The sequence below is a fragment of the Stenotrophomonas sp. Sm6012 genome, from assembly GCF_030985895.1.
In the GTDB taxonomy this organism is placed as follows: Bacteria; Pseudomonadota; Gammaproteobacteria; order Xanthomonadales; family Xanthomonadaceae; genus Stenotrophomonas; species Stenotrophomonas forensis.
Genome location: NZ_JAPTFX010000020.1, coordinates 1 through 43,886, shown reverse-complemented (window position 1 = coordinate 43,886; position 43,886 = coordinate 1). Strand labels below are relative to the sequence as shown.

The following is a 43,886-nucleotide window of genomic DNA, read 5'->3' as shown; positions in this document are numbered from 1 at the left end:
CTGACCCACCGGAGCGGTATGCTCCCCAACCTGGACTCTACTAAGTAGCTAGTGGCCCTGAGAAAGGGGGCAGGTCACGCGGGGTGAACTGCACCACCTGGTTCTTACCGTCCGGACCTTCCACGTTCTCGTAGAACGTCTCCACGACCATCAGCCCGTGGGTGTGGCCGAATGCCGGCGCCCAGAATTTCTTCAGGCTATCCCGGCGTGCGTTGTAGGTGCCCGGGAAGCGCTGGCCGTAGTTGGCCGACTTCCCGGCCAGGCGGCACTGATAACGCATGGGCTTGATGACCAGCTTGCCGTCCTCGGAAATGATCACCGGGGCGTAGACCCCAGGGAAGATCCGGCTGTCGCGGTCCTTCAGTTCAGATCGCTTGAGGTCGGCCAGCTTGGCCAGGGCGCGTTCGATCTTGTTGCCAGCGATCCGCACCTCCTCCCGGGCCTTCCTGGTCTCCTTCACCTGCGGCGCGCGCTCCGCATCCGCCAGGCGCTTCCGGTTCGCGAACAGCTCCTGCTCCAGAATGGCCGCCTCGGCACGGTTCCACTGTTCGATCTCAGCTCATACCGCCAGCTCGGCCGGGCTTGCGACAGCACGGAACGCTTAATCCATCGCCTTCGGCGTCTTTGGCCACTTCTTTCCCTGGTCATGGACGTACAAAGCAGCGAAATCCTGCAGGGAGATCGTGGCGCCGGTCATGCGGACCAGCTTCTGATAGGCGGCAGTGATCATGGCCGAGTAGCACATGGCCGGATTACAGCACATCGCATTCGCGGCGCAGTGAGGACATTCACGCGGCAGCGACATCCGGGAATCAAATCCATCCGACCGCATTATCTACCCTAAGGACAAACAACCCTCTATCCGCCGCAATCAATCACCGCAACTGAGTTTCACCAGAAAGCAGCGAATCCGCGATGGCAGCCGCCTTCTCCTTTCTATTGCCGAAATACGCGTCGAGCACGTACTCAATTAGCTGAAAACAATCCAGCAGATCATTTCGCCCAACTTCGTCACCATGAGAACCTAGATTCCCTATCTTCCGCAGCGCATTAAATATCTTCTTATGGGCTGGATCGATCCCCACCAGCAGTTCAATTCTGGCATTTAAACTAAGATATCCTCGATTTGCTTTGCTCGCCTTTCGCGCAACGTTCAAATGATCCAGAAGACACTCTAGGGCGGCTCGAAGATGATTCGCTGAAGATCGTCGATCGGCCCAAAAATTCCAACTGGCTCGCCGGATGCTACTAAACACAGAACCTGGAGTGTCCTCTGGAACTCTAACAATAGACAGCGGGGGATTGAAGCACTTTGGAACCAGAAACCATTCCCATTCACCATCACCAATGGGCGTGCCATCATCTGCAACTTCGGCAGGATTTTTCGACCAAGTTACGTCCCCGAGCACAGCAACCACCTCGCCACAATCTTGACGATCGCAGATCATCATTAAGTTGAACTTAGAGACCTCATCAGAGGCGTCCCACCAATCCTCAACGGACTCAATTATCGAGTATCCTGACTGAAACTTCTGAAGTGTATCCTGCCTTGCCTTGATAACTCCGGCCCTACATCTCGGGCAAGGAAAATCTGGAAAGTTCCCTTCGAAGTACGCCCCCTGAAACATGTAACGGTAAGACTCCATTCTAAAATCAATCCAAAAACAATTCGACCAGTGGAGTCTGATGATGAAATGAAAAAATATCAATCAACATCTGCTCGCCGCGGATTTCCTTTGATTCGATAGGCAAATTTCGCTTGATCTAGGTCAAACTGAGTAGAAGGACCGCCGAAGCGGCCCTTGTCGATCACAGGTCCGGCAGGCCCAGTCTCCTCCGCAGCGCTGCCACGAGCACGATCGAGGTCCGCACCAGCGCGTGCTGGTCGCGGGTCAGCTGGTCATACATGTCCAGTAACTCCGGGGGGATCTGCCCCACGCGGCCTGCCTTGAAGGCCTCCATCGAGACCACCTGAGCCTTATGGCGCTCATCTTCCATGCCCTTCTCCAGCGTCTGGCGGCGAGAGTGCCGCCTCCCCCCCTCGATGCCTTGGGCCCCACCTCCAAGCCTGTTGCAGGGGAAAGAAAACCGGCACCGCTGTCTATGGGCTGGCCGTTCCCCTGCTTTCCTTCTCCAATGGCCACCAGCTGATAGTCCTTCTTGTCCATCGGTTACTGACCCCTGTATCGGTAACGCCGGCACCAGCGCCGGCGTCTTCACATTGCTTTCATCCGGTCAGTCCGATGGGGTTACAACGTTCCCGCAATTACTCCGTCACGGCTTTGTTCAGCCGCGCGACCAGTCTGGGGTCCAGCACGATGCCGGCCTCAGCCCGGTCGCTGTAGCGGGCCCGGTTCTTGATGGACTGCCGCAGACCGCTCGAGGTGATGGCCAGCTCCGGGTTGGCCTTGTTGAAGGCCCCGATCTTGCTGAGCACCGAAGCCCGGTCGCTGGCATCGCCGTTGCGCAGGGCCATGGCGAAAGCGTTAACCAGCGACTTGCGGTGGTCGAGGATGTGCTGCTCGTAGTTCTTCAGCGCGCGGGTGGCCATTTCCCACTGCCGACGATCGATGATGCCGCCACACTTCGAGCTCCACTGCAGCAGTGCGCAGTCGCGCTTGGCACCGGCGATCGTGACGTAGCGCCACTTCCACATCTCGGTGCATGCGGCCTGGCGCTCGCCGGCGTTGAGCCGCTTCGCCGCGGTGCTGGCGCAGAATGCCGGGGTACCGATGTTGTAGGCGAAGTGGCCCCGGGCCTTGATTTCGTGGAGTTCGAACTCACCGCGGACGCACTGCCCCATGTGGCCGAGCATGGTGCGCACGTAGACCGTCTCCAGCCTGGTGCACTCGTCGTCGGTGTAGCGCTTGCCCTTAACCACTGCCGGGCCCGTGATGCCGGCACAGACGGTCAGGATGCCGGCCGAGTCGTAGTAAGGCGTGTAGCGCCGCCCTTCATGAGCCGAGTCGTTCGTGCCCAGGGCGGCGACCAAAGCGCCGATCAGCGCCAGCGGCGCGGCGGCAAAGCCGACGCGTCGCTTTGTGCTGAGCTTGGGGTCAGCCACGGCGGCGGATCCATGCCCATAGGCGCCTGGCGTTGCCCATGCGCGCGGTCCACCAGGCCGACCAGTCACCCCAGTTCTTCACCATGACGGTGAAGGTCTGGACGATGGTGAAGATGATCGTGCCGATCAGCGCCCAGTCGCTCAGGGTGTAGCCCGGCGAGCACGTCGCAGCGGTGACGCTCACGGCCGCCCCGATCTTCGAACCTGCGACCGCCAGGTCCGTTGTGATCTGCTCTTTGATGCTAACCGCGGTTCCCCCAATTAAAGAAGGCCGGCATGGCCCACCACTACCGCGGTTGCAAGGTCGCGCGGACACCAGCGGCGCGTCTCACGACTGCCTATGTGCTGGCTTGAGTGGTGGCCATGACTACCGGCCGTTTGGTAGCGGGAGGTGGATTCGAACCACCGACCTCGTGGTTATGAGCCACGCGAGCTGCCGGACTGCTCTACCCCGCAAACAAGAAGGCCGCTGATCGACCAGCGGACTCCCACGTCCTGGTCAATCAACGGCCCTTGAATTGAGGCGCTCATAAGAACGCCCACTGTAGGAATTCAAACCTACTTTCGGTTCGCGAGGCAACTGCGGTTCCTCATGAGGAAGAAATCTTTCTCATGAGGAACAAGTGAGGTCAGCTAGATGAACGTTTCGGCTCCATCATGGCGAAGTCTCTCAGCGCCGCCTCCGCCCTGTTGACAGCATTCTTCAACTCAGCTGCCGCTGGGTCATCGCCCTCGTCGCCAGCCTGAATCCAGGATTCGGACTCTTTCAATTTTCGGAGCGCGTTGTCGTAGCTAGCCTCGTTCTGATCGGATGGGAATCTACCTAGCAAGGCTGCCTGTTTGAGAACCCATGCTTGGCGGTGGACCGCATTCGCCGCCTCATTACGAACGCGACGGAGGACGGTTAGGACGTCTTCCACGCCCGCTGCAGCTTCCTGCCCGAGCACGGCTCTCACGCGGTAACGGATAGCTTCCAGCTGAGCAGCAGACTCGGCGTGTACCTGGTACCGAACCTCGATAACACCAAAATGCCTCCTCCGCTCAAAATCTTCCTCCGACTCGCTCTCTCCACGCTCGACTTTCCTCATTTCAGCGGTAAACGCCCATGGATGGCGCATGTGATCGATGGCGTCTCGCAACCGGTAAACCAAGCTCAATGCGTCCTCAGCCAGGACCTGATGCCTGGTTGCCTTCAGCTGCCTCCGCCAAGCGTTGAGCCCAACTAAGGCCGCGCCGGCCGCCACGATTGCGGAGACGCCTTGGAACATTGACCCGACTGCGGCCCAGTCGACCTCGAGCGCCCAGCAACTCATAGCACACCCCAAGGAAGCAAAACGCGCTTTGAAGGTCGTAATTTGGCAATCTTCTGCCTCGCTTGCACGATTTGGGCCTCAAACGTCTCGACGTTCAATTGGCCATGAGACGCCTTGAACACTGCGTCGCTAATACTATCGGCCTGTGATCGCACTTCTAACGATGCTGCTACTTGTCGGTCGGTCGCCAGATCATCTGCGATCGCGCTCAGTACTAGCGGCTCCCACTTTGTGACAGAGACCCTCCTCTCCTCCTGCATATAGTCGACCTTTTTGAGCGCCCTCTGGGCATCCCTCATCAACGCGTAGAACCGCGTCGTCCTACTGATCACTACGCCTGCGTAGTAGCCAGACAGCAAGCCTGTGACCAATCCCGTTACCAACCCTGTGCCCAGGCCGATTAGAACATTCTCGCTTAAAGCATCCATTTAGCCCCCTGTTGGGCCCATCCAGCCCTAACAAACATTAACAAATGCGATAATCCCGGCCAATACAGGGAGGGTGTCGCAATGGTTGAGACCGTACTGGGCCTGACAGATCTGCAGGTCAGATTCTTCACGGCATTCGGCCAAACTGTCGTCGCCGTCGCGGTCGGAATGATCGCGTACCGCCAGTGGCGAACAGCTCGAAACAAGTTGAAGTTCGATCTGTTTACGCGGCGGTTGGAGGCGTACAACCGGGTACGAGAAGCGACCATCCGGGCGATCGCGGCCGATTGGCGAGAGGAAGCGGACCACGATGTCTTCTTGAGTCTAAGGGACGTTCGATGGCTATTTGGGCAGTCTGTCTACGATTTCGTCTGGAAGGAGCTCTATGAGCCTGTGGTAGATCTGTGGGACGTGAAAACCACGATTGCGGAGCCTGGAGTTCTTAGCGATCCAGAGGTCAGGAAAGCGCGAGACGCCGCAATTCAGAGGCGCCGCGAATTGCGACACGCATTGAACAGAAGCATAGCGCGGCTAGACGAGGTCATGGGTGAGTACCTGACGCTGAGCCACTAGCCACCTGCCCTCGTGCCGGGAATCGCCCAAAGGGACAAACGGAAGTCCCGTCTCCCACGGTGAAGTGCTTCCTGCAGAACAGCGCTGGCACACTTGTGGGCCTTGATGTAGTTGACCTTGCGCATCTTCGCGGACCTGGCCAGGCCGGCGAACGGCTGCCGCCGTTCTGGCCACACCAGCTCATGGGCTGCGTCATAGATCACCAGGCGTAGGCGCCAGCGATCGGCGGGCTTGCCGAGGTCCAGCGGCCGCGGCAGCATTGCTCGCACGTCCTTGGCCACCTGACGGTAGGCAGCAAGGGACAGCCTGGCGATTGCCGCTGGGCCCATGCGCGTAGCCACCGCGAGCGCGGTGTGTTTCTCCAGTGGATTGCACATGAACCCCACCGCGCCTGCGATGTCGCTGCTGCCCAGCAGCGCCAAGGTGCTGCACCCCTCAACTGGCATGCGGTAGCTCCCGCCGACCAGCAGCCGCGACAGCAGCTCCAGGACGTCGCGCTTGCCCTCGTCGTCGAATCCATCCGGAGCTGCGCCCCGGCGCCGCTGGCCTGCACTGTCGACGACCGCCGCAGGAAGCACCGGTGCACAGCGGCACCAGGCATCCAGCGCCGCGGCCACCCATGAGCTGCGGATTGTGGTCGACGGCGGTGTGCACCGCCAGCTGCAGTTCCGGCGCCCTGGCACCTACTGCTACGGATTCGACATCGTGACCTGGCCCGGACACCTGGCGATCTCCGGCGACATGGGCACCGCCGTTTTCAACCGCCTGCACGACACGTTCGAGTTCTTCCGCGCAACGCCTGCAGAGCATGAAAAGGCCGGCGGCCTGTTCGTAAACGACGGCTACTGGGCAGAGAAGTGCGTGGCCAACGACGGCGAGAAGAAGGGATTCAGCGCTGACCTCTTCCGGGCGCTGGTGACCCGCCTGTTCAAGGAATACGTCGAGGAACGCGTGGATACCGACGACATGGCGGATCCGGACACGACCCCGGAATGGGTGGCCAGGCTGTGGCAGGAGCTCGAGCTCGAAGTGCTGAACGACTCGGAGGACCACGACGCCCTGAGCAACGCGATCAAGGCGATGTCGGACTTCGCTCCGAACGACCCCGAATATCGCGACTTCCGGATCACCGACGCCTGGGAGTACGCATCGTCCCTCCAGCAGTACACGTTCCATTTCCTCTGGCGCCTGTATGGGATCGCCCGCGCGACCCGAACCTAGGACGACGCCGCCGGCGCTGCCGAACCGACAGGCCTACCCAGCGACATTGCCGCACCGGCGCCGCTGGCGGAGGCCGCCCATGCGTGAGCGGCCCATTCGTTTCAACGGCGCCGTGGTGCACGCCATCCACTGCCAACCTCCACATCCCCTAGCAAAAGCCACTCAAAACTCATTCTTCGCAATGCTTGGAAACGGTCCAATTGGCGATCTAGCCCTCAGCCGGATTCCTTGCGTTCCAGTCCTCTCGCTCATCCAGAGCAATCAGGCGCAACTTCGCCGCGAACCCGGCAGCCTCTTCATCAACGCTATCGGCCTTTACCTCAAGCCACTGGCAGAGCTCTGTGCGCAGACTCAAAACATCCGCTATTACATCGACGTACCAATTGATATCCCCCTCCATCGTGAATCGATCACCGGGAGTCGGCTCATGAAGAAACACAAGCCGTCGCTTCGCGATATCAAGCATCGCAATGCACTGAGCCAATGCATCGTCAGTTTTCGAAGGAAGGAACTCGCTGTACTCGATAAGGGGCGTTAAAGAGCCGGAATCAATTACCGAAACCGCCTTGGCAACCTGCTTGTACTGCCAAGCATCAGCGATCTTTTGCGGGCCCTCGGGAATCCTTATCGCTGCACCAAGCTGCAGGGCTTGAAGCGTCAGAACATCGATAGCGACCTTCCCATACATTGCCGCCTGCTTCTTGCGCTTTCTCCTCGACAACCAAATTGGGAGTACACCGACGAGAAGTGCGACGAATGCAGCCAAGAAAGTTGCCACTGCAGAAACCGCTGTCCAGTCCACACCGGTAGAAGCCGCACTCCCTGCCTGTACTACCAGATTGCTAGCAGACTTCCCAACCTGCACCACAACACCCATGGCCTTCATCCTCGCGAACGATTCCATATATTGCCACGGCCTTCTTGCCGACGACGCGCAGGAGAGGTTACTAGTGGCTGACATTTGCCCTCCCGGCGGCACTGCCACCCGGATCCTGCAGCTGCTGCAGGAGGGGCCGGGCCTGGCCGCCGAGCTGCGGCTGCCTTCGAACCGGGTTAGCAGCTACCTACACCAGCTGGACAAGTCCGGGCGGGTGCAGCGTACTCCCTTCCACGGTCCGGGCGAACGCCCGTCGGTCCTCTGGGGCCTGCAGGCGGTGCCCCATGAGTAGCTACGGCCCCACTTCACGAGGATTGCTGAGGACTGGATCTCCCGCGACCCTGCGACCGGTTCGATTCGTGCAGTTCGAAGCGCTGACCGGCTACACGGTCGACGCCACCAACTCGAAGATCAAGCGTGGCGATTGGTTGGAACGCGCGGTGTTCATCAAGGCGCCAGATGGAAGAAACCTGATCGATTTGGAGGGTTACGAAGAATGGGTAGTCCAAGGCAAAGCGGCATCCGGCCAGTGTCACAAGGCAGCATCGAGATAACGTTCCACTACCGGGGCAAGCGCTGCCGCGAACGACTGAAGCTGCCCCCGCCCGCGCGCAACCTACGGTACTGCGAAAACCTGCTGGGCCAGATCAAGATCGAAATCGAAAAAGGCACGTTCGACTACGCCATCCACTTCCCCAACAGCAAGCGCGCCCGTCAGGTCGCCACCCGCCCAGCAGCCCTGAACAACCTGCAGCAGGTGCTGACCCGGTGGCTGGCGCAGAAGGAGCCCGAGCTCGAGCACAGCAGCCTGATCGGCTACCGGCGCATCTTCGAGAACATCCCGGTGCCACGCTGCGTATCGATCGCTCTGCGTGATTTCGACCGTATTGCCCTGAAGGAGCTGGTGGCCACGTTCGACGAGTCGACGTCGGCCAAGCGCATCAACAACGTCCTGGGCCCGCTCCGCGGCACCTTGGATGAGGCTGTGGCCGAAGACTTGATCCAGAGCAATCCCCTCGACGGCTTCAGGGTGAAGCGGCGTGCCAAGGCCAACGCGCGCGAAGAGGTCGACCCCTTCACGCCGGAGGAAGTCCAGGCAATCCTGGCCGCCTGCCGCGAGGACCAGGTCCGCAACTACTGCCAATTCAACTTCGCCACGGGCCTGCACACCTCGGAAATGATCGGCCTGTGCTGGTCGGACATCGACTGGCGCAAGGGGACGGTCAAGATCCGGCGCGCCTGGGTCATGGGCAAGATGAAGGCCCCCAAGACCGAGTCAGGCGTACGAGAAGTGCAGCTGCTGCAGCCGGCGATCGATGCCCTGAAGGCCCAGCGTGTGCATACCGCCACCGCCGGCGAGTTCGTCTTCCATGACCCCAGGACGAACGCGCGGTGGGGGTCGGATCAGGGCATCCGCGCCGGCGAATGGCAGCGCGCGCTGCGCAAGGCGGGCGTCCGGTACAGGTACACGTATCAGATGCGCCACACCTTCGCCTCTCAGGCACTGAGCGCCGGCGAGAACGTCATGTGGGTGGCGAGGCAGATGGGGCACCGCGACTGGACGATCACCGCCAAGAAGTACGGCCGGTGGATCCCTTCGATGGTCCCCGATGCCGGCGCCAAGGCCGCGGCGGTCTGGAACCCGCTGACTGCCCCCCTCCCCCGCAGCCTGCTGCTGGACGGCAGCGGCGACTGAACGGATCCGGCGCCAGCCCTGGCCGCGCGTGACTGTTCAGGAAGATTGCCGTAACATTCGCATCGTTAGGCGGGTTCTTGGTCAACATTTGGTCAACCAAGGGCCTGAAAGCCTTGCAATACTTGAAGAAACCGGGGGTGCATTGGTTTCGACGGGGGTTGTGAAGTCGCCTGGCGCATGCCGAGGGGGTAGCTTTCCTCGTAAATCCAGCTGCAAAACTCTAGTTGCCAACGACGACAACTACGCTCCGGTCGCTCTCGCAGCCTAAAAACTGCGGTGCGTGACCTTCTGCCGACTTAGGCGGAGCCTCGAAACTGCTTGTGTCCATGCTCGCAGCGTAGAGTCATTATCATGGAATCGCGCTGGGCGGCTGCCTGTCAGTCCGGCACTAGAACACAACAGGCTGGTTCCCGGATGCGCTTTGCACGCCGTGCTGTTCGGGGACGAGATTTAACGGCGAGCTAAGCATGTAGTGCTGGGGATGGAGTGCCTTCGGACGGCGGTTCAATTCCGCCCACCTCCACCATCTGTATGGCCTGTCGAGGCCGCAAGAAGCCGGATCTTCCATCAACGGGGTTCCGGCTTTTTTGTGCCTGTTTTTCATGCAGGCAGTGTGGCTGCATGATCCGGATGACGCACCCTCTCCTTTACCACGGCATAGCCGATGCCAACGCATCGCCGTCCTTGCATGCCTCCATTCACCCCAGTGTCACACGCGAATGCCTGGATCGCTTGCATGGCGGTGGTTCCAAGACGCAAACCGACCGCCCGGTATCTTCCGCTTTGACAGGCCGGACGCTAGAGTGGCGCCACCGCGCAGGAGGATCGTATGGCTACCACGGGCTTGGGCTTCATCGGCCGCACGACCCTCATCATCACCGTGCTGCTCACCCTGGTCGGCTGCGCGACGCTGCGCCAGTTCGGGCCGTCGGTGCAGGTCGCCTCGGTCACGCCCGGCCAGTACATCGCGCTCAAGCGCGGCGACATCCTCACCTCCGGCAAGCTCAGCGCGGCGACCACCGAGACCCTGCGCGTGGCCGGCCTCGATGAGGGCGTCTGTGCCAAGCCCGGCCTGCCCTGCATCGAGGCGATGGAAGGCAGCATCGTGGTGCGCGAGGAAGACAAGCGTTCGAGCCTGGCCGAACTGTGGCTGCAGTACGCGATGACCCTGCCCGCCCCCAAGCGCGAGTACTCCGCGTCGGGCCGCGCCAAGACCGCGATCACCGAACTGGACGCCGACTTCCAACCGCGCCTGGACGCGTGGATGCAGGTCGCACGCCAGGCCTATGCCTATCTGTTCTTCACCGAACGCACCGCCAACCAGCGGGGCTTCGAAGATCGCCAGACGCAGGTGCGCGACTATTACAACCTGGCCGTGCAGGAAGCCTCGGTGCAGTTGTACAACGCCTACGCGACCGGCCGCGTGCACAGTGAGGCCAGCCATTTCCAGCTGGGCCGCTGGACCTTCGTGCTGGCGCCTTCCACTGAGGCGTCGCCGCTGGACGCGCGCACGCCGACCGAGCTGGTGCCGGCCGCTTCGCTGTCATTCACCGGCACGCTGCGCAGCGTGCACCGCCGCGACGGCTTCGGCGCCGAGCTGGTGGCGGTGATGGATGATCCGGCAGGCACCACCGCCACTTCGGCACCGGCCACGCACGCCGCCACTGCGACCACGCAGAGCTGGAGCGAGATGCCTTCGCCGTCGATGACGGTGCTGCTGCGCTTCTCCGGAAAGAATCTATGGGAAGTGCTGCACGACGATGAGCCGGAACTGGAGATCCACGATCCCTACCAGGTCACCGAAGTCACCCTGCACGGGCAGGAGGTACCGCTGGCAGCGAACTTCACCGCCGGCTACGCGCTGTGGCTGGCGAGATCCAACTTCAGCCACCAGTCGCTGCGCTCGCTGTTCGGCGGCAAGGGCGGCATCGACACGCCGCACCTGTACATGATGCAGCCCTACGATCCGAACCGGCGCGTGCTGCTGATGATCCATGGCCTGGCCAGCAGCCCGGAAGCCTGGGTCAACGTTGCCAACGAGCTGATGCGCGACGACGAGATCCGCGAGGATTTCCAGATCTGGCAGTTCTACTACCCGACCAACATGCCCATCGCGATGAGCCACGATGCGATGCGCCACACGCTGGCCGACGTGCTCAGGCACTTCGACCCCAGCGGAAAGGCGCAGGCCTCGCATGACATGGTGCTGGTCGGACACAGCATGGGCGGGGTGATCGCGCGGCTGATGGTCTCTTCGTCCGGTGACCATCTGGTCGATACCCTGCTGGCCACTGCGCAGATGACACCGGCGCAGCGCGAACTGCTGCGCACCCGCGGCGCGCCGGTACTGACCTTCCTGCCGGAACCGGAAGTGTCGCGCGTGGTGTTCATCGCCACGCCGCACCGTGGCACCGACGTCGCCGGCACCCGCCTGGGTCGCTGGATCGGTCGCCTGGTGCGGCTGCCGCTGACCGTGCTGGAGGATGTCGCCACCATCGCCAACGATGGCCAGGTCGACCGCAACGATGGCAAGCACGGCTACCAGATGAACAGCATCCAGAACCTGGACAAGGACGACGCGTTCGTCCGCGCCGTGGCTGACCTGCCGATGGCGCCCAAGGTGCAGTACCACTCGATCATCGCCCGCGCCAAGGCCGACGGGCCGCTGGAAAAGACCGATGACGGGCTGGTGCCGTACTGGAGCTCGCACCTGCCCAACGCCGTGTCGGAGAAGGTGATCGTGTCCGGGCACAGCGTGCAGGAAGCCACGCCCGCGATCATCGAGCTGCGGCGGATCCTGCACGAGGACATGCAGCAGCACGGGGCGGCCGCCAGATAGCCTCGGGCGACTGAGGGAAATCCCTCATCGCGCGTGCGCATCGACGCTTCTATGCTGGCCTTACGTATCCCGCAGGAGGTCCGCATGAACACGCAAGAGCCCAGCCGCCAGCCCAGCCCCGATCCGGCCGAGCGCGATGCCTTCTTTCCGTCGCCGTACTCGCTGTCGCAGTTCACGTCGCCGAAGAGCAACCTGTCCGGTGCCGACTATCCGGATGCACGCCGCGATGGTCGCTGGAAGGTGCTGATGATCGCCGCCGACGAGCGCTACCTGCCCACCGCCAACGGCCATCTGTTCTCCACCGGCAACCATCCGGTGGAAACCCTGCTGCCGATGTATCACCTGCACAAGGCGGGCTTCGACATCGACGTGGCTACGCTGTCGGGCAACGCCGCCAAGTTCGAGTGGTGGGCCTTCCCGCACGACGACAAGGAGATCGGCGGGCTGTACGAACGCTATGAAGAGCGCTTCCGCCAGCCGCTGGCGCTGGACGATGTCGTGGCCGCACTGGATGCGGGTTCCGACTATGCGGCGGTGTTCATTCCCGGCGGCCACGGCGCGCTGATCGGGCTGCCGCAGAGCCGCGCGGTGAAGGCGGTGCTGCATTGGGCGATGGCCGAGCAACGCCACATCATCACCCTCTGCCATGGCCCTGCGGCATTGCTGGCCGCAGGCGTCGACGAAGCCGACGGCGGCTCGCTGTTCCGCGGCTACCGCATCTGCGCCTTCCCTGATGCGATGGACCGGCAGACGCCGGAGATCGGCTACATGCCGGGCCAGCTGCAATGGTTCTTCGGTGAGCGGCTGGCGCAGCAGGGGGTGCAGATCGTCAACGAGGGCATCGATGGCAGCGTGCTGCAGGATCGCCTGCTGCTGACCGGCGACAGCCCGCTGGCGGGCAACGCGCTCGGCAAGCTGGCTGCACGCACCCTGCTCGACGCACTGGCCGGGCACTGATCCGGATGACCGCGCTGGTGCAGGCGCTGCTCGAGCTGGAACGCGCCCGCTCGCTGGGTGCGGTGGGCGCGGTACTGCACGGCATCGCCGCACCCCTTGGCTACGACCGCGTTCTGGTGTTTGCCACCGGCACCGGGCTGGAACGGGGTACACAACGCGTGTACTGGATCGAAGGCGACTGGTTCGGCGATGGCAGCGATACGGACCTCGCCCGCTATCTGCACGCCTGCCCGGTCAATCGCCACGTGCTGGACAGCGACGCGCCGTTCTTCTGGAGCAAACGCCAGGGCGTTCGCGGCGAACGCTACCAGGTGGTGAAGCAGCCTCGCGGCGAAGGCCTGCATGGCCTGCAGGTGCCGGTATTCGGTACCACTGGGCTGGAGGGTGCAATCAGTTTCGCAGGCACCTCCATCAATGCATCCGCCAGCGCACGCCTGCAGCTGGAGGCTGCTGCAACCGCAGCATTCCGCGCCGCACGCCGTCTGGCTGAAGTTCCCGCAGAGCTTTCCGGAAGCCTGCTGAGCACGCGCGAGCGCGAGGTGCTGCGCTGGGTGGCTGCCGGGCGTCGCCAGGCGGAGATCGCCGCCACGCTCGGGCTTTCCGCGCGCACCGTGGAAAACCACCTGCGCCATGCACGCCAGCGCCTGGGTGTGGCGACTACCGCGCAGGCGGTACGCGCTGCAACTCGTCGCGGCGAGATCGAGGACTGATCGCAGCGAGGCACTTCCGGTGGTCGGGTATCGCGTGATACACACCCCGTGCGCATGTGCGCGATTGCAGAAGCAAGGATGATGCTTATGAAACTGCAACTGGCCGCGATGGCCGCGTTGGTGGTGGCCACTGCAACCCTGGCACCGGTGGCGGACGCCAACACAGGGGTCCCGAGAGAGAATGTTTCCTGTGTGCCAGTGAATGTGGACCGCAACCGCGTCCACCACCATTGCACGGAAACCTACACCGATGAATTCGGCAACGTCTACACAGCCGAGTATTGGATCGACGAGTACGGCAACCCCTACCTGCGCGACTGAGCCGGGGAAATGCGCCGGGTCGCCCAGCGGGCCGGCGCGCATGCAGCAACTCCCGCACGTCAGCGTGACGTGCCGCGGGACGTTGCACGACAACGCGCAGATGCGCGATTGCAGACACAAGGATGATGACCATGAAACTGCACCTGGCCTCGATGGCCGCACTGACCGTGGCGTTCGCCGGAATGACGTCGACCGGCAACGCCCTTGCCGGGGTAACCAGCCCGCCGGGCAGCGTGACGCGCTGCGAACCGTTTGAAGTGGAGCGCTATCGCATCCACCAGCATTGCATCGTGACCCTGCCCGATGCGGACGGCGACATCTTCCTCACCGAATACTGGATCGACGAGTACGGCAATCCGTACCTGATGTAATCCATTCTTGATAAGGAGCGTTTGCATGAAGCTGCAGAAGATTCTGTCGGTCGGTTCATGGGTGGCCCTGCTGGCTCTGGCTTCGCTGGCCCCCGTCGCCACCACGACGGCCGCCGAAGTCGTCGAGGTCCAGGAAGAATGCGTGCCCTTCCGCTTCGCAGGCAACGTGTACCACCAGCGCTGCACGTCGTACGTGGTCTACGACAACGGCACCCGCGAGGCAACCGGGCATTACAACCGTGACGAGAACGGGATGATCTACGATCCCTGATCGCCGCTGCACGATCCGCCGGGCGGGGCCTTCAGCGCCCGCCCGGCATTGCCAGCCGCCCATCCCGGCATACCGCTACCCCGCCTTCCGTGGCATGCTCCGTGAAACCGTTTTCATGGAATGGAGGGATTCCACGATGTTGCCGCGTTTCCACCGCCGGGCGCTGTGCGCGCTGCTGGCACTTGCTCTGCCTGCCTTCGCCTGGGCGGCCACGCCCGCGCCGCTGAAAGTGATGTCGTTCAATGTCCGCACCCCGGCCGATACCGAACCCGGCAAGCGCTGGCCGGACCGTCGCGATGCGATGGTCAAGGTCATCCTCGATGCGCATCCGGCAGTGATCGGCACCCAGGAACTGGTGAAGGAACAGGCCGATTACCTGTCTGAGCACCTGCCCGGCTACCGCTGGTTCGGCGAAGGCCGTCGTGGCGGCAGCGGCGACGAGCACATGGGCGTGTTCTACGACAGCAAGGTGCTGGCCATCGAGGCATCCGGCAACTTCTGGTTGTCCGATACACCGGACGTACCCGGCAGCATCACCTGGGGCAACCTGTATCCGCGCATGGTCACCTGGGCGCTGTTCCGGCGCCTGGAGGATGGTCGTCGCTTCTACTTCATGGATACCCACCTGCCCTACCGCGACGAGGACGAGCCACGCCGGGTAAAGGGTGCCGAGCTGATCGGCAAGCGCCTGGCCACCCTGCCGGCCGACCTGCCGGTGGTGCTGACCGGCGACTTCAACAGCGAACCCGGCGGCGATACCTACAAGGCGTTCACCCGCGTGCTGCAGGACACCCGCACCCAGGTGAAGGCACCGCAAGGCCCGCGCCTGACCTTCCATGATTTCACCGGCAAGGCCACCGTGCAGCTGGACTGGGTGCTGGTGCGCGGCTTCCACGCACGCAGCTTCCTCACCGACGACCGCCGCATCGACGGCGTGCTGCCGTCGGATCATTTCCCGCTGGTGGTTGAGCTGGACTGGCCGAAGTCCTGAACCTGCACGGCAGCCGCGCTACGGTGGCGGCTGCCGTGACAACAGGCGGTACAGCGCCTGATGCTGGTCGCGTGCCTGGCAGATGCGAGCGCCGACGGCGAGAAACACGGCCACGCCGATCAGTCCCAGGCCGAGCAGCGGATCCGGCAGCCGTATGAATCCGATCGCTGCCGCCATCGCCGCCAGCACCATCAGCACCACCACTGCCACCGAAAGCCCTGCGCCGGGTGGCCCCGGATCTCCGAACAACATGCGCTGGGTATCCCGTTTGCCATCGGTCATCACCTGTCCTCCCAAGAGCCTGCCCCACTAGTTACACGGCGGACACGGCTTCCGGCAGAGTCAGAAACGTCATGACTGTGACAACGTCCACAGCCTGCATCGCGCTACCCGGCCCCGGTTGCCGAACTGCGGATTCAGCGGCGACGGCCAGCACCTGATTGCCGAAGACATCGGCCCCCTTCCCGGCTGTCGTTCACTGGCCCTGAACCAGGAAGGGGACGGACGCTACCGCCTCCGTCCCCTCGGGGTTACTGCAGCTGCGCCACGCTGGGCGCCTGCGGCGACTGTCCCCAGCCGCCCAATGCCTTGTACACACCCACCACGCTGACATTCACCTCTGCCTCGGCCGCAGCCAATGCATCGTCGGCGGCCAGCTGCGTGCGCTGCGCGTCCAGCAGGGTCAGGAAGTCCTCCGAGCCCTCGCGATAGCGGATCTGCGCCAGCGATTCGGCACGCCGCGCCGCCTGCGCCTGCTCGACCACGATCGCCAGCCGCGCCTGCTGCTTGGAGTAGCGGGTCAGGGCGTTCTCGGTGTCTTCCAATGCCAGCAGCACCGCCTGCTCATACTGCGCGGCCACACCTTCGGCCTCGGCCTTGCTGGCACGCAGGCGTGCACGCACGGTGCCGAAATCGAACGCCGCCCAGCTCAGCGACGGGGTCAGCGACCAGGCCTTGTTGTTGCCGTTGACCAGACCGCTGGCATCGCCACCCAGGAAGCCGACGAAACCGGACAGCGACAGCCGCGGGAACAGATCGGCGGTGGCCACGCCGACGCGTGCGGTGGCAGCGGCCAGGCGACGTTCGGCCACGCGCACGTCGGCGCGCTGGCGCAGCAGTTCGCGGGTATCGCCCAGCGGCAATGCCTTGGCGAACGCCGGCACGTCCTGCGGCGCCAGCATCGCGGTCAGCACTTCCGGACGCTGCCCCAGCAGCACCGCCAGGCGGTTGCGCGACTGTGCCTCGGACACTTCCAGCAGCGGGATGTCGGCCTCGATCGCCTTCAGGCGGGCGCGGCTGCTCTGCACATCCAGTTCGCTGCCGGCGCCCAGTTCCCAGCGCGCCTCGGTCAGCTTCTGCGTATCGCGCAGGTTTTCCAGCGTGTGCTGGGCCACCGCGATGCGCTTCTGCGTGCCACGCAGCTCGAAGTAGTTGCGCGCCACTTCGGCGGCGACCAGCACCTGGGCATCGGCGAGGTTGGCCTGCTCGGCACCGAGATCGGCACGCGCGGCTTCTGCAGCGCGGCGCTTGCGGCCGAACAGATCCAGCTCCCAGCCGGCGTCGAAGCCGAGCTGGTAGCTTTCACTGAACACCCGCTGCCCACCCAGCTGCGGATCGGGTTGCATGCGGCGGTCGTAGCTGCCGCCTGCGGTGACGTGCGGGGCCTGGTCGAAACGGCTTTCGACGAACACCGCGCGCGCCTGGCTGACGCGGGCCACGGCCACGCGCAGGTCGAGGTTGTCCGACAGTGCGCCATGCACCAGTTCTTCCAGCACCGGATCATCGAACTGCGCCCACCAGCTGGCCACCGGCGACGTGCTGGTGAACACCGGCTGCTGTGCGCCCTGCAGGACGACCGGCTCCTGCACCGGCGCCTTGTAGTTCGGGCCGACGCTGACACAGCCCGCCAGCACCAGGCTGGAGACGGCCATCGCCAACGTGCGGATCACCATGGCAGCACCTCGCCCAGGTAGGTGAAGCTGCCGCTGGCGCCGGATTCGCCGATCAGCGCCATTTCCACGCTGGAGCGTGCGCCTTCGCTGATTTCAATTTCGCCGTTGCCGCCGTTCATGTCGGTCTTCACGTAGCCCGGATGCACGGTGTTGACCTTGATCGGGGTGTTGCGCAGTTCGTAGGCCAGGCTCAGGGTCCAGCTGTTCACTGCCGCCTTGGAGGCGTTGTAGGCCGGAATCTTGAAGTCGTAGATGCCCGACGCCGGATCCGCGTGCAGCGTCTGCGAGCCGAGCATGCTGGAGACATTGACGATGCGACCGGACTTGGCCTGCTTGACCAGCGGCAGGAACGCCTGGGTCACGGCCACCAGCGCATACACGTTGGTATCGAAGGTGCGCTTCCAGGTATCGAGCGACTGTTCCGAGGGGGCCTGCGCCGGGTTCTCGATCATGATGCCGGCGTTGTTGACCAGGATATCGAGGCGGCCATGGCGCTGGCGCACCTGCTCGACCGCCTCGGCGATGCTGGCGGCATCGGTCACGTCCAGCTGGATGGCTTCCACCGGCAGCCCTTCGGCCTGCAGCTTCAGTGCCTGCTCCACGGCGGTCTCGCGCTTGCGGCCGGCCAGCAGCGTGTGCACGCCGGCCTGCGCCAGCTGGCGCACAGTCTCGGCACCGATGCCACGGGTAGCGCCGGTGACCAGCGCGATCTTGTTCTGATGGGTGTTCATGGATTCATGCCTTGTGAGGGGAAAGCCGCCGCCGGCCACTGACCGTCGGCGACGGGGTTCCATGTCAGTGATGGATGGTCGGCTCGCCGTGCTGCACCAGCTGGCCACCACCGTTGCGGGTGACGAACTTGCGCAGGGCGACGTAGAACACCGGGGTGAGGAACAGGCCGAACAGGGTCACGCCCAGCATGCCCGCGAACACGGTGATACCGGTCACCGAGCGCACTTCGGCGCCTGCACCGTGCGACAGCACCAGCGGTACGGTGCCGGCGATGAACGCGATGGAGGTCATCACGATCGGGCGCAGACGCAGGCGGCAGGCTTCCAGCGCGGCTTCGACGATGCCCTTGCCGCCCATCTCCAGCTCTCTGGCGAATTCGACGATCAGGATCGCGTTCTTGCACGCCAGGCCCATCAGTACCACCAGGCCGACCTGCACGAACACGTTGTTGTCACCACCGGTCAGCCACACGCCGAACAGCGCCGACAGCAGGGTCATCGGCACGATCAGGATCACTGCCAGCGGCAGCGACCAGCTCTCGTACAGCGCGGCCAGCACCAGGAAGGCCAGCATGATCGCCACCGGGAACACGATGAAGGCCGCCTTGCCCTGGGTCGCCTGCTGGTAGCTGAGGTCGGTCCATTCGGTGGTCATGCCCACCGGCAGCACCTTCCCGGCAATCTCGGTCAGCTTGTTCATCGCCTCGGCCGACGACAGCAGGCGCGGGTCGGCTTCACCGGCCAGGTCCGCTGCCGGATAGCCATTGAAGCGCAGCACCGGGTCCGGGCCGAAGGTCTGCTTGATGGTGACCATCGAACCGATCGGCACCATCTCGCCACGGTCGTTGCGGGTACGCAGCTTGCCGATGTCCTCGACCGTCTCGCGGAACGGACCGTCGGCCTGGGCGATCACCTGCCAGGTCCGGCCGAACTGGTTGAAGTCATTGACATAGGCCGAACCGAGGTAGGTCTGCAGGGTGTCGAACAGCTCGGTGAGCTGCACGCCCTGCGCCTTGGCCTTGACGCGGTCCACTTCCGCATCCAGCTGCGGCACGTTGGCCTGGTAGCTGGAAATCGGGAAGGCCATGCCCGGGGTCTGCGCAACGGTGCCCTGCATCGCCTGCACGGCATTCTGCAGTGCGCCGTAACCCAGGTTGCCGCGGTCCTCGATGAACATCTGGTAGCCGTTGCCGTTGCCCAGGCCGAGGATCGGCGGCGGCATCATCGCGAACGCGAAGCCCTCCTGCAGCCCAGCGATCTTCTGGTTGATCTCGGCATTGATCTGCGCGGCGGTACGGCCATGACGCTCGGCGAACGGCTTGAGCGGAATGAACGCCACACCGGTGTTCGGCGTGTTGGTGAACTGCAGCGCGTTCAGGCCCGGGAACGAAATGGTGTGGGCCACGCCGTCGGTTTCTTGGGCGATCTTGGCGACCTTGCGCAGCATTTCATCGGTGCGCGCGATCGACGAGCCTTCCGGCAGCTTCACACCGGCGATCAGGTACAGCTTGTCCTGGGTCGGGATGAAGCCCGGCGGCACCAGCTTGAAGATCACGCCGGTACCGACCAGCAGGATCGCGTAGACCACGAACACCGCGCCACGACGGCCGAGGATGCGGGCCACGCCACGCTCGTACTTCTCCGAGCTGGACTTGAAGAAGCGGTTGAACGGACGGAACACCCAGCCGAACAGGCGGTCGATCAGACGGCTCGGGCCATCCTTCGGCGCACCGTGGGCCTTCAGCAGGCGCGCAGCCAGCGCCGGCGACAGGGTCAGCGAGTTGATCGCCGAGATCACCGTGGAAATGGCGATGGTGACCGCGAACTGCTTGTAGAACTGGCCGGTGACACCGGACAGGAACGCCATCGGCACGAACACGGCACACAGCACCAGCGCGATCGCCACGATCGGGCCGGACACTTCACGCATGGCCTGGTGGGCCGCTGCGGTGGGTGACAGGCCTTCCTCGATGTTGCGTTCGACGTTCTCCACCACCACGATCGCATCGTCGACCACGATGCCGATCGCCAGCACCAGACCGAACAGGCTCAGCGTATTGATCGAGAAGCCCAGCAGGTACAGCGCGGCGAAGGTACCCACCACCGACACCGGCACCGCGATCAACGGGATGATCGAGGCACGCCAGGTCTGCAGGAACAGGATCACCACCAGCACCACCAGCGCGATCGCTTCCAGCAGCGTGGAGACCACGGCCTTGATCGAGTCGCGCACGAAGATGGTGGTGTCGTACACCGCTTCGTACTTCACGTCGGCCGGCATGGTCTTCTGCATCTCGTCCATCGTCGAGATGACCTGGTCGCGGATCTCCAGTGCATTGGCACCCGGCGACTGGAAGATACCGATACCGACCGCGTTCTTGCCGTCCAGCTGCGAGCGCAGCGTGTAGTCGCCGGCACCAAGTTCCAGCCGGGCCACGTCGGCAAGGCGCACGATCTCGCCATCGGCGCCGCTCTTGAGCACGATGTCGCCGAATTCCTTTTCGGTCTTCAGCCGGCCCTGGGCGTTGATCAGGGTCAGGAACTGGCTGTTCGGCAGCGGTTCGGCGCCGAGCTGGCCGGCCGAGACCTGCACGTTCTGCTCGCGCATGGCGCGCACCACGTCGCTGGCGGTCAGGCCGCGCGACGCCACCTTGTCCGGGTCCAGCCAGGCGCGCATGGCGTAGTCGCCGCCACCGAAGATCTGCGCGTCACCCACGCCTGGAATACGCGCCAGCGCATCCTTGACGTGCAGGCGTGCGTAGTTGCGCAGGTACAGGGTGTCGTACTTGCCTTGCGGCGAGGTCAGGTGCACCACCATCAGGAAGGTCGGCGACTGCTTCTGAGTGGTCACGCCCTGCCGGCGCACGTCCTCGGGCAGGCGCGCCTGCGCCTGCGCCACGCGGTTCTGCACCTTCACCGCCGCCGCGTCCGGGTCGGTGCCCGGGCGGAAGGTGACGGTCATCTGCAGCACGCCATCGGAGCCGGCGACCGACTTCAGGTACATCATGCCTTCGACGCCGTTGATCGCTTCTTCAAGCGGCGTGGCAACAGTCTCGGCAATGACCTTGGGGTTGGCGCCCGGATACACCGTGCGCACCACCACCGACGGCGGCACCACTTCGGGGTACTCGCTGATCGGCAGGATTGGAATCGTGATCAGGCCTGCGGCGAAGATCACGATCGACAGCACCGCCGCGAAGATCGGCCTGTCGATGAAGAAACGGGAAAAGTCCATGGAGGAATTCCTGGGAAATGCCGTCGGCGGGCAACAGCCACCCTGCCCCTCGCCGAAATGACGAAGGCAGGGAAGGCTGCCGCTGGCGCCGGCAGCTAAGCGGAAACGCGGATCAGGAGACGGCGGATCAGTGGTTCAGTGCGGCGGTGGCATCGCGGCCCGGTGCCGGCGCGGCCTGTGGCTGCATCGCCACGGTCTTGGCCTGCACCGGCATGCCCGGCATGAAGACCTTCTGCACGCCGTCGATGATCACCTTGTCACCGGCAGCCAGCCCGTGCTCGACGATGCGCAGGCCTTCGGCGGTACGGCCGAGCTGGATGTCGCGGCGCTGCGCCTTGCCATCCTTGTCGACCACGTAGACGTACTTGCGGTCCTGGTCGGTCAGCACGGCCTTGTCATCGATCAGCATGGCCTGGAACTGGCCGCTGCCGAGCAGCTGCACGCGGGCGAAGAGGCCCGGCGTGAACTGGCGGTCGGCATTGTCCAGCAGCGCGCGGACGCGGATGGTGCCGGTGCTGCGGGCCACCTGGTTGTCGAGGAAGTCGACCTTGCCCGAGTGCGGGTAGCCTTCTTCACCGGACAGGCCGACCTTCACCGGCAGATCGCTGTCACGCTCGCTCGGGCGCTCGCCCTTGCGTGCCATCTGCGCGTAACGCAGGAAGGTGCTTTCGTCGGCATCGAAGTAGACGAACACGGTATCCAGCGAGACCAGCGTGGTCAGCACACTGGCGCTGTCGCCGGCGGTGACCAGGTTGCCGGCGGTGACCATCGCGCGGCCGGCACGGCCGTCGATCGGGGCACGCACCTTGGTGAACTCCAGGTTGAGGCGGGCCGCGTCCAGCGCGGCCTGCGCCGCCTGCACGGCGGCACCGGACTGGTCCGCGGCAGCGCGACGCTGCTCGGCGGTCTCGGTGGAGATCGCCTGCTGCTCGGACAACCGCTTGGCGCGCTCGGACTCACTGCGGGCCAGCGTGGCCTGGGTGCGGGCGCGGGCCAGTTCGGCGGCGGCACGATCGTACTCGGCCTGGTAGCTGCGCGCGTCGATGGTGAAGAGCACTTCGCCCTTCTTCACTTCCTGGCCTTCGACATAGTTGACCTTGTCGATGTAGCCGGACACGCGCGGACGCAGTTCAACGCTCTGCACCGCTTCAACGCGGCCGCTGAACTCGTCCCACTGGCTGACCTGCTTGACCAGCACCGGCGCGGCACTGACCTGCGGCGGCGGCGGTGCACCGGCTTCTTCGGCATGGCCGCCGCTGCAGGCTGCAAGCACGGCCGCGGCGAGGATCGACACGCCGACCATCGCGATGCGATGGCCGAAACGATGTGGGGTGGTATTGGGGGAAGTCATGGCATGCATCCGTACGGAGGGGTGGTACAGCTATATGAAAAGGTGTTGCGAAAATCGGCGGCGCATACTGCGACCTCAACCATGGTCGAGGTCAAGCAACGCCTGCGGTATCGCGCCAGAGCGGGGGAACTTCCAGGTGCAGCAGGCCGCGCGGCAGTTCGGCATCGCTGCTGTCGCAACGGACAATGGCGCGGTTGTCGCGGCAACCATCCAGCAGCGAGACCACGCGACGGCCGACCAGCAGCGAGCTGGGCCACTCGATGCAGGCGTTGGCCGCGTTGGCCGGGGTACAGACCGGGCTGCAGACTTCCAGCATCTGCGCACGCACGCCCAGCGCCTGCGCTTCCTGATGCACCACCTGCGCATACATGCGCAGCGCGGCGGTGGTGATCGAGGTCTCGCCGTAGCCCGCCCACGGCTTGGCATTGGCCGGGCTGCCGATCATCACGTAGCGGCGCGCGTGCACGTTGTCCTGCAGCAGCGGCAGCAGGTGGCGCACCGCATGCACGTGCGGCATCAGGTCGGCCTGCATTGCGCCCATCAGCTCGTCACCGTTGCGATCGGTCACGCGGCCACGGCGGTAGGGGCCGCCCATCGCAGCGATGACCGCTGCCAACGGACGCGGTCGCTGCGCGATGCGCTCGGCCAGCGTGCGTGCCGAACCATCATCACTGAGCGAACCCAGCAGCGTTTCCAGGCCCGGCTCATCGGCGAACTGTTCGTGCAGTGCCGCCAGCCGGCCCGGATCGCGACCGACCACCAGCACCGGGCTGCCGGCTTCCAGCAATGCACCGACCACGCCCTGGCCCACGGCGCCGGTGCCGCCGAGGACCAGGACTTCGGGCGTCAGCATCCCATTCACGGGACATTTCCTCCCAAATCCGGGATAGTCCCAATTCGACGCAGCCGGTCACCCTTATGCGGGGCCAGGCGGATGACGCCGCCACGCTGCTGACGCATGGGCGCGGTAAACTCTCGGAAATCCTTGTGCACCAAGGAACTCGGGCGGGCTTCAACGGTCATCGCCAGGTCCAGGGTGTTCTGGCCGGCGTTCCGGAGACGGGCAAGAATGTTGCGCAGGCTCATGGCGGACGGGCTCCAAATAACGAATGGCGCCACGATAGACCTCAAACCTTTACTTGATTAGTCCTGATTAAGGGGAATAATCATCCCGTTCCCGGTCCAATCGTTCTGTCACGATTGTCCCATCCCCGACGTCCAGGATCCCTGACCATGTCCCACGATCTCAATGAGACGCTGATCTTCGTCAAGGTGGTCGAGCAAGGCAGCTTCATTGCCGCTGCCAAATCGCTCGGCCTGCCCAAGACCACGGTCAGCCGCAAAGTGCAGGAACTGGAGACGCGCCTGGGCGCGCGCCTGCTGCACCGGACCACGCGCCGCCTTGGCCTGACCGAAGCCGGTTCGATCTATCACGAGCATTGCCAACGCATCGCACGCGAGCTTGAAGAGGCCGAGAGCGCGGTGAGCCAGCTGCAGTCCGGCCCGCGCGGCTGGCTGCGCTTCACCGTGCCCTACTCCATCGGCATCACCTGGATCGCACCGCTGCTGGGCCAGTTCCATGCGCAGTATCCGGAGATCCGCCTGGACATGCACATGGGCAACGAGAAGCTGGACCTGATTGCAGGCGAGGCGGATCTTGCGTTGCGCGTGGGTGCCCTGCCCGATTCCAACCTGGTCGCGCGCAAGCTCGGCAGCCTGCGCACGCAGGTGTTCGCCAGCCCGGCCTACATCGAACGATATGGCGAGCCGCTGCATCCGGAAGAGCTGCAGTTCCATCGCATCCTGGCAATGCGCAAGCCGTACCACACCGGCAACTCGCCACGCTTCACCTGGCAGCTGGGCGAGAACGGCGGCGAACTGCGTGACTTCCCGGTCACGCCGTTGATGACAGCCAACGACATGTCTGCATTGAATGGCGCACTGGTGTGCGGCGAAGGCCTGCTGCTGACCGGCGATGTGATGGCCAAGCCGTTCGTCGAGTCCGGCATGGTTCGCCGCGTGCTGGCCGGCTGGACCGGCCCGGAGGTGGACTTCAACGCCGTGTTCGCCGGTGGCCGCCTGGTCTCGCCGAAGGTGCGTGCGTTCGTCGACTTCCTGGTCGAGAAGCTCAACTTCGACGCCAACTACATGCTGGCGCAGTGCCCGGGCGCGAAGCTGGCACAGCAGCAGAAGGCGCAGGAAGACGCCGCGCTGGAGAGCAGCGGCAAGCGGATCCTGGAGAAGGTTGCCGCCTCGGCAGCATGATGCCGTCTGTAGTCGAGCCATGCTCGACTGCGCCTATGTAGAGTCGAGCCAAGCTCGACTTCCGGAAAACAGTCGAGCATGGCTCGACTCTACAGTTCGGACAGCACGTGCTCGACCAGCGCGCGCAGTTTCGGCTCGGCCTGGCGACGGCTGGGGTAGTACAGGAAGAATCCGGCAAACCGCGGGCAATACGCGTCCAGCACGGACACCAGCTCACCGCGTTGCAGCCACGGCCGCCAGGTCTCTTCCATGCCGATGGCCAGGCCTGCGCCGGCCAGCGCCAGCCTGACCATCACGCCCATGTCGTTGCTGGTGATTTCCGGCTGCACATCGACACTGAATTCACGGCCCCGCTCTTCGAACTCCCAGCGATAGGGCGCCCTGCCCGGCGCACTGCGCCAGCCGATGCAGCGATGGCTGGCCAGTTCCCGTGGGTGCGCCGGCAGCGCATGGGCATCACGATAGCCCGGCGAGCACACCACCAATTGGCGCTGCCGCGCCGATACCGGCACCGCGACCATGTCCTGGGCAATGACCTCGCCCAGACGCACGCCTGCATCGAAGCCCGCGCCGACGATATCGAACGCTTCATCGGTCACGGTGATGTCCAGTTGCAGCGCGGGATAGCGCGCAGCGAATGCCGCCAGCATCGGGCCGGCCAGGAACGCCTCGGCAATGGAGGACACGGCAAGCCGCAGTTGCCCGGAGACGACGGCCTGGCGGCGCAGGCTGGCCTCGAGCGCATCGCCCAGTTCCGCCAGCGCAGGGCTGACCGAGACCAGCAGCGCCTGCCCGGCATCGGTGAGGCTGACGCTGCGGGTCGTGCGCAGCACCAGGGCGATGCCCAGCGACTGCTCCAGCTTTGCGATGGTCTGGCTGACCGCCGAACGGGTCACGCCGAGTTGATCGGCCGCGGCGGTGAAGCTGCGGCAGTCTGCCACCCGCTGGAACACGGCGAGAGCGTTGAGATCGACGGCCATTGATTAGCACTTCTGAACAAGGTGATCAGCAGTCGCCATCTTATCGCGACAAGGTGCGCCGTCTACCGTGGCAACACCGGGCACACCCCGGCACTCCCTACCCTTCAGAGACAACGCCATGGCCTTTTCCCGAACCATCCTCATCACCGGCGCCTCCAGCGGCATCGGCGCCGGCATCGCCCGCTCCCTCGCGCAACCGGGGGCACGCCTGGTACTGGGTGCCCGCCGCCTGGACCGTCTGCAGGCGCTGGCCGACGAGCTGCGCCAGCAGGGGGCCGAGGTTCTGGTGCATGCTCTGGACGTGACCCGGCGCGCGCAGGTGGAGGCCTTCGCCGAAGCCGCCCGGCAACGCTTCGGCGCAATCGACGTCATCATCAACAATGCCGGCGTGATGCCACTGTCCCTGATGGGCTCGCTGAAGGTGGAAGAATGGGACCGGATGATCGACGTGAACATCCGTGGCGTGCTGTACGGCATCGCTGCCGTGCTGCCCGGCATGATCGCCCAGCGCAGCGGCCAGATCATCAACATCGCCTCGGTCGGCGCGCTGTCGGTCGTGCCGACCGCAGCGGTCTACTGCGCGACCAAGTATGCGGTGCGCGCGATTTCCGACGGCCTGCGGCAGGAGCACCGCGAGCTGCGGGTGACCTGCATCCATCCTGGCGTGGTGGAAAGCGAGCTGGCCGACAGCATCACCGATCCGGCCGCGGCCGAGATGATGGTCGGCTACCGCGCGATCGCCCTGCAACCGGATGCGATCGGCCGCGCCGTAAGATTTGCGATCGAGCAGCCTGCGGATGTGGACGTGAATGAAATCGTGGTGCGGCCGACGGCGACGGTGTGAGCCGGGCATTCCGCTCTGGTAGAGGTCGAGCGTGCTCGACCGCCTTCTGTAGAGTCGAGCATGGCTTGTATGTTCCTCCCGGCTCCTACGCGGTATGTAGGAGCCAGGGTGGAGGGACCGTCAACATGTTATCTGCGGGTACCAGCCGACAGACGAGTCGAGCGATCCCCATCCCGCACCTTAACGTGGATAAAGGATCTAGCGGCCTTTGAGGACCGCCGATGTAGGCAAGCCAACGTGGTGCGGTACCACCCCAGCCCTTCAACAATAGCTGGGAGTTGCGCAGATGTCAGATCGTTTCGCCGTCGGTATTGATGCCGATTCACGGACCCTGGTGGTGGCCTACCATGGCACCAAGGGCAGCTTCCGGATCGCCAATTCAGCCTCGGCCATCAACAAATGGCTGTCCAGCCTGCCCGTAAAGTGTTGTATCGGCGTGGAGGCGACCAATCGCTACCACGAGCTTGTGGTTCAAGCGGCCCAGAAGGCCGATCATGCTGTCTTCGTACTCAACCCACGTGACATCAAGCACTACGCCAAAGGTGTGGCTTGCCGCGGCAAGACCGACTCCGGCGATGCCCAGGTCATTGCGCGTTACATCGCCAAGGAAGCCGACAATCTGCACGAGCATGTCGCCCGTTCGACGGCGCAAGAGCGGCTGCACGTGCTTCTGCAGCAGCGCGACAGTCTGGTGCGGAACAAGGCAACGCTCCATCTCTCATTGGGTGCGGATGCGGCTGACTCAGCCATCTTCGGGCGTATTTTCAGGGGCCTGAAAGAGGCGATTGCGATGCTGGACCGGGAGATCCAACGGCTCTGCCGCAGCGGCGAACAGAGCGATCTGTATCGACGGATCATGACCCCGGGGATCGGGCCGACGGTGGCTGCCTTTGTCACCCATCACATCACCCGCTGGCCGCTGGCCAGCTCAGACGCGTGGGTGGCCTGCACTGGCCTGGACCCCCGACCCAACGAATGCGGGGCGCGGATCGGCCGACGCCGTTTGTCCAAGCGAGGCAACGCCGGCCTGCGTCAAATCCTCTACATGGCGGCCATGGGCCTGACCCGATCCAAAGGCGGCAAGCCCCTCTACCTGGCCATCCGAGAGCGCGGACACAGCAGCACCGCCAGCTTCAACATTCTGGCCAGAAAGCTGGCCAGGATCGCCTGGGGTGTCTTCAAGAGCGGCCGGGACTTCGATCCGGCGATGCTGAAGGTGGGTCAAGCCTGCTACCAGCAGGCTTGACCACGAACATAGGATCTCGACTCTACAAAAGCGAAAAAGCACGCGGTCATGCGGTGTGCCGAGCAAGCTCGGCACCTACGGAAAACGCCGCCTGCAAGGGCGGCATTTTCGTTCCGGCGGGCAGACTTCCGGTAGATGCTGACCTTGGTCGGCACTGCGCGCAAACGCAGCGACCGGAAACGCTGTCGGTGTGCCGAGCAAGCTCGGCACCTACGGAAAATGCCGCCTGCAAGGGCGGCATTTTCGTTCCGGCTGCGCCGGAACCGTAACGCTGCGCGTTACTGCTTCAGCGGAATCACGCGGATCTCGACGCGGCGGTTCTTGGCACGGCCGGCATCGGTGCTGTTGTCGGCAATCGGGTACGACTTGCCGGCGCCCAGCGTTTCAATGCGCACGCTCTGCACGCCCTGGCCGATCAGGTACTGCGCCACCGAGTCGGCGCGTTCCTTCGACAGGCGGTTGTTGACCGCATCGCTACCGATGCTGTCGGTGTGGCCGACCACTTCGATCATGGTCTGGTTGTAGTCACGCAGGGTGCCGGCAACACCGTTGAGCGAACCATAGAACTGCGGCTTCAGGGTCGCCTTGCCGAAGTCGAAGGTGATGCCGTCCGGCAGGTTCAGCATGATGTTGTCGCCCTGGCGCTGCACATCGATGCCGGTGTTGGCAGTGCGCTCGCGCAGTGCACGTTCCTGGCGATCCTGGTACTGGCCGACAGCGGCACCACTGAGTGCGCCGATACCGGCACCGATCAGCGCGTGCTGGCGGCGCTCGGTGGCGCTGTCGCCGGTCAGCAGGCCGGCGGCCACGCCGATGGCGGTACCGATCAGCGCGTTGCGGCCGGTGCGGTTCTGCTGCTCGGTCGGGTTGCCGTACTGGTCACTCTGCACATAGGAGCCGCCGGTGGCGCAGGCCGACAGGACGGCCGCACTCATCAGGGCCAGTGCGACGTTGCGGGTGGTGTTGCGGATCATGGGGTTCTCCTTGGTTTCCGGTCGGCCGGCGGCTTGCGGGCGCAAAGAGAATAAACAGCCCGATGCGATGCCGGAATGATGATGCAGCGCGCCGACAGGGCCGCGTTCAGCTATCTGACCGGATCGCTCAGCTCGCGCTTTACCCCGCTCCCGACTGGCGGTAAGCAACCAGAGCGGCATCGCGACCCGCCGCCAGGTCCACCAGAGGCGAGCGCGGATAGCCAGGGGCATGCGCCTCCAGCAGCAACGGGTGCTGCCACGGCGCGAAGCGTGCCTTCATCGGCAGCGCAGCCAATTCCGGCACCCAGCGGGTGATATAGCGGGCCTGCGGATCGAACTTCTCGGCCTGGGTAACCGGATTGAACACGCGGAAGTACGGCGCGGCGTCGGCGCCGGTTCCGGCCACCCATTGCCAGCCCATCGTGTTGTTGGCCAGGTCGGCATCGACCAGGGTGTCCCAGAACCAGCGCGCGCCGTGCAGCCAGTGTGCGCGCAGGTGCTTGCACAGGTAGCTGGCCACGATCATCCGCACCCGGTTGTGCATGTAGCCGGTGTGCCACAGCTCGCGCAGGCCGGCATCGACGATCGGCACGCCGGTGTTGCCGCGCTGCCAGTCATGCAGTTGCGCCGCGCTGGGCGTGGCCCACGGGAAGCGATCAAAACGCGGGTTGAGATTGTCGGTGGGGGTCTTCGGGAAGTGGTGCAGCAGGTGGTAGGCGAAGTCGCGCCAGCCCAGCTGGCGCAGGTAGCCGTCGATATCCGCGTCGGTGCCTGCACTGCGCAGGGCCTCCAGCGCATGGGCGATGCGCCACGGCGCGATCTCGCCGAAGTGCAGATGCGGCGACAACCGCGACGTTCCAACGCGATCCGGCAGGTCGCGCTGCTCGCGGTAGCCGCGCAACGCACCGTCCTCGAACACGGACAGCGCCTCCAGCGCGCCGGCCTCGCCCGGCTGCCAGTGCTCCCAGAAACCGGCATCCCAGTCCAGCGCAGGCGAAAGCCGCAGCTCATCCAGCGCAAGGCTGTCGACCGCGTGCGCAGTCAGTGCCTTGGGTGCGGCCGTCAGCGCCGGCAGGCGCCAATGACTGAGCACGTTGCGCCAGTACGGAGTGAACACCTTGTACGGCTGGCCTTGCTTGCTCGCGATGTCCCAGGGTTCGAACAGCAGGCTGCCATTGCAGCTCTGCGCATCGATGCCCTGCTCGCGCAGCGTGCGCTTGATCTCCGCGTCGCGCGGCTGGGTGGCCGGTTCGTACTTGCGGTTCCAGTACACCGCCTCGGCGCCGGTCTGTTCGACCAGCGCCTGCAGCGTCGCCAAACTGTCGCCGCGGCGCAGCACCAGCGACGAGCCGCGCGAACGCAGGTCGGCATCCAGCGCCGCCAGCGAATGCTGGCGCCACGCATCGGAGGCCGCGCCCGGCATCCACTCGCCTTCCTCGTGCGGCGCATGTATGTAGACCGGCACCACCTCGTGGCCTGCGTCCAGCGCGGCCTGCAGGGCCGGATTGTCCTGCAGCCGCAGATCTCGACGGAACCACACCAACGCTACCGACACGTGCATCGCCTTCATTCTGGATGGCGCACATGATAGCCAGCGACGGTGAAGGTGATGCGTGCGCGGGGCATCCACGCATGACGTGGCTCTACCGGTTGAAGCGTTGCATCGCCTCGCTGATCAATGCCCGTGCTTCGGCAGCGTTGCCCCAGCCATTGAGCTGCACCGGGTTGCGGCCGGCCGGCAGGTCCTTGTAGACCCGGAAGAACGCCTCGATGCGCTGCCGTTCGATCTCCGGCAGATCGGCTAGGTCGCGGATGTTGGCGAAGGTCGGGTCGACCTTGTCGGTGGGCACGCCGATGATCTTCTCGTCATGCTCGCCGCCATCGATCATCTTCAGGTAGCCGATCGGCCGGAAGCGCACGATCACCCCCGGATGCAGCGGCTCGCGGGTCAGCACCAGCGCATCCAGAGGGTCGTTGTCACCGGCCAGCGTGCGCGGCATCGAGCCATAGTTGGCCGGATAGGCGACCGGCATCGACTGGAAGCGATCAACATGCACCAGCCCATCTTCCTTGATCTCGTACTTGGTGAAGCTGCCGGCCGGGATCTCCACCGCCAGGTTCACTTCCTGCGGGGCCTGCTTCGGCTGGGCCACCAGGAAAGGATGCAGCACGGCATCGGCGGCGGTCACTGCACTGGCCAGCAACAGCAGTGCGGTACCGATGGCAGCGAGGGAAAGGATACGAGAGCGAGTGGTCATCGGTGTGTGCTCATTCCCAGCAACGGTCGGCGCGACCCTTGGCGGTCTGCGAACGGGGGCAGTCGCGCGGCGTGATGCGGCCGTCGATCAGTTCCGTTCGCGTCTTGCTGCCCTTGGCGTCACGCTGCAGTTCGAAGGCATCGTAGAGACGGCCCGTCACCGTGCGCGCTTCATAGCGCAGGCGCTGCGGGTCAACGTTCAGGACCTGGAACAACTGGGTGTCCTCGGCCACCGGATCCATCGTCCTGCGTGCTTCGTCGGAAAGGCGGTACTGCTTCGGCCCGGCCACGGTCACCACGTACTGTGGCGTCGCGGCCTGCCCTTCACCACGGCGGCCGTAGGTGTGATCGTGGCCCTGCAGCACCAGATCGACGTTGTGGCGGCGTACCACCGGCAGCAGCACGTCACGCAGCGCGGCATTCTCGCGGCCTTCGCGCGGCGAATAGAACGGCTGGTGCAGCAGCACGATGGTCCACGGCTGCGGATTGCCGGTCAGCACCTTGTCCAGCCACTGCGCCTGCGCCTTGGCCGTACCCAGGTCGAGTGCAGAGGTGCCATCCACCACGGCCACGCGCACACCCTGCGCATCGAACCAGTAGCTGGTCTGCTGTGCGGCGGCAGCGCCATTGCCCGGCAACGCGAAGGTCACCGGCCAGTGCTTGCCCAGCACGCGGCGTTCCTGCGGGGTGTCCTCGAACTCCTCGAAGTACTCGTGGTTGCCGATCGCCGGCGCCACCAGCGTCTCCTGCGCCAGCCAGCCGGTGGCGGCGAACCACTCGCCCCACTCGCTGTCGTCCATGTTGTCGCCGCCGCTGACCAGGTCGCCAGCGAACAGGCTCATGCGCGCCTGCGGTGCCGCCTTCTGCGCAGCACGCACGACCCGGCTGACATGGCTGACGTTCTTGTTCTGGGTGTCACCGAAGTACAGCAGGGTCAGCGGCTGATCGGCGGCCGCCAGCGTGCGCAGCTGGCTCCACGCGCTCCAGCTGCCGTTGCCCTGCACGCGGTAGACATACTGGGTATCCGGCTGCAGGCCGCCGATGTCAGCACGATGGTGATGCGACAGCCCGTTCTCGGTCTGCAGCGCACGGGTCGTTGCGCGTACCTGGCGGATGCCCTCGATGGCCGGTGAATCTCCGGCCACGGCGATTTCCAGCAGCGGCGCCTGCACACTGCCGTCGGTCCGCCAGGCCACCGCAAAGCCGTGGCTGGGATCGGCCGCGGGCGAGGCGACGATGCGGTCCGGCACCGTCGTCGCTGCGTAGTGGTGGCTGCCTGCCGGTACCTGGGTGTTCGGCTCCGCGGCGGCAAAGCCCAGCGCGGGGACGACCAGGAGCAGGCCCAATGCCAGGGCGCTCATGCAACGCCCGCTCATGCGCCACACTCCAGCGGCAACGCCAACTGCTTGGCGATGCTCTCCCAGTCGAACGCGACCACGCCCTGATCGTCATGCACCGCGTACAGCGCACCGTGCGGGAACCGTGCACTGGGCTGCTGCATCATCCAGATCCCATCGGTGTTGGCCACGGTATTGCCCTGGAACGCGCCCACCGGCTTCAGCGTGTGACGGTCGAAAAGGTGGAACACGCTACGCTGCTTGCCCTGCTCGGTGGTGATCCACCAGCCGTCCTTGCCACAGGTGCGCAGGGTCACGCCTTCGGCCTGCGCCTTGAACACGTCGCGGCCGAAGGTGGTGCCGGTGAAGCGGCCGGCCAGGGTGTAGACCTTGAACTCGCTGGCGTAGCTTTCGTCCTCTTCGGCAATCAGCAGGCGATCGTTCTCGGGGTCGCCCCAGATCGATTCGACCACGCGCAGCGCACCGGCCTCGGTGGTATCACCGATGCTGGCTACAAGCTTCGCTTCGACCTTCGCACCGTCGCGGGTCACGTGGTACTGGCGCACGCGCTTGTCCAGTTCAGCCAGCGGCGGCAGGATGTCACGCCCCTGCGCATCCTCGCCGTTGTCCCAGGAGTCGGTGACGTAGACGCTGTAGCCATCGGCCCGGCGGTCGACCCACAGGCCGTACGGCTTGCGCAGGTCGTCCGCAGCGAACGTCGCCAGCGGGGTGAAGTCCGGCAGGCCCAGCACCTGCACGCGGTGATTGTCGCGCTCCACGATCCACAGCAGGTCGTCGGTCACCGCGATGCCGTTTGGGCGGTCGAACTGCCCCGGCGCGGTACCGCTGCTGCCAACGTCACGAAGATGCTGGCCGGTGCTGCCGTCGTAGACCACCAGCTTGTCGGTGGCCTTGGCGGTGGCGATCAGCCACAGCGTTCCTTCCGGCGCACGCCAGGCCGCCGGCGAATCGATGTTGTCGGCCGGCGTCATCGGCGAAAGGAACGCCTCGGCGATGGTGGCCACCGCACGCTCACTAGTGGCCTTCGCTGCCGTCGCGGCCGCCGCCGGATCATTGCCCGTGGCCGGCGCGCAGCCAGCCGCCAGGCTGGCCATCAGTGCGGCAGCCAGGACGGTGATGCCACGCCCCATCACAGTGCCACCTTCAGGCCCAGCGCGTAGGTGCGGCCGTACTCTTCCATCTGCAGAGTGCGCGAACGCGTGCCCTGGTACAGCTCCAGTGGCTTGTCCAGCAGGTTCTGCGCTTCGAAGTACATGCTCACGCGCGGGGTGAACTTGTAGTCCAGCGAGAAGTCCAGCTGGGTGTTGGGTGCCACATAGATGTCGAAGGCACGGCCCTTGCCGATGCTGTCCAGGTACTCGCTGCGGTACACCGCTGCCAGCCGCGTGCTCAGGCCGTACTTCTCATAGCCGACGTGCGCGCTGTAGACGTGCTTGGAGGCGCGCGGCAGGGTGAAGTCTTCGCCCGCACGATCCTTGATGCCGGCATCGAACGTGGTGTCGAGCCAGGTGCCGCTGGCACCGACCAGCAGCCCGTCCAGGCCGGCCGGCAGGAACGCCAGCTGCTGCTGCCAGTTGAACTCCGCACCGCGCACGGTGGCCTTGCGGCCGTTGATCGGCTGGATCACGTCGAAGCCGCCGTAGGCCGGGTCATTGGTGCGCACGGTTTCCACGATGTAACCGTCGATCGACTTGTGGAACAGGCCCAGCGACACGATGCCGGTGCTGCCGATGTACTTCTCCACCGACAGATCGATGTTCTTCGATTCGTAAGGATCCAGCTCCGGATTGCCCAACCGCACTTCCTCGTCACCGCGGCTGTAGCCCACGCGCGGCGAAATGTCACCGAACGAAGGGCGCGAGACGGTCTTGTTGGCCGAAGCACGCAGCACCCAGTCGTCTGCGGCGTCGTAGCGCAGGTGCAGGCCCGGCAGCACGTTGGTGTAGCTGCTGTTGGCCACGCGCGGGGTGACGGTGAAGCTGCGGCCATTGGCCGCCACGTCCACCTGGTTGCCGGTGGCCTTGAACTGGGTGTTCTCCACGCGCACGCCGCCGATGATGCGCAGTGCGCCGATGTCCCAGGTACCCATCGCGTAGCTGGCGAAGATGTCCTCGCTGGCCACGTAGTCTTCTTCCAGCGAGGTCATTGCGTTGCCGCCAAGGTCCTGCGGCCGCGCACTGTACTGGCTGCCATTGGCCGCCCAGAACGCGCGCATCGCGGCCGAATCCATACCGTCACCCATGTTGCCGTGGCGATGCTCCGGCGAGGAGGTGGTCCAGCTCGACAGCGCCACCTTCGGGCCGACGCGCAGCTCGTTCTCGTCGACATTGACGTCACGGTCGCGCCAGCGGCCCAGCAGGCCGATCTTGATGCTGCCGCTGTCGCCGTCGAAGCGCACGTTGACCTGCGCGCTGTGTTCCTTGTCATTGACCTGCTTGGGCGAAAGCACGAAGCGGTCGAACGCGTAGTTGCCGTTGTCCAGCCACTGCGGGTTGTCGAAGCTGTAGCTGGGCAGGCGGCTGCGCTGGTCCAGGGTACCGTTGAATGCCTTGCCGTTGAGCTTGAAGCGGGCCTCCATCTCGTCGTTCACACGCTCTTCGGTGCGGGTGTAGCCGACCTTGTAATCGATCACGGCATTGGTCAGCTTGTTCTCGCCGCCCAAGCTTGCCGCAAAGGTGTTTTCCTTCTTGGTGCGGTAGCGCATGCGCTTGTCGATCGAATCCTTCGGCATGCCATCCAGGCGGTACTGATCGGTGCCGGTCTTGACCATCTTCGCATCGTCGAAGTTGAAGATCACCCGCTGGCGCGTTTCGGCGTCATCGAACTGGCTGTACAGCGTGCGCAGGTAGTACTTGCTGTCTTCGTTCGGGCGCCAGTCGAGGTTGAGGTTGGCACCGATGCGCTTGCGCTCGATCTCGTACTTGCGGTGCTGCAGGTTGATCGCGGTGACGTCGCCCGGCGCGGCATCGTCCTCGCCGTCGTATTCCACTTCGGTGTTGTCCGACTCGAACCTGCGCTTCTGGTAGTTCACGCCCAGCGCCACGCCGAAGGTGTCGTTGAACACTTCGCTGTAGTTGAATGCGGCCTTGGGGCTGGTCTCGCCGGACAGCTGCTGATGGCTGCCCTCGATCTTGGCGCGCAGGCTGCGGCCGTCGCGGTCGAAGGCCGAGGCCGACTCCACCAGCACCGCGCCACCAATGGCATCGCCCGGCATGTCCGGGGTCGGCGACTTGACCACGCGCAGGCGCTCGGTGGAATCGGAGGGAATCACGTCCAGCGGCGCAGCGCGGCTGGAATCTTCCGGCGTGCCGATGGCGATGCCATCGACGCTGACACTGTTGAGGTTGGCGTCCAGGCCGCGGATGACCACGAAGCGGCCCTCGCCCTGGTCACGCGTCACGCTGACGCCCGGCAGGCGCTGCAGCGACTCGGCCACGTTCTTGTCCGGGTACTGGCCCAGCGCATCGGAGGACACGGCGTCCTCGATGGCATCGCTGCTGCGCTTGAGGTCGACCGCGCGGATCTGCGATTCGAGCTGCGCTCGCACTTCGATGCGGTCGAGGTCGACCGCGTCGGCGGCCACCGCGCCGGTGGCGGCGACCGCCTGCTGCCCGGCGGCCTGCAGCGGTGCAGCCACCCCCATCGCCAGGGTCAGGGTGATGGCAACGGCCAACGGAGTCTTGATATGCACTGGGAATCCCCATTCCTGTTAAGAATGGGTCTGCACGGTATGTCCGCAAGGTTGCATGGCCATGACATGGATCTGCACATTTGACGAAGCGCGGGTTTGGGTTCGGCCCACCGATCCGGCAAAATGGCGTCCTCTCTCCTTTTCCCCTTCCCGACCATGAAGATCGTCGAAGTGCGCCATCCGCTGGTGCAGCACAAGATCGGCCTGATGCGCAACGCCGCGCTCAGCACCAAGGATTTCCGCGAACTGGCCAACGAGCTGGGCACGCTGCTGGCCTACGAGGCCACCGCCGACCTGGACACAGAGCCGCATACCCTGCCCGGCTGGGCCGGCCCGGTCACCGTGCAGCGCATCGCCGGCGCCAAGATCACCGTGGTGCCGATCCTGCGTGCCGGCCTGGGCATGCTCAGCGGCGTGCTGTCGCTGATCCCGGCCGCCCGCGTCAGCGTGGTCGGCCTGCAGCGTGATGAGGAAACCCTGCAGCCGGTGCCCTACTTTGAACGCTTGACCGGCCGCCTGGAAGAGCGCGATGCGCTGATCCTGGACCCGATGCTGGCCACCGGCGGCACCCTGATCGCCACCATCGACATGCTCAAGCGCGCCGGCGCGCGCCGCATCAAGGGCATCTTTCTGGTGGCCGCACCGGAGGGCATCGACGCGGTCAAGGCCGTGCATCCGGACGTGGAGATCTACACCGCGGCCATCGATGCCCAGCTCAATGACAAGGGCTACATCCTGCCGGGCCTGGGCGATGCCGGCGACCGCATCTTCGGTACCCGCGTCGGCTGATCCGCTGAACCGGGGTCAGAGCCCTTTCGCTGTGAAGGGGATCTGACCCCAGGCACGGCATTACAGGCCGGCCGCGAAGGCTTCCAGCTGGCCGATGGCAGTGTTCCAGCCGTCGAAGAAGCCCAGCTGCTCATGCTGGTCACGCAGCGCCTTGTCCGGGTGCATCACCCGCGCGGTGTAACGGCAGCCCTGGCCCTCGTCCTCCATTGTGATGATGGCGGTGAAGCCCAGCCACGGCGACTGCGGGCGCCAGCCCGCGCCCAGCATCGAGGTGAACACCAGGTGCTGCTGCGGCACCACCTCCAGGAAGCTGCCCGGATTGTCACTGCTGCCGCCGTCGGGGCCCTGCATGAAGGTGTGGAAGGCCCCGCCAGGGCGCAGGTCGAACGCACGCACCTCGGTGGTCCACGGCTTCGGGCACCACCACTGGCGCAGCAGTTCGGGGTCTGTCCAGGCCCGCCAGAGTGCCGCGCGCGGCGCGTTCAATACGCGGCTGATGACCAGATCGGTGTCGGGGTTGCTACCTGCGTCCACGGCCATGGGCCTGCTCCTGTCGGTGAAGGGTTTCAACGAACGCGACCATGCGGTCGGCGCGTGCTTCCCACACAGCACGCTGCGCGGCCAGCCATTGCTCGGCCTGCTCCAGCCGCGCCGGCACCAGTTCGCAGGTGCGTATGCGCCCCTGCTTGTGGCTGCGCACCACGCCGCTGCGTTCCAGCACGGCCAGATGCTTCATCAGCGAGGGCAAGGCCATCTCGAACGGCTCGGCCAGCACCGACACGGTGCACGGCCCCTGCCCCAGCGCGGCCACGATCGCGCAGCGCGTCGGGTCGGCCAGCGCGTGGAAGACGGCCTGGAGGCCTGGCTCATACTTACCCATATGGCTAAGTAATACGCCGATCTGAATGCCGATGCAAGCGAGTACGGCCAAGGCGGTCTTTCTTCACGTGGCCTTTCCGCCCACAAGCCAATGCTCCGCGCACCCGCCACCGCTTGGAGTCACCCGATGAAAGCGTCTTTCCTGCTGGCCGCTGTCCTGCTTGTCGGCCTGCCACTGGCCGCCAACGCCACCACCCCGCAGCAGCAGCGCATGGCCGACTGCTCGGCCAAGAACAAGGGGCTGAAGGGCGACGCCTACAAGACCGCGCAGAGCGCCTGCCTCAGTGGCCACGCCGCCGACGCCAAGCCGGCCAATGCGCAGCAGGAGCGCATGCGCAAATGCAATGCCGATGCGGGCGCCAAGAAGCTGGCCGGTGATGCACGCAAGACCTTCATGAGCAGCTGCCTGAAGGCATCGTAATCGTCGCGTCCGCATAGAACGCCATCCATGCATGGCGTGGATCTGCTGCGTCAGTGAAAGGCCGGGCACTTCCCGGCCTTTTCATTACCCCAACGCGCGCGCCTTCAGTTCCCCCTGCTCGTGCAGGGTGACGAAACGCCCCTTGTCATCACGACCGAGCTGCGCCAACGCCACCTGCGGATCGTGGGTGAAGAACAGATGCACGTTGCGCGCCAGTTTGTCTTCGAGGAACTGCCGCTTCTCGTCGATCAGCAGCTCGGCGTTGCGGTCGTAGCCCATGGTGATCGGCACGTGTACCCATGACCGGCCCGGAATCAGGTCGGCGCAGAACACCACGCCACCGCGCGCACGCTCGCCGGCATCGGCATGGCCGACAATCTCGGCCAGCATCAGCCCCGGCGTATGCCCATCGCTGTAGCTGAAACGCACGCTGCGTCCCAGCGCCCTGGAGTACTCCCCGTCCACCACTTCCAGGCGGCCACTGGCGTGCAGCAGGCCGGGCAGTTCCGGAATGAAGCTGGCCCGATCCCGCGGATGCGGCTGCACGGCGCGCTGCCAATGCTGTGCGCCCACCACGTAGGTCGCGTTGGGGAACAGCAGCTCGGGCTCGCGCCCTTCGCTCCATGCCGCCAGCAGGCCACCGGCATGATCGAAGTGCAGGTGGCTGAGCACCACCACATCGATGTCCTCGTGCTCGAAACCGGCTTCGCGCAGCGAATCGATCAGCACGTGCTGGCTTTCCTGCACGCCATAGCGCTCGCGCATGCGCGGATCGAAGAACGCGCCGATACCGGTTTCGAACAACACCGTCTTGCCTTCCAGCGGGCTGGCAAGCAGCGCACGGCAGGCCAGCTCGATGCGATTGAGCTCGTCCGGCGCTGCCCATTTTTCCCATAACGCGCGCGGCGCGTTGCCGAACATCGCACCGCCATCGAGGCGCTGCGAGTTTCCACGAATAGACCAGAGTTTCATGGGTCGATTATCGGCGCCGGCTCGTTAAATAATCGCTAGAAAGGAAACGGAAAACCCCGCCGGCAAAGGCGGGGTTTCGTCGAGCCAGCAGATTGCCGGCCCGCGGCCGGCACGACCGGATCAGCGCGCTGGCACGACCTGGGCGCTGCCCACCGGGTTGCGCGGGTCGCTGCCGCCGAACAGCGTGTTGGACTTGCGGTCCCATTCCACGGTCTGCAGGTTGCCCCACACATGGCTGGAACCGCGGCCACCGGCAGCGACGTTGCCTGGCAGGTCGATCCTGTGGCCCATCGCCTGCAACTGCTTCACCGTGCCGGCATCGAACGCATCGTCCTCGGCTTCGATCAGGTCCGGCAACCACTGGTGGTGGTAGCGCGGCAACGCGGCCACCTGCCGCGCATCCAGCCCGGCGTCGTAGCCGAGGATGCCCAGCAGCACCATGGTGATGATGCGGCTGCCACCCGGGGTGCCCAGCACCACCACCTTGTCGGCGTTCTCCATGAAGGTCGGCGTCATCGAGCTGAGCATGCGCTTGCCCGGCTTCGGCGCGTTGGCTTCATAGCCCATCACGCCGAATGCGTTGGGCGTGCCGGGCTTCAGCGCGAAGTCATCCATCTCGTTGTTCAGCAGCACGCCGGTGCCCTTCGGTATCAGCCCCGAGCCGTACAGCAGGTTGACCGTCTGGGTGGCGCCAACGCGGTTGCCGTCGCGGTCGATGATCGAGAAGTGGGTGGTCTCGTCATCTTCCAGCGGCGTCGGGTTGCCCGACAGCAGGTCGCTGGGCGTGGCCTTCTCTGGATGGATGGTGGCCCGCAGGCCCTGCGCGTAATCCTTGCTGGTCAGCACCTTCTGCGGGATCTGCACGAAGTCCGGATCGCCGAGGAAGAAGGTGCGGTCGCGGTAGGCGCGGCGCATCGACTCCACCACCAGGTGGGTGCGGTGGGCCGGGTCCATCTTCTTGATGTCCCAGCCTTCGAGGATCTGCAGCATGCTGGCCAGCGCGATGCCACCCGACGACGGCGGCGGCGCGGTGGTGATCTTCCAGCCGTTGTAGTTGAAGACGATCGGTTCGCGCTGCTTCACGCGGTATCCGGCCAGTTCCTCGGCGGTCCATTTGCCGCCCGCCTGCTTCACGCCTTCCAGCAGCAGTTTGCCGGTCTGGCCCTTGTAGAAACCGTCGAAGCCACCGGCGGCCAGGCGTTCCAGCGTCTGCGCCAGTTCCGGCTGCCTGAACAAATCGCCGGTGGCGATCGGCTTGCCGTTGCGCAGGTAGACCTCGCGGGTGCCGGGGAAGCGCTCCATCACTTCACGGCGCGAGGCATAGCCCTTGGCCATGCGCTCGTACACCGGGAAACCTTCGCGCGCGATGCGGATGGCCGGCTGCAGCGACGCCGACAGCGGCAGCTTGCCATGCTTGGCCGACAGTTCGACCAGCGCCGCAGGCAGGCCCGGAATACCGGCCGACCAGGCGCCGTTGACCGAGCGGTCACGGTCGAGGTTGCCCTGCTTGTCGAGGAACGCCTGGGGCGTTGCCGCAGTCGGTGCAGTCTCGCGCGCGTCCAGCATCACATCCTTGCCGGTGGCCCCATCGTGCAGCAGGAAGAAGCCACCGCCGCCCAGTCCGGAACTGATCGGTTCGACCACCGCCAGCGTGGACGACACCGCCACCGCGGCGTCGAAGGCATTGCCGCCCTGCGCCAGGATGTCGATGCCGGCCTGGGTGGCCAGCGCATGGCCGCTGGCAATGGCGGCGCCGTCGGGGCGTTCGGCACGGACCGGACTGTCGGCCCAGGCGATCGGGCTCAGCAGCAGGCCGAGCAGCAGCAGGGGGCGGACGATCAGCGTCTTCATTCGGATGGGGGCTCCGCATAGAGTTCGGGGTGATCGTGCTGCAGCTGGCGCAGCTTGGCCAGCAGCTGGACTTCCGTTTCCACGATCTCCGGGTCCGGATCGATGCATTCGACCGGGCAGACGACCACGCACTGTGGCTCGTCGAAATGACCCACGCATTCGGTGCAGCGCGCAGGGTCGATCACGTAGATGGTTTCACCCATCGCAATGGCCTGGTTCGGGCAGGCCGGCTCGCATACGTCGCAGTTGACGCAGAGCTCGTTGATTTTCAGCGACATGGCGATACTCCTCGCCCGCGCCTTGGGACAAGGACCGGCCAGCGCGGGCGCGCGGGCCGGTCAGGTCATCAGCGGCGCCCTTGCGGAGCGTCGCCCGGGCCATGCCGGAGCATGGCCGCCATGGCTCGGTCTTACTTGGCTTCGACGAAAATGTACTCGGCACCGGTCGGCTGGATCGCAGCCTGCACGCGGGCGTTGTCGGCCGACTGGCCGATGAAGACGACGCGCACGCCCTTCATCGAATCCGGCCCCACGTCCTTGAACACGGCCTGGATCATGTCAGCCATCTTGCCCGAGGCCGACGAACCGAAGGCCAGCATGTTGCCCGGCTGCACGCCACGGGCCACGGCCTGGGTCGCGCTCTCGGTCTGGCGCTCGTACTTGGCCTGGAAGTCCGGGTCCGATTCCGGCGAGAGGTAGTACAGGAACGGGCTGTTGGTGATGTTGCCCATGTTCTGGATCGCCACTTCCTGCAGGTACTTCTTCCAGCCTGCATCGTCGTCCTTGGACGGCGCGACCAGCGCCTGCTTGGCCTCGTCGACCGGAGCGGCCTCTTCCTTCTTGCAGGCGGTGAAGGCCAGGGCCAACGAAGCGATCAGCATCGCGCGCATGGTGGTGTTCATGGGTTTCCTCCCGGAATGGTGCGTGGTGGTGTACGTAATGGGGTGCGGGTGCAGCGGGGCTTACGACTGTGCCGACTTCGCTTCGCGGACCTTGCGCAGGGCTTCGAGCACCGCGGCCGGCACGAAACCGGACACGTCACCGCCCAGGCGCGCGATCTCGCGGACCAGCGAGGACGAAATGAAGCTGTGCTGCTCGGCCGGGGTCAGGAACAGGGTCTCGACCTCGGGAATCAGATGGCGATTCATGCTGGCCATCTGGAACTCGTATTCGAAGTCGGACACCGCGCGCAGGCCGCGCAGCAGCACCCCACCCTGGACCGAACGGACGAAATGGGCCAGCAGCGTATCGAAGCCGATGACCTCGACATTGCCGTGGTGGCCCAGTGCGCCGCGGGCCAGCTGCACACGCTGTTCCAGCGGCAGCGCCGGGCCCTTGGACGGGCTCTGCGCCACGCCGACCACGACCTTTTCGAACAACGGCGCGGCCCGGCTCACCAGGTCGATATGACCATTGGTGATCGGATCGAACGTGCCGGGATAGACGGCAATGCGGCGGTTGGCCACGGTCATGGGCGGATGCAGATGTTCAGATGAAGTCAAAGTGTAGCAGTGGCGCGGCGGTACAGGGCAAAGCGCACCTCACGGGTGCCGCCCTCGCGGTGCAGCAGCCATTCCGCCGGCAGCACGGGCACGTGTCCGGCCGGCGATTCCAGGTACAACCAAGCATCGGCGGCCAGGTGCCGCGGCAGCTGGGCCAGCACGTCCTGCCACAGGCCATCGGCGAACGGCGGGTCGATGAACACCAGGTCGGCCTGCTGCGCCGGGGAGCTTTGCAGCCAGCGCAGGGCATCGGCCTGGACCACGGTGACCTGGCCGGTTGCCTGCAGTTTGGCGACGGCGGCGGACAGGTTGCGCCCGAGCTGGGCATCGCGCTCGACCAGGGTGGCGTGGGCGGCGCCGCGCGAGACGGCCTCCAGGCCCAACGCGCCGCTTCCGGCGAACAGGTCGAGCACCCGCGCCCCGCCCAGCCGGGGCATCAGCCAGTTGAACAGCGTTTCGCGAACGCGGTCGCTGCTCGGCCGCAGGCCCGGCAGGGTCGGCACCGGCAGGCGGGTATTGCGCCAGCGGCCACCGATGATGCGGACCTGGCCGTCATTGCCACCGCGGCCGCTCACCGGCGCCCCCGGAGGGAGGTATTCGAGAATTTCAGCATGAAGGGGATTGTAGTCGTCCGGGCGGCGCCCGGAACCCGCGGAAGCCGAAGCAACAGCCGAAGCAACTTCAAAAGCTTGATCCCTGTGGGTTGGCGGGGTGGGTCCGGTTGCGGGGGACGCCGTGAATCCGTCCATGGAGGCTCGGTCGCGCCATCCATGGCGCTCACGCCCCCGCAACCGGACCCACCCCGCCTTCGACAGTTTCCTGCGATCTGCAGTAGATCCACGCCATGCGTGGATGAACATCTGTCAGATATCCAAGGAATTGATGAGATCAGAAGCCCAGCCGTTGCCACCGTCACCGGGAACCTGTCAGAGGCGGGGCGGTGTGGGTGGGCAGGAC

48 protein-coding genes, 1 tRNA gene and 1 other RNA gene are annotated in these 43,886 nt (G+C 65.0%); 18 read left to right on the top strand and 32 right to left on the bottom strand.

Annotated elements, in window-relative coordinates; genetic code table 11:
- Nucleotides 1–40: 40 nt before the first annotated feature.
- The 8 genes from O0J73_RS06015 to O0J73_RS05980 all read right to left on the bottom strand — a co-directional run bounded on the left by O0J73_RS06015 (nt 41) and on the right by O0J73_RS05980 (nt 4,332).
- Nucleotides 41–460, bottom strand: a complete 420-nt coding sequence (locus tag O0J73_RS06015) for a hypothetical protein (RefSeq protein WP_308308229.1) — start codon at nt 458–460, stop codon at nt 41–43.
- A 141-nt stretch (nt 461–601) separates the two neighbouring features.
- Nucleotides 602–805 carry a hypothetical protein gene (locus O0J73_RS06010; RefSeq protein WP_308308228.1) on the bottom strand — a complete coding sequence of 68 codons (204 nt, stop codon included), beginning with the start codon at nt 803–805 and terminating at the stop codon, nt 602–604.
- A 70-nt stretch (nt 806–875) separates the two neighbouring features.
- Nucleotides 876–1,646, bottom strand: coding sequence for a DUF4145 domain-containing protein (locus tag O0J73_RS06005; protein WP_308308227.1), 771 nt, complete (start codon nt 1,644–1,646; stop codon nt 876–878).
- A gap of 163 nt (nt 1,647–1,809) precedes the next feature.
- The gene (locus O0J73_RS06000) at nt 1,810–1,998 is read right to left on the bottom strand and encodes a hypothetical protein (RefSeq protein ID WP_308308226.1); all 189 of its coding nucleotides are present in this window, start codon (nt 1,996–1,998) and stop codon (nt 1,810–1,812) included.
- A 268-nt stretch (nt 1,999–2,266) separates the two neighbouring features.
- Nucleotides 2,267–3,064, bottom strand: a complete 798-nt coding sequence (locus tag O0J73_RS05995; RefSeq protein WP_308308225.1) for a lysozyme — start codon at nt 3,062–3,064, stop codon at nt 2,267–2,269.
- On the bottom strand, nt 3,057–3,248 hold the full coding sequence (locus O0J73_RS05990) for a hypothetical protein (protein WP_308308224.1): 192 nt from the start codon (nt 3,246–3,248) through the stop codon (nt 3,057–3,059). Before O0J73_RS05990 ends, O0J73_RS05995 begins: the two co-directional genes overlap by 8 nt.
- Before the next feature lie 195 nt (nt 3,249–3,443).
- Nucleotides 3,444–3,520 (bottom strand) — tRNA-Met (locus tag O0J73_RS05985).
- Nucleotides 3,521–3,693: 173 nt separating this feature from the next.
- A complete protein-coding gene (locus O0J73_RS05980) occupies nt 3,694–4,332 on the bottom strand; it encodes a hypothetical protein (RefSeq protein WP_308308223.1) in 639 nt (212 codons plus the stop codon).
- 554 nt (nt 4,333–4,886) lie between these two features.
- On the opposite strand from O0J73_RS05980, the gene O0J73_RS05975 reads away from it, so the two are divergent.
- Nucleotides 4,887–5,378: a hypothetical protein gene (locus O0J73_RS05975; protein ID WP_308308222.1), complete on the top strand. Its 492-nt coding sequence runs from the start codon at nt 4,887–4,889 to the stop codon at nt 5,376–5,378.
- Here O0J73_RS05975 and O0J73_RS05970 read toward each other — a convergent pair.
- The gene (locus O0J73_RS05970; protein ID WP_308308221.1) at nt 5,375–5,995 is read right to left on the bottom strand and encodes a hypothetical protein; all 621 of its coding nucleotides are present in this window, start codon (nt 5,993–5,995) and stop codon (nt 5,375–5,377) included. The genes O0J73_RS05975 and O0J73_RS05970 overlap by 4 nt on opposite strands.
- Before the next feature lie 16 nt (nt 5,996–6,011).
- On the opposite strand from O0J73_RS05970, the gene O0J73_RS05965 reads away from it, so the two are divergent.
- Nucleotides 6,012–6,599 (top strand): hypothetical protein, encoded by a 588-nt coding sequence (locus O0J73_RS05965; protein WP_308308220.1) that lies wholly within the window; start codon nt 6,012–6,014, stop codon nt 6,597–6,599.
- Nucleotides 6,600–6,807: 208 nt separating this feature from the next.
- On the opposite strand, the gene O0J73_RS05960 is transcribed toward O0J73_RS05965, so the two are convergent.
- On the bottom strand, nt 6,808–7,476 hold the full coding sequence (locus O0J73_RS05960; RefSeq protein WP_308308219.1) for a hypothetical protein: 669 nt from the start codon (nt 7,474–7,476) through the stop codon (nt 6,808–6,810).
- On the opposite strand from O0J73_RS05960, the gene O0J73_RS05955 reads away from it, so the two are divergent.
- From O0J73_RS05955 to O0J73_RS05905, 11 genes are all read left to right on the top strand, one after another.
- Nucleotides 7,475–7,768, top strand: a complete 294-nt coding sequence (locus O0J73_RS05955) for a hypothetical protein (protein ID WP_308308218.1) — start codon at nt 7,475–7,477, stop codon at nt 7,766–7,768. The genes O0J73_RS05960 and O0J73_RS05955 overlap by 2 nt on opposite strands.
- A 67-nt stretch (nt 7,769–7,835) precedes the next feature.
- Entirely contained in the window at nt 7,836–8,030 is a 195-nt protein-coding gene (locus O0J73_RS05950; RefSeq protein ID WP_308308217.1) for a hypothetical protein, read from the top strand.
- Nucleotides 8,006–9,172: a site-specific integrase gene (locus tag O0J73_RS05945; protein WP_308308216.1), complete on the top strand. Its 1,167-nt coding sequence runs from the start codon at nt 8,006–8,008 to the stop codon at nt 9,170–9,172. Before O0J73_RS05950 ends, O0J73_RS05945 begins: the two co-directional genes overlap by 25 nt.
- 133 nt (nt 9,173–9,305) lie before the next feature.
- Nucleotides 9,306–9,698, top strand: a transfer-messenger RNA (tmRNA) gene (gene ssrA, locus O0J73_RS05940).
- 303 nt (nt 9,699–10,001) lie between these two features.
- On the top strand, nt 10,002–12,011 hold the full coding sequence (locus O0J73_RS05935; RefSeq protein ID WP_308308215.1) for an alpha/beta fold hydrolase: 2,010 nt from the start codon (nt 10,002–10,004) through the stop codon (nt 12,009–12,011).
- A gap of 84 nt (nt 12,012–12,095) precedes the next feature.
- Nucleotides 12,096–12,968, top strand: coding sequence for a glyoxalase III HchA (gene hchA / locus O0J73_RS05930; protein WP_006433853.1), 873 nt, complete (start codon nt 12,096–12,098; stop codon nt 12,966–12,968).
- Between the two features lie 5 nt (nt 12,969–12,973).
- Complete coding sequence (locus O0J73_RS05925) at nt 12,974–13,678, top strand: PA1136 family autoinducer-binding transcriptional regulator (RefSeq protein WP_006433852.1); 705 nt, start codon at nt 12,974–12,976, stop codon at nt 13,676–13,678.
- Nucleotides 13,679–13,765: 87 nt separating this feature from the next.
- On the top strand, nt 13,766–13,999 hold the full coding sequence (locus O0J73_RS05920) for a hypothetical protein (protein ID WP_006433851.1): 234 nt from the start codon (nt 13,766–13,768) through the stop codon (nt 13,997–13,999).
- A gap of 131 nt (nt 14,000–14,130) precedes the next feature.
- Nucleotides 14,131–14,370: a hypothetical protein gene (locus O0J73_RS05915; RefSeq protein WP_006433850.1), complete on the top strand. Its 240-nt coding sequence runs from the start codon at nt 14,131–14,133 to the stop codon at nt 14,368–14,370.
- 25 nt (nt 14,371–14,395) lie between these two features.
- Entirely contained in the window at nt 14,396–14,641 is a 246-nt protein-coding gene (locus tag O0J73_RS05910; protein ID WP_049456790.1) for a hypothetical protein, read from the top strand.
- A 136-nt stretch (nt 14,642–14,777) separates the two neighbouring features.
- Nucleotides 14,778–15,632, top strand: coding sequence for an endonuclease/exonuclease/phosphatase family protein (locus O0J73_RS05905; RefSeq protein ID WP_308308214.1), 855 nt, complete (start codon nt 14,778–14,780; stop codon nt 15,630–15,632).
- 18 nt (nt 15,633–15,650) lie between these two features.
- Here the strand turns inward: O0J73_RS05905 and O0J73_RS05900 are convergent, their stop codons facing one another.
- The 7 genes from O0J73_RS05900 to O0J73_RS05870 all read right to left on the bottom strand — a co-directional run bounded on the left by O0J73_RS05900 (nt 15,651) and on the right by O0J73_RS05870 (nt 23,987).
- Nucleotides 15,651–15,914, bottom strand: a complete 264-nt coding sequence (locus O0J73_RS05900; protein WP_008264756.1) for a hypothetical protein — start codon at nt 15,912–15,914, stop codon at nt 15,651–15,653.
- A gap of 248 nt (nt 15,915–16,162) precedes the next feature.
- Nucleotides 16,163–17,584, bottom strand: coding sequence for an efflux transporter outer membrane subunit (locus O0J73_RS05895; protein ID WP_308308213.1), 1,422 nt, complete (start codon nt 17,582–17,584; stop codon nt 16,163–16,165).
- Nucleotides 17,578–18,315, bottom strand: a complete 738-nt coding sequence (locus O0J73_RS05890; RefSeq protein WP_006433769.1) for an SDR family oxidoreductase — start codon at nt 18,313–18,315, stop codon at nt 17,578–17,580. Before O0J73_RS05890 ends, O0J73_RS05895 begins: the two co-directional genes overlap by 7 nt.
- A 64-nt stretch (nt 18,316–18,379) precedes the next feature.
- Nucleotides 18,380–21,550: a multidrug efflux RND transporter permease subunit gene (locus O0J73_RS05885; protein WP_197564396.1), complete on the bottom strand. Its 3,171-nt coding sequence runs from the start codon at nt 21,548–21,550 to the stop codon at nt 18,380–18,382.
- 127 nt (nt 21,551–21,677) lie between these two features.
- The gene (locus tag O0J73_RS05880) at nt 21,678–22,901 is read right to left on the bottom strand and encodes an efflux RND transporter periplasmic adaptor subunit (RefSeq protein ID WP_308308212.1); all 1,224 of its coding nucleotides are present in this window, start codon (nt 22,899–22,901) and stop codon (nt 21,678–21,680) included.
- Between the two features lie 91 nt (nt 22,902–22,992).
- Nucleotides 22,993–23,763: an SDR family NAD(P)-dependent oxidoreductase gene (locus O0J73_RS05875; protein WP_197613378.1), complete on the bottom strand. Its 771-nt coding sequence runs from the start codon at nt 23,761–23,763 to the stop codon at nt 22,993–22,995.
- The gene (locus O0J73_RS05870) at nt 23,760–23,987 is read right to left on the bottom strand and encodes a hypothetical protein (protein ID WP_049456214.1); all 228 of its coding nucleotides are present in this window, start codon (nt 23,985–23,987) and stop codon (nt 23,760–23,762) included. The genes O0J73_RS05875 and O0J73_RS05870 overlap by 4 nt, the downstream gene beginning before the upstream one ends.
- A gap of 147 nt (nt 23,988–24,134) precedes the next feature.
- On the opposite strand from O0J73_RS05870, the gene O0J73_RS05865 reads away from it, so the two are divergent.
- Nucleotides 24,135–25,166 carry a LysR family transcriptional regulator gene (locus O0J73_RS05865; protein WP_005416157.1) on the top strand — a complete coding sequence of 344 codons (1,032 nt, stop codon included), beginning with the start codon at nt 24,135–24,137 and terminating at the stop codon, nt 25,164–25,166.
- 89 nt (nt 25,167–25,255) lie between these two features.
- On the opposite strand, the gene O0J73_RS05860 is transcribed toward O0J73_RS05865, so the two are convergent.
- Complete coding sequence (locus O0J73_RS05860; protein ID WP_049457655.1) at nt 25,256–26,146, bottom strand: LysR family transcriptional regulator; 891 nt, start codon at nt 26,144–26,146, stop codon at nt 25,256–25,258.
- Nucleotides 26,147–26,264: 118 nt separating this feature from the next.
- Here O0J73_RS05860 and O0J73_RS05855 point away from each other — a divergent pair, with 118 nt between their 5' ends.
- Together O0J73_RS05855 and O0J73_RS05850 are read left to right on the top strand one after the other, a co-directional pair.
- The gene (locus tag O0J73_RS05855) at nt 26,265–26,990 is read left to right on the top strand and encodes an SDR family oxidoreductase (protein WP_308308211.1); all 726 of its coding nucleotides are present in this window, start codon (nt 26,265–26,267) and stop codon (nt 26,988–26,990) included.
- A gap of 286 nt (nt 26,991–27,276) precedes the next feature.
- Complete coding sequence (locus O0J73_RS05850) at nt 27,277–28,236, top strand: transposase (protein ID WP_308308210.1); 960 nt, start codon at nt 27,277–27,279, stop codon at nt 28,234–28,236.
- A gap of 278 nt (nt 28,237–28,514) precedes the next feature.
- On the opposite strand, the gene O0J73_RS05845 is transcribed toward O0J73_RS05850, so the two are convergent.
- The 6 genes from O0J73_RS05845 to O0J73_RS05820 all read right to left on the bottom strand — a co-directional run bounded on the left by O0J73_RS05845 (nt 28,515) and on the right by O0J73_RS05820 (nt 36,516).
- Nucleotides 28,515–29,210, bottom strand: a complete 696-nt coding sequence (locus O0J73_RS05845; RefSeq protein WP_008267948.1) for an OmpA family lipoprotein — start codon at nt 29,208–29,210, stop codon at nt 28,515–28,517.
- Between the two features lie 139 nt (nt 29,211–29,349).
- On the bottom strand, nt 29,350–30,765 hold the full coding sequence (locus O0J73_RS05840; RefSeq protein WP_197564156.1) for a deoxyribodipyrimidine photo-lyase: 1,416 nt from the start codon (nt 30,763–30,765) through the stop codon (nt 29,350–29,352).
- 88 nt (nt 30,766–30,853) lie between these two features.
- Nucleotides 30,854–31,468, bottom strand: coding sequence for an inorganic diphosphatase (locus tag O0J73_RS05835; RefSeq protein ID WP_006433506.1), 615 nt, complete (start codon nt 31,466–31,468; stop codon nt 30,854–30,856).
- 10 nt (nt 31,469–31,478) lie between these two features.
- Nucleotides 31,479–32,843, bottom strand: coding sequence for a metallophosphoesterase family protein (locus tag O0J73_RS05830; protein ID WP_308308209.1), 1,365 nt, complete (start codon nt 32,841–32,843; stop codon nt 31,479–31,481).
- Nucleotides 32,840–33,955: a phytase gene (locus tag O0J73_RS05825; protein WP_308308208.1), complete on the bottom strand. Its 1,116-nt coding sequence runs from the start codon at nt 33,953–33,955 to the stop codon at nt 32,840–32,842. Before O0J73_RS05825 ends, O0J73_RS05830 begins: the two co-directional genes overlap by 4 nt.
- A complete protein-coding gene (locus O0J73_RS05820) occupies nt 33,955–36,516 on the bottom strand; it encodes a TonB-dependent receptor (RefSeq protein ID WP_308308207.1) in 2,562 nt (853 codons plus the stop codon). The genes O0J73_RS05825 and O0J73_RS05820 overlap by 1 nt, the downstream gene beginning before the upstream one ends.
- Nucleotides 36,517–36,672: 156 nt before the next feature.
- On the opposite strand from O0J73_RS05820, the gene upp reads away from it, so the two are divergent.
- The gene (gene upp, locus O0J73_RS05815; protein ID WP_049457648.1) at nt 36,673–37,305 is read left to right on the top strand and encodes a uracil phosphoribosyltransferase; all 633 of its coding nucleotides are present in this window, start codon (nt 36,673–36,675) and stop codon (nt 37,303–37,305) included.
- A gap of 60 nt (nt 37,306–37,365) precedes the next feature.
- Here the strand turns inward: upp and O0J73_RS05810 are convergent, their stop codons facing one another.
- Both O0J73_RS05810 and O0J73_RS05805 read right to left on the bottom strand, forming a co-directional pair.
- Nucleotides 37,366–37,845 carry an SRPBCC family protein gene (locus O0J73_RS05810; RefSeq protein ID WP_006433248.1) on the bottom strand — a complete coding sequence of 160 codons (480 nt, stop codon included), beginning with the start codon at nt 37,843–37,845 and terminating at the stop codon, nt 37,366–37,368.
- The gene (locus O0J73_RS05805) at nt 37,826–38,185 is read right to left on the bottom strand and encodes a metalloregulator ArsR/SmtB family transcription factor (protein ID WP_308308230.1); all 360 of its coding nucleotides are present in this window, start codon (nt 38,183–38,185) and stop codon (nt 37,826–37,828) included. The genes O0J73_RS05810 and O0J73_RS05805 overlap by 20 nt, the downstream gene beginning before the upstream one ends.
- A gap of 126 nt (nt 38,186–38,311) precedes the next feature.
- Between O0J73_RS05805 and O0J73_RS05800 the strand changes: the two genes are divergently transcribed.
- Nucleotides 38,312–38,605, top strand: coding sequence for a PsiF family protein (locus O0J73_RS05800; protein ID WP_006433189.1), 294 nt, complete (start codon nt 38,312–38,314; stop codon nt 38,603–38,605).
- An 84-nt stretch (nt 38,606–38,689) separates the two neighbouring features.
- Here O0J73_RS05800 and O0J73_RS05795 read toward each other — a convergent pair whose 3' ends face one another.
- The 6 genes from O0J73_RS05795 to rsmD form a co-directional block, all read right to left on the bottom strand.
- Complete coding sequence (locus O0J73_RS05795) at nt 38,690–39,577, bottom strand: MBL fold metallo-hydrolase (protein WP_308308206.1); 888 nt, start codon at nt 39,575–39,577, stop codon at nt 38,690–38,692.
- A 120-nt stretch (nt 39,578–39,697) separates the two neighbouring features.
- Nucleotides 39,698–41,428 (bottom strand): gamma-glutamyltransferase, encoded by a 1,731-nt coding sequence (gene ggt, locus O0J73_RS05790; protein ID WP_308308205.1) that lies wholly within the window; start codon nt 41,426–41,428, stop codon nt 39,698–39,700.
- Complete coding sequence (locus O0J73_RS05785) at nt 41,425–41,706, bottom strand: YfhL family 4Fe-4S dicluster ferredoxin (RefSeq protein WP_308308204.1); 282 nt, start codon at nt 41,704–41,706, stop codon at nt 41,425–41,427. Before O0J73_RS05785 ends, ggt begins: the two co-directional genes overlap by 4 nt.
- A gap of 131 nt (nt 41,707–41,837) precedes the next feature.
- Nucleotides 41,838–42,329 (bottom strand): hypothetical protein, encoded by a 492-nt coding sequence (locus O0J73_RS05780; RefSeq protein WP_006433096.1) that lies wholly within the window; start codon nt 42,327–42,329, stop codon nt 41,838–41,840.
- 60 nt (nt 42,330–42,389) lie between these two features.
- Nucleotides 42,390–42,899, bottom strand: coding sequence for a pantetheine-phosphate adenylyltransferase (coaD, locus tag O0J73_RS05775; protein WP_006433094.1), 510 nt, complete (start codon nt 42,897–42,899; stop codon nt 42,390–42,392).
- A gap of 26 nt (nt 42,900–42,925) precedes the next feature.
- The gene (gene rsmD, locus O0J73_RS05770) at nt 42,926–43,504 is read right to left on the bottom strand and encodes a 16S rRNA (guanine(966)-N(2))-methyltransferase RsmD (RefSeq protein WP_308308203.1); all 579 of its coding nucleotides are present in this window, start codon (nt 43,502–43,504) and stop codon (nt 42,926–42,928) included.
- Between the last annotated feature and the right edge of the window lie 382 nt (nt 43,505–43,886).

Coding starts and splice junctions, on each gene's coding strand:
- O0J73_RS06000 (WP_308308226.1), bottom strand. CDS start 1,998: ATGGAAGATGAGCGCCATAAGGCTCAGGTGGTCTCGATGGAGGCCTTC.
- upp (WP_049457648.1), top strand. CDS start 36,673: ATGAAGATCGTCGAAGTGCGCCATCCGCTGGTGCAGCACAAGATCGGC.
- O0J73_RS05865 (WP_005416157.1), top strand. CDS start 24,135: ATGTCCCACGATCTCAATGAGACGCTGATCTTCGTCAAGGTGGTCGAG.
- O0J73_RS05915 (WP_006433850.1), top strand. CDS start 14,131: ATGAAACTGCACCTGGCCTCGATGGCCGCACTGACCGTGGCGTTCGCC.
- hchA (WP_006433853.1), top strand. CDS start 12,096: ATGAACACGCAAGAGCCCAGCCGCCAGCCCAGCCCCGATCCGGCCGAG.
- O0J73_RS05825 (WP_308308208.1), bottom strand. CDS start 33,955: ATGGGGCGTGGCATCACCGTCCTGGCTGCCGCACTGATGGCCAGCCTG.
- O0J73_RS05890 (WP_006433769.1), bottom strand. CDS start 18,315: ATGAACACCCATCAGAACAAGATCGCGCTGGTCACCGGCGCTACCCGT.
- O0J73_RS05780 (WP_006433096.1), bottom strand. CDS start 42,329: ATGAACACCACCATGCGCGCGATGCTGATCGCTTCGTTGGCCCTGGCC.
- O0J73_RS05980 (WP_308308223.1), bottom strand. CDS start 4,332: ATGTTCCAAGGCGTCTCCGCAATCGTGGCGGCCGGCGCGGCCTTAGTT.
- O0J73_RS05835 (WP_006433506.1), bottom strand. CDS start 31,468: ATGACCACTCGCTCTCGTATCCTTTCCCTCGCTGCCATCGGTACCGCA.
- O0J73_RS05935 (WP_308308215.1), top strand. CDS start 10,002: ATGGCTACCACGGGCTTGGGCTTCATCGGCCGCACGACCCTCATCATC.
- coaD (WP_006433094.1), bottom strand. CDS start 42,899: ATGACCGTGGCCAACCGCCGCATTGCCGTCTATCCCGGCACGTTCGAT.
- O0J73_RS06010 (WP_308308228.1), bottom strand. CDS start 805: ATGTCGCTGCCGCGTGAATGTCCTCACTGCGCCGCGAATGCGATGTGC.
- O0J73_RS05795 (WP_308308206.1), bottom strand. CDS start 39,577: ATGAAACTCTGGTCTATTCGTGGAAACTCGCAGCGCCTCGATGGCGGT.
- O0J73_RS05810 (WP_006433248.1), bottom strand. CDS start 37,845: ATGGCCGTGGACGCAGGTAGCAACCCCGACACCGATCTGGTCATCAGC.
- O0J73_RS05860 (WP_049457655.1), bottom strand. CDS start 26,146: ATGGCCGTCGATCTCAACGCTCTCGCCGTGTTCCAGCGGGTGGCAGAC.
- O0J73_RS05955 (WP_308308218.1), top strand. CDS start 7,475: ATGGCCTTCATCCTCGCGAACGATTCCATATATTGCCACGGCCTTCTT.
- O0J73_RS05975 (WP_308308222.1), top strand. CDS start 4,887: ATGGTTGAGACCGTACTGGGCCTGACAGATCTGCAGGTCAGATTCTTC.
- O0J73_RS05830 (WP_308308209.1), bottom strand. CDS start 32,843: ATGAGCGGGCGTTGCATGAGCGCCCTGGCATTGGGCCTGCTCCTGGTC.
- O0J73_RS05850 (WP_308308210.1), top strand. CDS start 27,277: ATGTCAGATCGTTTCGCCGTCGGTATTGATGCCGATTCACGGACCCTG.
- O0J73_RS06005 (WP_308308227.1), bottom strand. CDS start 1,646: ATGGAGTCTTACCGTTACATGTTTCAGGGGGCGTACTTCGAAGGGAAC.
- O0J73_RS05845 (WP_008267948.1), bottom strand. CDS start 29,210: ATGATCCGCAACACCACCCGCAACGTCGCACTGGCCCTGATGAGTGCG.
- O0J73_RS05805 (WP_308308230.1), bottom strand. CDS start 38,185: ATGGGTAAGTATGAGCCAGGCCTCCAGGCCGTCTTCCACGCGCTGGCC.
- O0J73_RS05885 (WP_197564396.1), bottom strand. CDS start 21,550: ATGGACTTTTCCCGTTTCTTCATCGACAGGCCGATCTTCGCGGCGGTG.
- O0J73_RS05905 (WP_308308214.1), top strand. CDS start 14,778: ATGTTGCCGCGTTTCCACCGCCGGGCGCTGTGCGCGCTGCTGGCACTT.
- O0J73_RS05855 (WP_308308211.1), top strand. CDS start 26,265: ATGGCCTTTTCCCGAACCATCCTCATCACCGGCGCCTCCAGCGGCATC.
- O0J73_RS05960 (WP_308308219.1), bottom strand. CDS start 7,476: ATGGGTGTTGTGGTGCAGGTTGGGAAGTCTGCTAGCAATCTGGTAGTA.
- O0J73_RS05925 (WP_006433852.1), top strand. CDS start 12,974: ATGACCGCGCTGGTGCAGGCGCTGCTCGAGCTGGAACGCGCCCGCTCG.
- O0J73_RS05895 (WP_308308213.1), bottom strand. CDS start 17,584: ATGGTGATCCGCACGTTGGCGATGGCCGTCTCCAGCCTGGTGCTGGCG.
- O0J73_RS05880 (WP_308308212.1), bottom strand. CDS start 22,901: ATGACTTCCCCCAATACCACCCCACATCGTTTCGGCCATCGCATCGCG.
- O0J73_RS05870 (WP_049456214.1), bottom strand. CDS start 23,987: ATGAGCCTGCGCAACATTCTTGCCCGTCTCCGGAACGCCGGCCAGAAC.
- O0J73_RS05785 (WP_308308204.1), bottom strand. CDS start 41,706: ATGTCGCTGAAAATCAACGAGCTCTGCGTCAACTGCGACGTATGCGAG.
- O0J73_RS05920 (WP_006433851.1), top strand. CDS start 13,766: ATGAAACTGCAACTGGCCGCGATGGCCGCGTTGGTGGTGGCCACTGCA.
- O0J73_RS05800 (WP_006433189.1), top strand. CDS start 38,312: ATGAAAGCGTCTTTCCTGCTGGCCGCTGTCCTGCTTGTCGGCCTGCCA.
- ggt (WP_308308205.1), bottom strand. CDS start 41,428: ATGAAGACGCTGATCGTCCGCCCCCTGCTGCTGCTCGGCCTGCTGCTG.
- O0J73_RS05900 (WP_008264756.1), bottom strand. CDS start 15,914: ATGACCGATGGCAAACGGGATACCCAGCGCATGTTGTTCGGAGATCCG.
- O0J73_RS05910 (WP_049456790.1), top strand. CDS start 14,396: ATGAAGCTGCAGAAGATTCTGTCGGTCGGTTCATGGGTGGCCCTGCTG.